Source organism: Ruegeria sp. YKSD163, assembly GCF_059612905.1.
The window spans coordinates 111,818-168,531 of the sequence record NZ_JBXWRM010000009.1 but is presented as its reverse complement, the minus strand read 5'-3'; the positions used below and the strand labels follow the sequence as shown (position 1 = coordinate 168,531).

Sequence of the window (56,714 nt, the reverse complement as noted above, 5' to 3'; positions counted from 1 at the left end):
CTGGCCTCGGGCTTTGTCATCGCGGGATGGTTGCGCGAGGGGCGGCGGTAGTCGTCTTCAATCCAGCCGCAGCTCTGCCCGGCTGGACCGGCCCCGCGCATCCAGCAGGATCAGCGTTGCAAACCCCTTGCCGGGCGAGGGAACATCGAATTCGCGGGCAAAGATGCCTGTGGCCAGCGGCCTGCCATTGGCCAACAGGGTAAAGGGCGCCTGACCCCCACGCAACTTGACCGTGACCGACCCGCCGTCGATGGCCAGCACCGCGCCATCAGGCGGAAACAGAAGTTCGGGCGCATCGGGCTCGACCTCGAACACCGCACCCCTCGGGCGATAGCGTTGCAGTGGCAGAGGCAATTCTGCCGTGGGCAGGATCAGCGTGTCGGGCGGTGGCGGCGGCAGCGGGTCAAAGGCGGGTTTCAGCCGCCCGAACGCCTCGAACAGGACCGGTGCTGCCAGATCGCCGCCAAAGGCGCCCGGCACCGGGGTACCGTCGGCCCGGCCCATCCAGACCCCGATCACATGGGCGCCGTCGAACCCCACCGCCCAGGCATCGCGATGGCCATAAGAAGTGCCGGTCTTATAGGCCAGTACACCACGCCGCGCCCCGGGTGGCGGCGCCAGCCCCGCAAGGATATCGCCCACCTGCCACGCGGCAGACCGGGAAAACAGCCGCCCCGCCGGTTGGGCTGCCTCAACCAGAGCATGGCGCAGCAGCGGCCCCTGCCCGCCCTGCGCCAACCCGGCATAAAGCTGGACCAGATCCTGCAACGTTAGGCCGACCCCGCCCAGCGCAATCGCCAGACCCGGCGTGCCGCCGGGCAGGCGCGGCGTCGCACCGCCCCGCCGCAGCGCCGCCATCAGCCGCGCCGGGCCCAGATCGTCGGTCAGCCGCACCACCGGGATGTTCAGCGACAGCTGCAACGCCTCGCGCACTCGCAACTCTCCGCGGAATTCGCCGTCGAAATTGCGCGGCGCATATCGGCCGAACATCACCGGACTGTCCAGGATCAGCGTTTCAGGATGCGCCAGCCCCTGATCGAAGGCCAGGCCATAGACAAAGGGTTTCAGGGTCGAGCCGGGCGAGCGCAGCGCCCGGGTCATGTCGACAAAACCCTGCCGCTCGGCGCTGTAACCTGCCGAGCCGACCGAGGCGAGAATCTCTCCGCTGCGGTGATCGGCCACCATCAGCGCCGCCGACAAACGCCCTCCGGCCTCCAGCGCCGCCTTGGCCAGCAAGGTTTCGAGCCGCGATTGCAAGCCCACCTCCAGCGTGACGTCGTGGCGCTGCGCCGTCGGATCGGCCGCGCGCAGACGGTCGGCCAGATGCGGCGCCAACAGCGGGAAGGGGTACTGTGCCTGTGGAATTGCTTCGCCCAGCGCAGCCTGCATCGCCTCGCCGCTCAGCACACCCTGCGCCAACATCCGATGCAACACCCGGTCGCGAGCCGCCCGCGCCGCGCGCGGGTGGCGGTCGGGGCGGCGCGCCTCGGGCGCCTGCGGCAGCGCCACCAACAGCGCCGATTGCGCCGGGGTCAGGCGATGCGGCTCCTTGCCGAACCAGGCCAGCGCGGCGGCGCGAACGCCTTCGAGATTGCCGCCATAGGGCGCATGCGTCAGGTAGAGCGCCAGAATCTGCTGCTTGTCCAGCCGCCGCTCCAACGCCAACGCCACCCGGATCTGGCGCAGCTTACCCGCCCAGCGCCCGGTGGGCCCATCCTCGATCAGTCGTGCCACCTGCATCGTCAGGGTCGACCCACCCGAGACGGGGCGGCGATACCACAGCGCTTGCCCGGCGGCGCGCAGCATCGCCAGCGGATCGACCCCGGCATGATCGGCAAAACGCTTGTCTTCGTAGCGGATCAGCATGCGGGTAAAGCCCGAATCCACCGTCCCCGGCGCCAACCGCCAGATGCCGTCCCCCACCTGATAGGCCCGCAGCAAGGCGCCGTTGCGGTCGCGTATCTCGACGCCAGTTTCAGCCAGGACCGGCGGCAGATCTGTTGCGTCGATCCAACGATCTACCCCGTCACGCAGCGCCGCGCCCGCCCACAGGATCAGCGCCAGCGCCGCCAGCCAGCGCGCAGGCCTAGGCATCATCGACCCAACCCTGCCAGAGCCCGGGGTAAAGGGTGGCAAAACCGCTGCCATGCAGGTCGAGATCCGCCGCAAACCCGGCCGAGGCATAATGCACCCGACCATCCGGCAACCGGGTATAGATCTGGTCCAGCCGCGCCACGCAATCCAGATCGGGCATCAGCCAGGCGGCGGCAACGCGCAATTCATCCCCCGCAAAGACCCCCAGCCGCCGTATCGGCATCAGGTTGGTGGCGGGGGTAAAGCTGAGGTCGAGATCGGTGCAATCTTCGGTTCCCGGTTGCAGCACATCGTCCATCCGCCAGCCCCGCGGCGTTGCCTCGATCCGCATCGACAGGGGGCGCCCGCCGCGCTCTCCGGCCACATCCGCCGACAGGCTGCGCCAGTCGGGCGCGCAGCGGATGTCATAGCTGAGCGTAGTGTCGCAATCCCCGTCGCGCCAATGGGCATGGCCCACCATGATCCAGCCCTGAGCCACCCGCGACAGGGTGCAGCGGTCGGACCCTTCGCCATCCAGCCGCCGCCAATGGGCGGTGGCAATGGCCTTGCGCCCGCTCATTGCCCGACACGGATGCGGCCCGTGTCGGTGCGGGCGCGATAGCGGGGGCGGTACATGTCCTCGACCGAGGCCGCCGGGTGATGGAACTCACCCGGGCTGACCGCGCGGGTGACATAGGCAAGCGTGACGGGCCGGGTGCCGGTCAGATCGATGGCCGCGAGGAAGCGGTCGCTGCGGAACTCGGTATGGGTGGCCTCGTCCAGCGACAGCCAGTCTAGCGCCCGCACATCGCCTGAGCGCAACAGCGAGGGGTTGTCGATCTCGAACCCTGCGGGCAGCGGATCGTTCACCATCAGCCGCCCGCCCGAGGCCTCGAACGGGGTCACGGTCAGCACCGTCACGAACCGTTCGCCAATGGCGAAAGCGTCACGGTAGATGGGCGCCCCGTCCATCGTGTAGCGAGCGCGAGTGATGGTATAGCCGGTGCCACCAGCGGGCGGCGGCACCTCGGGCACACCCAGCATGGTCAGGGTGATATCGGTGACGCCACCATCGACGGCGGTGATGTTGAGCACCTCGTCGCTGGTCCCTGCAAGCACCTGCACAAAGGGCCCATCCACCGCCGCGCCATTCACCCGCAGGCCCGATTGCTCAGGCTGCTTGACCAAGGCCTGTGCTGCAAGCAGGCTCCAGGCCGCCTCCTGGGTCGACATCTCACCCGCGGGCTGGCTGATGCGGCTGATCAGGGAATCCCGGTCGATCACCGCGCTGCCCGCCTCGGCGGCCAGCGTCAACAAGCCCGCCGCATCCCGCAGGCTGGTGCCGTAATCGGCCCGCCAGACGGGTGTCTCGGACCGCTGCCCCGCGACCATGCGCGCGGCACGGGCAAACATCGCGTCGGCCCGCGTCTGGTCGCCATACATGGCCAGCGCCGATCCCAGCTGTGCCGCGCCCAGCGGCGTGGTAAAGGCATCCGACTTGACGTCGGCGTAGTAGCGCAGGTCACCCATCGCCGCCGCGCCCTCGCGCGCCAGCACCATCAGGGCATAGGCGATATCCTCGCCCCCTTCGTCGAAATCGGGGGCATAGTTCAACCGATTGCGCAGGTTGTCCATCGCCATGGCAAAGGCGCGGTCCGGCACTGAATAGCCCTCGGCCCGGGCCCGGCTCAGAAAGTCCGAGGCATAGGCGTCGAGCCAGAAATCACCGCTCTCGGCACGCCACAGGCCAAAGGCGCCATTGGCGCTTTGCCGGGTCAGGATGCGCCGGATCGCGGCGTCGATCCGCTCAGCCACCTGCGGTCCGGTGCCCAGCCCCGCTGCCTGCGCCACCGCCCCAAGGTATAGCAGCGGCATCGCCTGCGAGGTCACCTGTTCCGTGCAGCCATAGGGATAGCGGTCCAGCATCCCCAACAGGCCCGGCGCATCGAAACGCGCCAGCGGACCGGCCGACAGGATGGCCCGCGCCGATCCGGGCCTGAGCCCGGTGAAGACATCGCGAGAGAACAGGAAACTGTCGCCCGCCCCCAGCGCAAAGCGCCGGGTCTGGGCCACCACCGGATCATTGGCACGCACCGGCAGTCTCAACACCTGGCGCAGCTCTTGCCCGCCCGGCGTCACCAATTCGACCGTCAAAACCGGATCGCCCAGCGCGGTGGCGGTGACCGGCACCTCGAACACGGCCTTGCCCCCCTCGGTCAGCGTGAACAGGTCGGGTGCGGCGCCCAATTGCAGGCCCGGGGCGCTGGCCAGTTTCAACGCCATCTCGCCCGGCGGGCCATCGGCATGCACCACCTCCAGCCGCACCCGGCTGCTGTCGCCGGGCGCAAGGAAGCGCGGCACCGTCGCCGTCACCACCACCGGATCACGCACGATCATGTCCCGCTCGGCCTGTCCCACAGCGCGGTCGGACCAGGCCACCGCCATCAGCCGCACGGTCCCGTTGAAGGCAGGCAAGGGTATATCGACCGAAACGCCGCCATCGGCATCCACCTGCACCGGGCCACTGAACACGGCCATCAGGTCCTGGGTCGGCGGCGGCGATTGCAACCGCAAGCCATTTTCGGCATCCCCGCCCGAGCGGACGGTGCCCATAGCGCCGTTCATGCCGTCTATCAGCCGGCCATAGACATCGCGCATCTCGACACCCAGTCGGCGCTGGCCGAAATAGTGGCCCTGCGGATCGGGGCTCTCGAAGCCGGTGAGGTTCAGAATGCCCAGATCGACCGCCGCCAGCGTCAGCCAGACCTCGTCACCCGCCTGCGCGCCCGCAACCGTCAGGCGCACGGGCTGGGTGGCGCGCGGTCGCGCCACCTCGGGTGCGTCGATCGCAACCGTCAGCGCCTTGCCCACCGGTTCCACCGTTGCATGGGCCAGACCCAGTGCACGCGCCGGGTTCTGCCCGGCGGCCACGTCCATCGGCCGGATCACGGTGGCGGTGACATAGGCGCCGGTGCCCCACTCCTCGGTCACGGTCAACGGGATCACGCTTTCGCCCGCCGCCACCTCGACCGCCTGCCGTGCAATCACCCGGTCCGAGAGCACCGTGACCAGCGCGGTGCCCGCCATGCGCGGCACGATCCGCAGCCGCGCGGTGTCGCCCGGGCGATAGCTGTCCTTGTCCAGCGAAAGCTCCAGCCGGTCGGGCGACGCCGCCGCATCGGCGGCCTGATACCAGCCGGCATAGAAATCGGTGGACGCGGCGACATAGGCGCCATCCAGCCGCTCGACCAGCAATTCGTATTCACCCCATTCCACCGGCTGCGACAGGGATAACGGATCGCTGCCCAGATCGGCCTCGCCCGTGGCGATGCGGGTGCGGCGGGTCACCGGCTCCCAGTTCCAGTTGCCGTAAAGCTGGTACCACTGATACCGCGTCTCGACCCGGTTCAGCGTCCATTTCACCCGCATCAGCTGGGGCGTCAGCTCCGGGGTCAGGCCAATCACCTGGAACCCGGCCTCGGTACCCTCGCTCACCACATCCTCGAACAGCGGCTTGATGCCGATAACGGGGGTGGCCGGCGAGACCGGCACCGAGATCCGGCGTTCGACCGGTCGGGCGGCACCATCGGCCAGCCGCGCCGTCACCACCGCCTCGAGCGGTTTACCCTCGGCGTCGATCTGCGGGATCTCGACCGCCAGCCGGGCATTGCCCGCCGCATCGGTGCGGGCATCGCCGAAATGGCTGGTGCGGGTCTGAAGCCCGGCGTCATGGCGGCCAAACCGGTATCCGGGCCAGCCCGCGATCTGGTCGACGGCGCGCAGTTGCACCTGCCCCTCGATGCTCAGATCGGCGCCCGGCGCCCCGAACAGGTAACGCGCCTCGATGCTCAGCGGCGGGCTGTCGCCGGGCAGGATTGGCGCATCGGGCAGCGCCAGGTCAAAATCGATCCGCTCAGGCAAAAAATCCTCGACCAGCAGGGTCTGGCTGGCCAGCGCGGGTCCATCGGGATCGGTCTTGATCTCGATCCGCCAGGTGCCGCGCGGGGCGCTGGCACCGGTGGTCAGGGCAAAGACATGCCCCCCCGCCACACCGCCATCCGAGACCTTGCGGCCATATTCCACCCCGTCGGGCCGGGTGAGGATCGCGGTGAGCGGCAGACCGTCGATGGCACGCGCGGTGCCATCGCGGCTGAGCGCTGTCGCATGAATGGTCTCGCCCGCGCGATAGGCGCCCCGGTCGGTGGTCAGGAACACATCGACGGGGCCCGCGGGCTTGCGTCCCTCGACGCCCCGGTCGGACAGGTCAAAGGCCGGGTCGATCAGCGACAGGAAACCCAGATCGGTGTCCCCCGCCGCCGCCAGGATCAACGCTGGCGCCGCCGCGCCCGTGCCCCGCGTCAGCCCCGGTTCGAACCGCGCAAGACCCTGCGCATCGGTCTGGACCCGGCCCAGCACCGCATTGGCGCGCGAGATCAGTGTCAATTCGACCGCTGCGCGCGGCGCCGCGTCGGAAAGACCGCGCACCGTCACATGCAACCCGTCATTGCCCGAGATCGAGGACAGCCCCAGATCGGACAGCACGAACCATTGGGTCGCACCGGGATTGTCATAGGGGTCGGCACCCGGCACCCGCGCCGTCAGCGTATAGATGCCGGCAGGCTGGCCCGAGATCGCCTCGGCCAGCGGCAGGCGGGTGGTCATGTCGCGGTTGAGCGTGCTGGCCACTTCGGCACTGCCGATCCAGACCTCTTGCGCGATATCCGCGGCGAAATACTCGTCCTCCCAATAGGACAGCGGGCGGGCGAAATACCCCTCCTGCACCGCGCGCAGCAGGTTGCGGTCGCTGACCCGCCGCAAAATCAGGTCGAGGGTGGTGGCGTTCACCGTCTCGACCGGAACGGCGGCATCCGCCGATTTCGGCAGCACATAGGACCGGCCCGGAAAGCGGACCGCCGGGCTGCGGTCGCGCACGTAATGGGTCAGCGTCACGTCCTTCCAGAGCGCCTCACCGGATCCGGCAGGCAGCCCCTCGCGCAGGGTGATGCGATAGCGTTTGCCATGTTCGACCCCATCGAGGCACAGCTGGTTTCCATCGGCCTGCACCACCAGGTCCCCTTCGGGCGAGTGCACGAAAGGCTCGTAATCGACCCCGCTGCGCGCCAGCGGGTCCGAGAACTGGGCACAGATGCGCGGCTGGGCACTGTCGCTTTCGACCGTAGTCTCGATCACGCGGAACCCGTATTTGCCAATTGCCGTATCCAGAGCCGCCAGCACGTCCTCGCGCGGCTGGATGGTGCTGGCCAACCGCAGCACCGGCACCATGTCACGGCCACGCCCGTCCCGTTCAAGCGCCTGCGCGAGCAGGTACAGCGCCGAAACTTCGGCCCCCGGACCCTGGGCCCGCAAATAGGCATTGAGCGCGGCGGAGGTGGCGCGGCGCGCATGGTCGCGTTTCACGCTGCTGTCATCGCTGCGCACGCTCAGCAGCAGGCGGGCGTATTCCGCCCACAGATCGGCACGATCCGACAGCGACACCGCCAGCCCGGCCCAACCCGCGGCCTGTGCCCCCGCACCCGCATTGCGCATCGCGGCGATGACCTGGTCCAGCTCCATCCCGCCCGCGGCATGGCGCAGCCCAAGATCACGCGCCTGCGCGACAGCGCGGGTCAGGTCGCGGTCCGGCAGAAAGTCCAGTCGCACCGCCTGTTGCCGCGCCCGGTCACGCACAGCCGCCGAGCTGGGCAGTTTCACCGCCGAAAGCGCCCCCTGATACGGCGTCTGTTCGCTGACACCTCTTTTGGGGAAACAGGCGTTCGAACGCGCGTTGAAGGTGAAGGCGTTGCAGGCATTGTTTGCCGAACAGGCACGAATGCAGGATTGCAGATCGGTGTCGAACAGGGCGTCCAGATCCTCGCCATAGAAATCCATGTCACGGGTAGCGAGATAACGAAAACCGGGCGCGGCCTCTTGCGCCGAGGCTCCGGTCAGCCCGAAAAAAGCAAACTGAAGAGAAAGAACTGCAAGAAATCCAAAACGCCGCATGCCGACCTCCTGTTTGGGTCAAGGGTCGCATGGGCGCCTGACCCATTGCAAGGATTCAGGCTTGACGGGCTTAAGCTCTTTTTCACCGATCTGCCGGATGCTGACGCCACTGAGCGTTGGGGACTGTTACGAATGAGCCTGGTAAACAAGCTTGCCGAAGAGCGGCGCGCGCGTTTGGCCGCGGAAAGACTGTTGGAACTGAAACAGGCCGAACTGTCGGCGGCAAACCGCAAGCTGGGGCGCCATGCATTGGCGCTGACCAAGCAGATTGGCGAGAAACAGGCCGAGGTGGCCACCGTCCGTGACGAGAACGAAAAGGTCAAATCTGACCTGACCGTCGCCAACGCCAAGATCGAGGTGGCCGAACGCCGGCTGTGGCACTCGATCCAGACCATTCAGGACGGCTTCGCTTTCTTCGATGCCGACAGCAAGCTGATCGGCGCCAATACTGCCTATCTCAACGTCTTTGACGGGCTGGACGAGGTGGCGCCCGGTATCTCGTACATGCGTATCCTGCAACTGATGACCGAGGAAGGCATCATCGACACCGGTGAACTGGCCGCCGATGAATGGCGGCAGATGATGCATGACCGCTGGATCGCCCCCACCCCCGAACCGGTGGTGATCCGCCTGTGGAACGACCAGTATGTCAAGATGATCGACCAGCGCGGCCACGGCGGCGACGTGGTCAGCCTGGCGCTCAACATCACCTCGACCGTGCGCTACGAGGCCGAACTGCGCGCAGCCCGTGAGCGGGCCGAGGCCGCGAACCGTGCCAAATCGGCCTTTCTCGCCAATATGAGCCATGAGATTCGGACGCCGATGAATGGTGTTGTCGGGATGGCCGAACTGCTCTGCGACACCGCACTGGACGAGGAACAGCAGCTTTATGCCAGTACCATCAAGAATTCGGGCGAGGCGCTGCTGGTGATCATCAACGACGTTCTCGATTACTCCAAGATCGAGGCCGACAAGATGGTGCTGCATCCCGAACCGTTCGACCTGGAACGCTGCATTCACGAGGTCGCGATGCTGATGCAGCCCATCGTGCGCGACAAGGGGCTGACGCTGCTGGTGGATTACGATCTGTTCCTGCCCACCTTGTTTGTCGGAGATCCTGGTCGGATGCGGCAGGTTCTGACCAATCTTTTGGGCAATGCGGTCAAGTTCACCGCCAAGGGTCATATCCTGATCCGCGTCACCGGCGTGCCCGATCCTGCCACCGGCCGCTGCGCCATCCACGTGGCGATCGAGGATACCGGGATCGGCATCCCCAGGGAAAAGCTGGCGCATATCTTTGGCGAGTTCAATCAGGTCGAGAACGAGCGCAACCGGCAATTCGACGGCACCGGGCTGGGCCTGGCGATCTCGCAGCGACTGATCCAGATGATGGGCGGCACCGTCTGGGTCGAAAGCGAAGAGGGGCGAGGATCCTGTTTCGGCTTCCGCGTCACCCTGCCAATGAGCGAGGAACCGCAGCCGGTACTACCTAACCTGCCGGTCCGCCTGCGGCATGTGCTGATCGTCGACGACCTGTCGGTGAACCGCGCAATCCTGGACAAGCAGCTGGCCCAGTTGGGCGTGCAAGTGACCTGCTGCGCCTCGGGGGTCGAAGCACTGGAACGGATGAGTGACTGCGTCGATCTGGTGCTCAGCGATCACAACATGCCCGAGATGGACGGCTTGGAACTGGCCGAAACGCTGCGTGGCGCGGGCTGGACCGAGGTGCCGATCTTCTTGCTGTCCTCTAATCCGGGAGTGGCCCATGCCGATCCGGCCAAACGCCATGTGCAGGGCATTCTGCAAAAACCGATCCCGCGGGCCGAACTGTTTGCGCGATTGTCGGACATGGGTACCGGTGTTGCGCCCGTGGCAGAGCACGCCCCCATTAGCGAAGCCCCACCCAGGACAGAGCTGGACAAACCCGCAGAACCCGCCGCGCGCCGCCAAATGCGGGTACTGGCCGCCGAGGACAACCGAACCAACCAATTGGTGTTCCGCAAAATGGTCAAGACGCTCGATATCGACCTGCGTTTCGCCAATAACGGGCTGGAGGCCGTAGAGCTCTGGCAGGAGTTCCAGCCGGATCTGATTTTCATGGACATTTCTATGCCCAAGATGGACGGGAAACAGGCGACCGGGGAAATCCGAAGACAAGAAACCGGAACCGGGCGCCATGTGCCCATTGTCGCGCTGACCGCGCATGCGATGGCTGGCGATGCCGAGGGGATACTGGCCGCCGGGCTGGATCAGTACCTGACCAAGCCACTGCGCAAGGCGCTCATCCACCAGCACATCGCGCAAGCCTGTCCGGCGGACGCGCTCCCGATTACACCGGAAGGCGGGGATTGACCTCGGACGCACTCAAGCCTTGGCCGAGATGATCAGATCGGGCCCAAAGATGGTGTCAGCATGGTGATGCAAGTAGATTTTGAGCCATGGCGTGAACCGCTCGGGGTAACGTCGCACTTCCGCCAAAAGGTCGTGATAGCCGATCCAGCGGATCTCCATCACCTCTTCGGGGTTCGGCACCACGTCGAGCGGTCCGCGCACATGGGCCAGGAAAACATCCACCACCTCGTTCTCGACCATGCCGTTGCCGACATCCGCATGGTATTCCAGCCGGTGGCGGTATTCCGGATAGAGACCGCTGATCCCCAGTTCCTCGCGCAGGCGCCGCACCGCGCAGGTCGAGGCGCTCTCGTCCCAGTCGGGATGGGTGCAGCAGGTATTCGCCCACAGTCCCGGCGTGTGGTACTTGCCCAGCGCCCGGCGCTGGATCAGGATATCCATGCCGCGCACGACAAAGACTGAAACCGCCTTGTGTTTCAGACCCTTCTCATGTGCTTCCAGCTTGTCCACCGGAACAAGCGTATCGTCGACCCAAGCCGGAATCAGGATGCCCATACCATCCTCATGTCGTGTTCTCCCGTGACCGCGGCGCCAAGGGGCGGCCGCCCTGCCGGTCTCATGCCGACTTGCCGGACAAACCTGTGCGCGTTTCTCCCGGCGATCAAGCGTGTAAAAGGCCGCAGTTTGCACTGCGGCCTTGCTGGCACTTACGTACCAGGTTTCGGGATTTATTCCGCGGCGACGCTTTGCAGATAGGCAAACACGTCCTCGCCACCGGATTTCAGCTTGAAGGTCATCTTCGACTTGGCCGCCGTTTCACCCAGATAGGTGTTCAGGAAACCTTTGGGGTCCTGGGTAAAGGCGACAAAGCTTTCCTCGTCCCAGACAAGACCCTTTTCACCGGCTGCAACCAGGCTATCACCGTATTTGTAGCCCTCATAGCTGGCTGCGGCCCGGCCCACGACGCCATACAGGTTCGGCCCGGTCTTGCCCCCCTTGACGATGGTTTCGCCCGCGGGGGTTTCGATCATGTGGCAGGACTTGCACTTGTTGAAACCCTTCTCACCCTTGGCGGCATCGCCCTCGGCAAGGGCGGGAACGGCAAGAACGCAGGCAAACGCGGCGGCGACAAATCGGTTCATGTTGGGAACTCCACAGATTTTTGGCTGACCCAAATGAGAAGACAGAGCGCGCCGGAGTCAACACCACCATCGTCGGATTCAGGCACTGTGTCGCACCTTCTCACGCGCTTGTCAGCAAGATCACGCCTGATGCCAGCAGGGCAGCAGGTCACCCGGCGCCGGACGTGCCAGATAGATGGCGCGGGCAATGGCGCGGGCAAGGCACAACGCGGCGGCATGGCCCAATAGGGTCAGATCACGCTCGGGCGCGGCCATCGGGCGGGCGCCGGTCGAGACCGAGAAAACCAGATCTCCATCGCCCGGTGAATGGGCTGGAACCGTGGCCCGGGCGATGCCGTCATGGGCGGCGACCGCCATGCGCTGGCACTGCGCCTTGGTCAAGTCGGCATCGGTTGCAACGATGGCAATGGTGGTATTGGCCCGGTCCTGCGCCTGGGCGGCCATGGTCCTCATCTTGCGGCTCTCGAGCTGCCGACCCAACCCGCAACTGGGGTCGGGACCCAGCCCGCCGAACTCGCCATCAATCTCGAACGGAGCGGCCCAGAAATGACGGTCACCGGGGGTGGTGACGCTGCCCATCGGATTGGCGGCAACCAGCGCGCCCACCGTGGTTCCGTCGGGCAGCACCAGCGAGGCCGAGCCAAGCCCCCCTTTGAGCATCGCGGTCAGCGCCCCGGTACCGGCCCCAGCGGTACCAAGCGCGAAATCCTCGCCCACCGCGCCAAACGCGGCGCGACCCAGCGCGCGATAAGGGTTGTCGACCCATTCCTTGTCCCCGCCATTGAGCAGGTCAAAGATGATCGCGCCCGGCACGATGGGAATGACTGCATCGGCAATGCGATAGCCGCGCCCGGCGGCGCGCAGCGCATCGGACACGCCCGAACAGGCATCCAGCCCATAGGCAGACCCGCCGGAGAGCACCAGAGCGTCGATCCGTGCCACCGATTTGTCGGGTGCCAGCAGATCGGTCTCACGCGTACCGGGCGCCCCGCCCATCACATGGACCGAGGCCATGAACGGCGCGTCGGCAGTCAGCACGGTGGCACCGGATTTCAACGCATCGTCCTGCGCATTGCCGACCATCAGGCCGGGCACATCGGTGATCAGGTTGCGGGGGCCGGGAACCATGGCTTGCCTTTCCTCAGAGGCGGCGCTCAGATGCAGCGGCCGCCATCCACCTCCATCGCGACGCCGGTGATCATCGAGGCCTCGTCCGAACACAGGAAACAGGCGGCATTGCCCATGTCCTGCGGGGTCGAGAACCGACCCAGCGGGATGGTGGACAGGAACTTGGCCCGCATTTCGGGCGTGTCCTCGCCCATGAAGGATTTCAACAGCGGGGTCTCGCCCGCCACGGGGTTGAGCGCGTTGACCCGCACGCCATCGGGCGCAAGCTCTACCGCCATGGTGCGGGTCGCGGTGATCATCCAACCCTTGGATGCATTGTACCAGTTCAGCCGGGGGCGCGGAGAAACGCCGGCGGTCGAGGCGACATTCAGGATCGCGCCCTTTCCGCGTTCCTTCATATGCGGCACCAGCGCCCGAGCGGTCAGATAAACCGACTTCATGTTGACGCGAAAGACACGATCGAAATCCGCCTCGCTGACATCCTCCAACGCGGTGGGCAGGTGAGTGACACCGGCATTGTTGACCAGAATATCCACATGCCCGAACCTGCGCAGCGCCGCCGCCGCCATCGCATCGACCGAGTTACCGTCCGAGACATCAACCTGATGGGCAAAGGCATCGCCATCCATCTGCGCGGCGGTCTCGCGCGCGGTGTCAAGGTTGATATCCGCCACCATGACGCGGGCGCCTTCGGACACGAATTTCGCCACGATCCCCGCGCCAAACCCTTGCGCGCCACCGGTGACGATAGCTGTTTTTCCGTCCAGTCTCATATGGTTCACTCCCTCTGGACCCGAGATTAGCAGCGGCGCGCAGAGACGCCAGTCTATTCGTCGCCAATCTTGCCGCGCAGGGCCTTGACCTCGCCGCGCGCCTTCTTGGCATCCAACCGGCGCCGGACCGAGCCGCGCGTGGGCTTGGTCGCGATGCGGCGTTTGGGGGCCACCAGCGCACGGGCGATCAGCTCGACCAGCCGGGCGCGGACGATCTCGCGGTTGCGGGCCTGGCTACGGGTTTCGTCGCATTGCAGGACGATAGCCCCCTCGCTGGTCCAACGCCGTCCTGCCAACCGTTTCAGCCGCGCTTTGACCGGTGCGGGCAAGGAGGGCGAGCGCGCCGCCTCGAACCGCAATTCGACGGCCGAGGACACCTTGTTCACATTCTGCCCGCCCGGCCCCGAGGCGCGCATGAAGCTCTCGCTCAACTCCCAGTCCTGGATCACGATATCGTCGGTCACATACAGCATGGCGGCACCTTAGCGGGCCTCGCGGGTATGAAAAAGGCCGCCCATCGGGCGGCCTTTCGAAAGTTCAGGAAGCTGTGCCAGTGGGCCAACAGGCTCGACCGGGGCGGGTACCCGCCAAGGACTGCCTTGACCGGCGCCTGCCCCTAGGTTCCGGCACCTCTTACCAATCCCTTTCTCGACACTGGACCACCTCCTTTGCTTTGCTGTTGAACTCATCTTAAGCCTGCCACAGGAAGTGATTTGCGCCAAATGAAATCTTCAGGCGGCGACGCGAGAGGGGGCAAGTCGTTGAACGATAACGCGGAACGGGATCAGCGCGATCAGGGCAAGTGAGAGTTTGACCAGCCAGTCGGCAAAGGCCAGCGTGACCCACAGCGGCATCGGCGCGCCCTGGTTCATGAAGGGCACCGCCTCCCACGCCCAGTTGACAGCGGCGTCGGCATCCGGGCCAAACAGGGTGATGCTGGCCGAAAAGGCGATGGTAAAGAACAGTGCGGTGTCCAGCGCCGAGCCGATCAGGGTCGACACCAGCGGCGCCCGCCACCAGCGCCCGCCCCGGAACCGGTTGAACACCGCCACATCGGTCAGTTGCGCGATCAGGAACGCGGTGCCCGAGGCGACCGCGATCCGCAGCGGCACGGCGGCATAGGTATAGCCGTCGCCTTGCAGCATGATCTGGCTGCCGATCAGCGAACAGATCACCCCGGTCACAAACCCGGCAAACACCACGCGCCGCGCGGCCTCGGTTCCATAGACGCGGTTCATCACATCGGTGACCAGAAAGGCCAACGGATAGGTGAAGGCGCCCCATGTCAACAATCCGTCGAGGATCAGGAACTGGACGAGGATGTTCGACGCCACCACGATGGCGGCCATGGCAAGAATGCCGGGAAGGAATGAGCGGGTCATGTTTCGGGGTCCGTTTTGACAAGGGTGCGGCGACTTGGTCCGCCTGTGTCGCGGACAAGCCGGGCGTTTAGCCCGCAACACCCCGTCCTGTCAATCCGGCAGCAGGTATTCGACCAACTCGGTCCGTTGCAGCACCAGAAAGTTGTCATCCGACACCATCGTGGCCCGCAATCGCCCTTGCCCGTCGCGCCAGACCGACAGGCCCTCAAGATTGTCATGGCTGGAAATGCGGCTTTGAAACAGGGTCTCTTCGCCAGAGACCCCATTAGCAGTCATGTTCCAACGGCGCAGGCGCGAGCGGAACCCGATGGCGCCGGTATCGCGCTCCAGCACATAAAACCGTCCGTCGGGTCCGAAATCGGCCGCGACGGGCAGGAAGTCGCCACGCTGCTCCAGGTGAAACGCCGTGCTCCAGGCCCGCCCGTCCCAGCGATAGACGGGGATCGAGCCATCACCGGCGCGGCTGCTTTCAGGCAGGGTATAGAGCCGCCCGCGCGCGTCCATCGCCAACCCCTCGAAGGCACCGTTGCGGGCCATGTAGCGAAACGCGTCCGGGCGCGGCAGAACCTCGGCCGGGCCATCGAGGCGCGTGTATCGCGCCACGCGCGCCACGCCCTCGAACGAGATGTAGATCACCCCATCCGACCCGACCACCAACCCCTCGCTGTCGCCGACCCGGCCCTTGAGCACCTTGTTCTTGCTCGATCTGACCTTGTGGACAGTACCGATCTCGACGCCTGTGATCTGGTCGCCGTCGCGCCGCAACCGCGCGGTCAGGATCGTGGCACGGTCGGACAGTACGGTCATGCCCATGCCGTCCGGCGTCATCTCGATGGCCGAAAAGCCGCCGAACCAAGGCTGCGAACCGCGCCAGGTGAAACTGCCCAGATGCTGTGCCTCGCCCCGGTCCACGGCCAGGCCGGGACCGGACAGCACCAGCGCCGCCGCTATTGCGAGCGCAAGACGGAGGCGCATTGCTTCGGCAGGTCGGCCAGCACGTATTCACGGCGTTTCTTGGGCGGTGGCGCATTGGGGTCGCGCGGCTTCGGGGGCGGCGGGTTCAGGATGTTGTTCACCCATTCCTGCGCCTCGGCACAGCCATCCCCCTGCGGCGGCGGGGTCTGGTCGACACAGCCGCGCGACCCGCGCGGACAACTTAGTCGAACGTGGAAATGATAGTGATGCCCCCACCAGGGCCGGATCTTGCGCAGATAAGAGCGGTCGCCCTTTTCGTTGTTGCACATCCAGACCTTGGCGCCGGGAAAGACAAAGATGCGCGCCACCCGTTTGTCGCGCGCCGCCTCGCGCATGATCGCATGATGCTGGCGGGTCCAGCTGTCGTTGACATAGGCCCCCTTGGCCCGGCGCAGCGAGATCGACGAGATGTTTTCGCGGTGCTGACCCGATAGACGCAGATTGTTGGCCTGCAACATCCAGATGTCGATATCCAGCCCCAGCTGGTGGCTGCGATGCCCGGTCAGCATCGGCCCACCGCGCGGCTGGCTGATATCGCCGATGTAAAGCCCGCTCCAGCCTTTCTGCCGGGCGGCAAAACCGCTCAGGTCACGGATGAAGTCGATGGTCTCGGGCTGGCCCCAGTTGCGGTTGCGGCTCAGCCGCATCGCCTGCCAGGTCGGGCCGGTCTCGGGCAATTGCTCCAGCCCGGCCGCGCAACCCTTGGCATAGCTGCCATAGGCGGCGGGTTTCTGCCGAGAGGCCTGCTTTTGAGCCCCGAAAAGCTCTTTGGCCAATGGCTCGGCCTGCGCCGGAGCGGCACCCAGCACCGGACTCAGCATCAATAGAAAAACGGCAATGATCTGAATAAACACTATTTCTGGTCCCCTTTTGGATTCACCCAAATCAACAGGATCAGTCCCAGAATAAACAAGCCGACGACCGGTGAAACCCCCAAGCGCGCGGACCCGGTTGCCGCCGTGGCCGCTCCGATCAATGCGGGCGCAAGAAACGCGGTCGCGCGCCCCGACAGACCGTAAAGACCAAAGCTTTCGGTTGGGGTCGCAGGATCGGTATGGCGCACCATCATCGACCGGCTGGCCGCCTGCACGATGCCACCGAACCCGCCGATCAGCACGCCGCAAAAGAAGAAGACGAAATCGGGCAGGCTCGAGCCTTCGGCCAGCGGGATGCCGAATATCTGGGTCCGGTCCATGCCAACGATGGTGGCGCAGACCAGGATCAGCACCAGGATCGAGCCGACGATGACCGGCTTGGGCCCCAGCCTGCGATCGGCCAGCCCTCCCAGCCAGCTGAACGCCGCCGCTGAGATCGCCGCGATGATGCCAAATACGCCGATCATCGTGATCTCCCAACCCAGCACCAACCGGGCATAGACCCCGCCAAAGCCATAGAGCCCGTTGAGCGCGTCGCGATAGAACATCGACGAGGCCAGATAGCTGGCCAGGCTGCCACGGTGGCGCAGGTTCTTGACCGATTGCACCACCAGCGCCACCGCCTCGCCGAAACTGCCGCGCCGCCCGCTGCCGGCGGGTTCGCGCACCCAGAGGAAATAGGGGATCATGAAGATCACGAACCAGAGCGCGGTGAACGGGCCGACGGCGCGGGTTCCCTCGCGGGTCGCGGGATCTAGCCCCAGCACCGGGTCAAGGCCGATCAGCGTCTTGCCATTGCCCTGCTCAACAAAGAGAAGCAACATGATGAACAGCGCCACCACGCCGCCGAGATAGCCAAAGGCGAAACCCGAGCCTGAGATCTGGCCCACTTCCTCTTTGGTGCCAAGCGAGGGGAGCTGCGCGTTGATGAAGATCAGCGCATATTCGGCGCCGATGAAACCGATGCCGAAACTGGCCATCATCCACCAAAGGTTGCCGCCAGTCGGATCCATGTACCACAGGCCCCAGGCGCCGACGACATACATGCCGCAGAAGAGCGTGATCCAGGTCATGCGGCGGCCCGAGATATCGGCCATCGCCCCCAGAAAGGGTGCGCCGAAGCCGATGATCAGCCCTGTGATGGTCAGACATTGCGACCAGACCACCTGTGCCTGCGCCTTGGCAGCCTCGTCCGCCAAACCTTGGCCCATGAAATAGTCCGCGGCCACCGCGGCGAAGAACGGGCTGAACACGAAGGTCACAAGAAGCGTGTGATAGGGTTGGCTGGCCCAGTCGAAGAAATACCAACCCCAGATCCGCTTGCGCGCCGAGATATCCGCCATGCCTGTCCCCGTTCAAATTGTTTGTGTATTTGCTTCGGTTATGAAGGCTGGCTCGGGGGCGAGGCAAGTCTTTCCTGTGCGGGCCCCGCTTGAGCCCTTGCGTCTTTGCCCTGCTGCTCTTAGGTCTGTTCGCGGTTCGTGCGCGAGGAGGCCCCATGCAGTCGCTGTTTCAAATCCTGATGCTGATCCTGGATGTGGTCTGGTTCTTCATCCTGGCGCATGTGATCATGAGCTGGCTGATCAACTTCCAGGTGTTGAACATGCGCCAGCAGCTGGTGGCGCAAATCTGGTACGGGCTGAACCGGGTGTTGGAGCCGATCTATGGCCCGATCCGCCGGATCCTGCCACCGATGGGCGGGCTGGACCTGACCCCGCTGGTGGTGCTGCTGGCAATCATGGCGCTGCGCATCGTGCTGTTCAACAACGCGGCGCTGTTCTATTGAGTGCGGTGAGGGGGCGCCGCCCCCTCTTGGCCTGACGGCCAATTCACCCCCGAGGTATTTTCGAACAGAAGAAGACCGGCGCCGGTGCTCTTGTTCCCGGCGCTTTTGCGCGTGTAAGGTGGTCCCAAAGAGCAAAGCGCAAAAATCAGGACAGGCCACCCCAAAGATGTTCGACGCCGCACCGCTGTTGCGAGATGTGTTTGGATTCGACGCCTTCCGCCCCGGGCAGGAGGAAATAGCGCAGGCCGTGGCCGAGGGCCAGAACGTGCTGGCGATCATGCCGACGGGGGGCGGCAAATCGCTGTGTTTCCAACTGCCGGCATTGATGCGCGACGGGGTGACGGTGGTGATCTCGCCGCTGATCGCCCTGATGCGCGACCAGGTGCGCGGCTTGCAAGAGGCGGGCGTCGAGGCGGGCGCTTTGACCTCGGGCAACACGTCTGAGGAGACCGAGGCTGTCTGGCAGGCGCTGGAGGCGGGGCGTCTGAAGCTGCTTTACATGGCCCCCGAACGGCTCGCCTCGGGCGCGGCGATCGGGATGCTGCGGCGGATCGGGGTGAGCCTGATCGCAGTGGACGAGGCCCATTGCGTCAGCCAGTGGGGCCATGATTTCCGCCCCGATTACCTGCGTATCGGCGAGCTGCGCAGGGCGCTGGGCGTGCCGCTGGCCGCCTTTACCGCCACGGCGGATGCCGAGACACAGGCCGAGATCATCGCGAAACTGTTCGACGGAGAAGCGCCGCGCAGCTTTCTGCGCGGGTTCGACCGGCCCAATATCCACCTCGCCTTTGCCGCCAAGGACAGCCCGCGCCGCCAGATCCTGGATTTCGCGGGCGCCCGGCGCGGACAGTCGGGTATCGTCTATTGCGGCACCCGGGCCAAGACCGAGGCGCTGGCGCAGGCCCTGCGCGAAGACGGCCACAGCGCTTGTCACTATCACGGCGGAATGGAGGCCGAGGACCGCCGCATCGTCGAAACCCGCTTTGCCCGCGAGGATGGGCTGATCGTGGTGGCGACGGTCGCCTTTGGCATGGGAATCGACAAGCCCGATATCCGCTGGGTCGCCCATGCCGATCTGCCGAAATCCATCGAGGCCTATTATCAAGAGATCGGCCGCGCCGGGCGCGATGGCGGGCCGGCCGAGACGCTGACCCTGTTTGGTCCCGACGACATCCGCCTGCGCCGCAGCCAGATCGACGAGGGGCTGGCCCCACCCGAACGTCGCGCCGCCGACCATGCCCGGCTGAACGCGCTTCTGGGTCTGGCCGAGGCGATGACCTGCCGTCGCCAGACCCTGCTGGGTTACTTTGGCGAGAGCGAGGTCACCTGCGGCAAATGCGATCTGTGCGACAGCCCGGCAGAGCGCTTTGATGGCACCACCGCCGTGCGCATGGCGCTGTCGGCGATGCTGCGGACCGAGGAATGGTTCGGCGCCACCCATCTGATCGATATCCTGCTGGGTAACCAGACCGACAAGATCCGCGACCGCCGCCATGACCAGTTGCCCACCTACGGGGTGGGCACCGAATGGAACCGCGCCCAGTGGCAGGCGATCTTTCGCCAGATGATGGGCCGCGACCTGGTGCGCCCCGATCCCGAACGCCATGGCGCGCTGCGGATGACCGAGGCGGCGCTGCCGATCCTGCGCGGCGAGGCCGAAATCGAACTGCGCAAGGATACGGTGCGCAAGGCGGCGCGGCGTCCGGCGGTCAAAGCCATGGTCAATGACGAGGACGCGCCGCTGCTGTCCGCGCTCAAGGCCAAGCGGCGCGCTCTGGCCGAGGCGGCACGGGTCCCGGCCTATGTGATCTTTCCTGACCGCACCCTGATCGAGATGGCCGAGAAGCGCCCCGCGTCGCTGGACCAGATGGCCCGCATCGGTGGTATCGGTGCCAAGAAGCTGGAGCGCTACGGCGCCCTGTTCCTGGAGGTGGTGAGCGGTGCGGCCGAAGCGCTGCACCCCGCCCGCCGCAAGCTGGCCGGACGAGGGACCGGCAACATCTACGATCGGCTGCTGGCGGTACAGGCCGATCTGGCACGCGGCCCCGACGGAATCGACAAGCCGCTCAGCTGTTCGGCATCGCAACTGGCCAAGGTGGCGCAGATGCGGCCCGACGACCGGCGCGGGCTGGAGGTGTTGTTGGGCGACCGGCGCTGGGAACGTTTTGGTGAGGCCTTTCTGGACGTGCTGGGCCAGGCGTCCTAGATACGTGCGAAACCAAGGACGAGAGGGCAGGACATGCTGGTGGTGATCTCTCCGGCCAAGCGGCTGGATTGGGCGGAACGTGACATTGCGGCGACCGAACCCGCCTTTCAGGACGATGCGGTGCGGCTGGCCAAGACCGCGCGCAACCTGACGCTGGGCGATCTCAAGAAACTGATGGGGCTGAGCGACGATCTGGCCCGACTCAACCGCGATAGGTTCCGCGAATTCGTCGATGCGCCCGGCGCGAATGTAACCCGCCCTGCGGCGCTGGCCTTTGCCGGGGACACCTATCAGGGGCTCGAGGCCACCTCGCTCGACCCCGAGGAAATGGACTGGGCGCAGCAGCATCTGCGCATCCTGTCGGGGCTTTACGGCCTGTTGCGTCCGCTGGATGCGATCCAGGCCTATCGGCTGGAAATGGGCAGCCGGTTGAAGACCCGGCGGGGAGCCTCTCTCTATGACTATTGGGGTGACCAGCTGTCCAGGACGCTGAACGCTCAGGCCGATGAAATCGGCACCGATGTCTTGGTCAACTGTGCCAGCCAGGAATATTTCGGCGCCGTCGACCCCAAGACGCTGAAACTGCGGGTGGTGACGCCGGTGTTCATGGAGGACAAGGGCGGCGCGCCCAAGATCGTGAGTTTCTATGCCAAGAAGGCGCGCGGGGCGATGGCCCGCTATATCGTGCAACGCCGTCTGACCGATCCACAGGCGCTGAGCGAGTTCGACAGCGGCGGATACCAATACAACGCTGACCTGTCCGAGCCCGACAAACCGGTGTTCCTGCGCCCCTATCAGGGCTGATTTCCTCTCGACCTCTTGCGCGGCGCCGGGCAGTCTGTCGCCACGAGAGAGGGAGACTGCCATGACCGTTCTGATCGCCGGTGCCGGTATCGCGGGGCTCAGCCTGGGGTTGACGCTGCACCAGATCGGGGTGCCGTTCCGCATCTACGAGGCAACGGCGGTGCTGCGCCCTATGGGGGTGGGGATCAACCTGCAACCCAATGCGGTGCGCGAATTGCTCGACATGGGGTTGGAGGCGGAACTGGACCAGATAGGGGTGCGCACCCGACAGCTGGGGTTCTACTCGAAACTGGGCAAGACCATCTGGGAAGAGCCGCGCGGCACCTGGGCCGGTTATGCCTGGCCACAATATTCGGTGCATCGCGGCGCCTTGCAGATGATGTTGTATGAGGCGTTGATCGCGCGGGCCGGAGCGGATTGCGTGGTGACCAGTGCGCGCGCTGCCGGGTTCGAAACCGGGTCAGAGGGTGCCACCCTGATCCTGAGCGATGGGCGCCGGGTCGAGGGGCGGTTGCTGGTCGCCGCCGACGGTATCCATTCGGCGCTCAGGGCGCAGATGTACCCGGACGAGGGCGAACCGATCTGGAACGGACGCGTGCTGTGGCGTGCCACCACCCGGGCGCCCGCCTATTTCGGTGGCGGCGCGATGGCGATGATCGGCCATGACGACCTGCGGCTGGTGTCTTATCCGATCTCGGACCCGGACAGCGACGGCATGGTCGAGATGAACTGGATCGCCGAGAAACGGTTTCCCCTAGATGCCGCATGGAAGAAAGAAGATTGGAACCGCGCCGCCGATATCGGTGATTTCCTGCCCGATTTCGCGGACTGGCGGTTCGACTGGATCGACGTTCCCGCGCTGATCCAAGGGGCCGAGGTGGTTTATGAGTATCCGATGGTCGACCGCGACCCCCTGCCCCGCTGGACCGACGGGTCGCTGACCCTGATGGGTGATGCGGCGCACCCCACCTATCCGGTCGGGTCGAACGGGGCCAGCCAGGCGGTTCTGGATGCGCGCATCATCGGTGCCCGGCTACTGGAGCATGGGATTACGCCCAAGGCGCTGGCGGCCTATGAGGCCGAGGTCCGCCCGGTGACCACCGCCGTTGGCCAGGCCAATCGCGCGGGTGGCGGGCCGGACGGGATTCTGCAACGGGTCGAGGATCTGTGCGGCGGCGATTTCGACGATATCGATACGGTGATCCCCCGTACCGAACTGGCCGCGCATGCGGCCAGGTACAAATCCATTGCCGGGTTCTCTATAGAAGAGCTGAATGCGCGCCCCCGGACCATCGCCGAAGGCGCGCGGATGCCAGCCTAGACCATCATCGCCGCCGCCACCGCCGCTTTCCAGCGGCGATAGGCGGCCTCGCGGTTGCCCTCGGGCATCTTCGGGGTGAACCGTGCATCCAGCGCCCAGGTCGCAGCAAAGCCTGCTTGATCGGGGTAAACCCCAGCCCGCATCCCGGCCAGCCAGGCCGCGCCCAGCGCCGTGGTCTCCTGCATCACCGGGCGGTCCACCGGCGCACCCAGACGGTCGGCCAGTCCCTGCATCGCCCAGTCGGAAGCGCTCATGCCGCCGTCGACGCGCAGGATCACATCCGCATCCGCACCCCAATCGCCCTGCATCGCCTCCCACAGATCGCGGGTCTGATAGGCCACGCTTTCCAGCGCCGCCTTGCAGAACTCGGCCGGGCCGGAATTGCGCGTCAGCCCGAACATGGCGCCGCGGCAATCGGGCTTCCAATACGGGGCACCAAGACCGGTAAAGGCGGGAACAAGAATGACGTTCTGCGCGGGATCGGCGCGGGCGGCCAGCTCACCGCTTTGCGCCGCAGTCTCGATGATCCCCAGCCCGTCGCGCAGCCACTGCACCGCCGCCCCGGCGATGAATATCGACCCCTCCAGCGCATAGGTCCGCTGGCCGTCCAACTGATAGGCGATGGTCGTCAGCAGACGGTTCTGCGAGGCGACCGGCTGTGTTCCGGTATTGAGAAGCGCGAAACAGCCGGTGCCATAGGTGGATTTCATCATGCCGGGCTGGAAACAGGCCTGACCAATCGTGGCCGCCTGCTGGTCGCCGGCAACGCCCAGGATCGGCACCTGCCCGCCAAACAGATCCGTGGTACCGAAATCGGCGGCGCAGTCGCGCACCTCGGGCAGCATCACCATCGGCACGTCGAGCAACTCGCAGATCTCCTTGCACCATTCCCCCTGATGGATGTCGAACATCAGCGTCCGCGCGGCGTTGGTGGCATCGGTCGCATGAACCCGCCCGCCGGTCAGCCGCCAGATAAGGAACGAGTCGATGGTGCCAAACAACAGCTCGCCCGCTGCGGCCCGATCGCGCGCGCCCGGCACGGTGTCGAGGATCCATTTCACCTTGGTGCCCGAAAAATACGGATCGAGCAGCAGGCCGGTCTGGGCGGTAAAGTCGTCCTCGCAACCCGCATTGCGCAGCCGCTCGCAGATGGCGGCGGTGCGCCGGTCCTGCCAGACGATGGCGCGATGGACCGGCGCACCGCTGGCCTTGTCCCAGACCACGGTGGTTTCGCGCTGGTTGGTGATGCCGATCCCGGCGATCTGCTCGGGCCCGATGCCCTGTGCGGAGATCACCTCGCGGCAGACCTCCAGCGTGGTTCGCCAGATCTCGTCGGCGTCATGCTCGACCCAGCCCGCCTCAGGGAAATGCTGGGTGAATTCACGTTGGGCGGTCGCCACCCGCCGCATCTCACCATCGAACAGGATCGCCCGACTCGAAGTGGTGCCCTGGTCAATCGCCAGAATAAAGGTCATTCTCTGCCCCCTGTCATCGTCTCTTGACCCGGGACTGTAGCCGCATTTCCGACGTGTCAGGAAGCCCCTACTAATCGTTTAGTTGGGGAACCGCGATATTGTCGATCAACCGCACCCCATCGAGCCAGGCCGCCACCAGCAGGCGCGCGGGTTCGGTGGGTCGGTCAAGCGCGCGCAGACTGTCCGCTGCGCGCAGATCGAAATACTCGATATCGACAAAACCGGCGGCACCCAGTGCCTCGCGCGCCGCGGGCGCCAGATCGCCAAATGAAGCGCCAGCTGCCAACCGCTCGGCCGCCTGCCGCATGACGGGATAAAGCCGACCGGCCCGCTCCAGCCCCTCTGCCGACAGCCGCATGTTGCGCGATGACATCGCCAGGCCCGAAGGCTCGCGCACCGTGGGGCAGCCAATCACGGTGATCGGGATATCCAGATCCCGCGCCATGCGCGTCACCAGCATCATCTGCTGGTAATCCTTTTCGCCGAAATAGGCCCGGTCGGCCCCGGTTTGCAGGAACAGCTTGGCCACCACGGTCGCCACGCCGTCGAAATGGCCCGGGCGGCACGCACCCTCCATCACATCGGTCAGGCCCGAAACCGAGACGGTGGTGGCAAACCCCTGAGGATATATCTGATCGGGGTCGGGCACATAGATCGCATCGACCCCGTAAGGCGCCAGCTTGGCGGCGTCGGCCTCTTCGGTGCGGGGGTATCTGGCCAGATCCTCGGGGCTGTTGAACTGTTTCGGGTTGACGAAAATGGTCACCACCACCCGGTCACAAGCCGCCTTGGCCGCCGCGACCAGCGACAGGTGCCCGTCATGCAGCGCGCCCATCGTGGGCACCACGCCGATGCTCTCGCCCGCGCGCTTCCAGCCGGCGGTGGCGGCACGCAGATCGGCCAGCTTGCGCAGGATCGGCGCGTTCATGTCTTGGGACCTTTGACCGGGGCCTGATCGCCAAACACATGTTCCGCCGCCGGAAAGCTGCGCGCGCGCACTTCGGCGGCGTATTCGGCAATCGCCGCTTCGGCCAGAGGACCCAGATCGGCATAGCGTTTGACGAATTTCGGTTTGAACGCAGTAAAAAAACCCAGCATGTCATCAACCACCAGGATTTGTCCGTCACACCCGGCCGAGGCCCCGATGCCGATGGTCGGAATCGCAACCTCGGCTGTGATCCGGTCGGCCAACGTTGCGGGCACCTTTTCCAGCACCACCGAGAACGCGCCCGCCTCGGTCACCGCATGGGCATCGGTCAGCACCGCCTGGGCCTGATCGTCGCGGCCCTGCACCTTGTACCCGCCCAGCGTATTGATCGACTGCGGCGTCAGACCGATATGGGCCATCACCGGAATGCCGCGTTTCACCAGAAACCGGATGGTTTCGGCCATCTCGACCCCGCCCTCCAGCTTGACCGCACCAGCGCCGGTCTCGGCCATCAGCCGGGCGGCATTGCGGAACGCCTGAGCCGGGCCCTCCTCGTAGCTGCCGAATGGCATGTCGATCACCAGCATCGAGCGTTCCAACCCGCGCGCCACCGCCTGCCCGTGCAGGATCATCATTTCCATTGTGACGCCCAGAGTGGAGCTAAGCCCATGCAGCACCATGCCGACGCTGTCGCCCACCAGCACGAAATCGCAATGCCCATCCATCAGCCGCGCCATCGGAGTCGAATAGGCGGTCAGGCTGACCAGCGGCACGCCCCCCTTTAGCGCCCGGATATCCTGGGCATTGGGGGCGGTCTTGCGGGCGGTCGCGCTCATTTTCAGTCCTCCGCAGAAAATGTTGCATTGCAGCATAGATATTTCGCGCTCGCAGCGAAAGCCCGATTGCGCCAACAATTCCTTGATTGCCCCGGGATTTGCGGAAACAGTGAGGCAAGCCGTGGCGGGGTCACGATCCCGTCAGACGAAACCAAACGGGGAGAGTTGGAATGAAACGGTTTGTAAAACAGGGGTTTGTCTCTGGTCTGGCGCTGAGTGCCGCTTTGATCGCAGGGGCCGCCTGGGCCAAGGATGACATCACCATCGCAATGCAGTTGGAGCCGCCGCATCTGGACCCAACCAGCGCCGCGGCGCAGGCCATCGACTCGGTGGTCTATGTGAATATTTTCGAGGGATTGACCCGCTTTATGGGCGATGGATCGATCGTCCCCGCCCTGGCCGAAAGCTGGGAGATCTCGGAGGATGGCACCGTCTATACCTTCAAGCTGCACGAGGGCGTGACCTTCCATGACGGCTCGTCCATGGATGCCGAGGACGTCAAGTTCAGCCTGGACCGCGCCCGCGCCGAAGAAAGCGCCAACGCGCAAAAGGCACTGTTCGCCGGCATCGACAGTGTCGATGTTGTCGATCCACTGACCGTAAAGGTGACGCTGACCGAACCCAACGGCAATTTCCTGTTCAACATGGCCTGGGGCGATGCGGTGATCGTGGCGCCCGAGAGCATCGAGAACATCAAGACCGCGCCGGTGGGCACCGGCCCCTATACGTTTGGCGAATGGGTGCAGGGCGACAAGATCGTGCTGAACCGCAACACCGATTACTGGGGTGACCAGCCGGCGCTCGCGCAAGCGACGTTCAAGTTCATCTCGGACCCCACAGCCGCCTTCGCCGCAATGATGGCCGAGGATGTGGACGTGTTCACCGGCTTCCCCGCGCCCGAGAACCTGCCGCAATTCGAAGCCGACCCCCGGTTCCAGGTGCTGGTCGGTTCGACCGAGGGCGAAACGATCCTGTCGACCAACAACAAGCAGGCGCCCTTTGACAACGTCAAGGTCCGTCAGGCGATGGCCCATGCAATCGACCGCCAGGCGATCATCGATGGGGCGATGTTTGGATATGGCACGCCGATCGGAACCCATTTCGCACCGCACAACCCGGCCTATGTCGATCTGACCGGCAACTCGGCCTTCGATCCGGTCAAGGCCAAGGCGCTGCTGGCCGAGGCCGGATTCCCGGATGGGTTCGAAACCACGCTGCACCTGCCGCCGCCCTCTTATGCGCGGCGCGGCGGCGAGATCATCGCGGCGCAGCTGGCGGCGGTTGGCATCAAGGCCGAGATCATCAATGTCGAATGGGCGCAATGGCTGGAAACCGTGTTCAAGGGCAAGAACTTTGGCCTGACCATCGTCAGCCATACCGAGCCGATGGATATCGGTATCTATGCCCGGCCTGATTATTACTTCCAGTACGACAACCCTGCCTTTCAGGAGTTGATGGGGACGCTGAATTCGACCACCGACCCGGACAAGCGGACCGAGTTGATGCAACAGGCGCAGCGTATCATCTCCGAGGATTACGTGAACGGCTACCTGTTCCAGCTTGCCGCGCTGAGCGTGGCCAAGGCCGGTGTGCAGGGTCTGTGGGCCAATGCGCCCACCGCCGCGACCGACCTGTCCGCGATCAACTGGTCCGAATGAGGCGCGAGACCATTTTCTGACCCAGAAAATGGCTCAGAAAATCTGCGATTTTCTGGCTCGCCGCTCCGGCGGCGGGTCTTTTTTCCGAATGGGTGGTATCGACCCGACATGCTCCGCTACAGCCTGAAACGCGCGCTCTCGCTTGCGATCAGCCTGGCCATTGCCAGCCTGGTCATCTTTGCGGTGATCGAGATCGCCCCGGGGGATCCGGCCTCGTTCATGCTGGGAGTCAACGCGCAGCCCGATACGCTGGCCGCGCTGCGCACAGAGTTGGGTCTGGATCAGTCAAAGGTCGAGCGTTACCTCAGCTGGGTCACCGGCATGCTGCGCGGCGATTTCGGCACCTCTTACACCTATCGCACCCCGGTTTCGCAGATGATCGCGGACCGGCTCTGGGTCTCGCTGCCGCTCGCGCTCTACGCGCTGGCATTGTCCACCGCCATTGCCCTGCCCGCCGGCATCTATGCTGCCGCTCGCCGGGGCAAGCCTGGTGATCTGGCGGTGATGGGCGCGACCCAACTGGGCGTTGCGGTGCCCAATTTCTGGTTCGCCATGATGCTGGTGCTGATCTTTGCCATCAACCTGCGCTGGTTCAATGCGGGCGGCTTTGCGGGCTGGGACAAGGGGTTGGCCGCGGGCCTGCATTCGCTGACCCTGCCCGCCATCGCGCTGGCCCTGCCGCAGGCGGCGATCCTGGCTCGGGTGATGCGCTCGGCCCTGCTCGACATCCTGGGCGAGGATTTCATGCGCACTGCGCGGGCCAAGGGTCTGACCCGCCGGCAGGCACTGTGGCGGCACGGGCTGCGCAATGCCCTGATCCCGGTGCTGACCATCATAGGCCTGCAATTCTCGTTCCTGCTGGCCGGGTCGATCATCATCGAGCAGGTGTTCTATCTGCCCGGCCTTGGGCGGCTGGTGTTTCAGGCAATCTCGGCACGCGATCTGATCGTGGTGGAATCGGTCGTCATGCTTTTGGTCTTTGCAGTGATCGTGGTCAATTTTCTGGTCGACCTGGCCTATGCTCTCGTTGACCCGCGCCTGAGGTCCCGGACATGAGCCGCAACCTGATCCTGGGCGCGGGCCTGTCCTCGCTGGTGGTGCTGGCCGCACTCCTCTCGTTCGTCTGGACGCCCTATGACCACACCGCGCTGAACATCCCGGCCAAACTGCAAACCCCGAATGCGCGGCACTGGTTCGGGACCGACCATTTCGGGCGCGACATGTTTTCCATGATCATGGTCGGCGCGCGTACCTCGATTGCGGTGGCTCTACTGGCGGTGGGTATCGGCATGAGCCTGGGCGTGCCGCTGGGCCTGACCGCCGCGGCGCGCAAGGGGTCGTGGCTGGACGAGTTGATCATGCGCGGCAACGATCTGGTCTTTGCCTTCCCCTCTCTGGTGATCGCCATCCTGATCACCGCCGTATTCGGGGCCGGCGCGGTCAACGCCATCATCGCCATCGGCATCTTCAACATCCCGGTCTTTGCCCGCATCACCCGTGGCGCGGCGCTCAGCCTGTGGGAGCGCGAGTTCATCCTGGCTGCGCGCGTCGCGGGCAAGGGCGCGGCACGTATCTCGGCCGAACACATCCTGCCCAACGTGGCCAACCTGCTGATCGTGCAGGGCACCATCCAGTTCTCGCTGGGCATTCTGGCCGAAGCGGGGCTGAGCTATGTCGGACTTGGCGCGCAACCACCCACGCCCAGCTGGGGACGGATGTTGGCCGATGCACAGACCATGGTCAGCTTTGCACCGCATCTGGCGCTGATCCCTGGGTTTGCCATCATCCTGACAGTGCTGGGTCTGAACCTGATGGGTGACGGGCTGCGCGACTGGCTTGACCCCCGGCTCAGGGTGGCGCGCACATGAGCCTGTTGCAGATCATCGACCTGTCGCTCTCGATCCATGCCTATGAGATCCTCAAGCGCGTGAACCTGACCATCGAGCCGGGTGAGATCGTGGCCGTCACCGGCGAGAGCGGCTCGGGCAAGTCGATGACGGCGCTGGCAGTGATGCAGCTGTTGCCCGGAGGCGCGCGCGTCAATGGCTCGATCCGGCTGGACGGGCAAGAGATCTTGGCCCTGCCCGAAGCGCAGATGTGCGCCCTGCGCGGCGCGGCGGTCGGCATGGTGTTTCAGGAACCGATGACGGCGCTGAACCCGGTCAAAACCATCGGGGATCAGGTGATGGAGACGATCCTGATCCACAAAGCGATGACGCCCGACAGGGCCGAGGAGCGCGCGCGCGAGGTTCTGACCCGCGTCGGCCTGCCGTCCGACCGGTTCCCGCTATCGCGCTATCCGCATGAACTCAGCGGTGGACAGCGCCAACGCGTGGTCATCGCCATGGCAATCGCGCTACGCCCGAAACTACTGATCGCGGACGAGCCGACCACCGCGCTCGACGTCACCACGCAGGCGCAGATCCTCGACCTGCTCAAGGGGTTGGTGCAGGAATACGGCATGGGCATGTTGATGATCACCCATGATCTGGCCGTTGTTGCTGACATGGCCGACCATATCACCGTCATGCGCCATGGCGAGGTGGTCGAGGCCGCGCCGACACAGCGTCTGCTGACCGGTATGAGCCATCCCTATACCAAGATGCTGTTCGCCGCCTCGGATCACCGCGTGACCCTGCCCGCGCCACCACCACCGGCGCCGCTGCTGGAGGTGTCGGAGGTGGTGCGCGACTATGCCCTGCCGCGCACCCGGCTGTTTGCGCGCCCGGGCCATCACCGCGCCGTGGATCATGTCAGCTTTGCCCTGAACCGGGGCGAGCGGCTGGGGCTGGTCGGCGAATCCGGCTGTGGCAAGTCCACCCTGACCCGCGCCATCCTGGGGCTGGAACCGGTACAGAGCGGTGAAATCCGTCTGGCGGGGCAACCGGTCTTTGACGGCAAACGCGCCAATCCCGAAATCCGCCGCCGCATGCAGGTGGTATTTCAGGATCCTTACGGCAGCTTCAACCCGCGCCACCGTGTCGACCGGCTGGTGACCGAACCGTTTCACCTGCTCGATGCGCCGCCAACCGGGTCGGACCGCAGCGACCGCATTGCCGAGATGCTGACCGCCGTCGGCCTGTCGCCCGACGATGCGGGAAAGTATATCCACGAGTTTTCCGGCGGTCAGCGCCAGCGCATCGCCATCGCCCGTGCACTGATCATCCGGCCTCAGCTGATCCTGTTCGACGAGGCGGTCTCGGCGCTTGATGTCTCGGTCCGGGCGCAGATCCTTGACCTGCTGGCGCAGCTCTGCTCCGAATATGACCTGACCTATCTGTTCATCAGCCATGACCTGAGCGTGGTGCGCACGATCACCGACCGGGTGCTGGTGATGCAATCGGGCCGCATCGTGGAGCAAGGAGATACAGAACAGGTCTTTTCCGACCCCGCGCACTCTTATACCCGCGCTTTGATCGCCGCCGCGCCAGAGCTTCCCGAAACGGGGGCGCGACGGGCATGACCCTTCTTCTGTCAGTTATTCCCCAGCCAGGGAACATAGCCTCGCAACCACTCTGCCCGGTAAGCCCGATCTGCACCCGAAGGCCAGCCGATTTCGAAGAACTATTGCTTTGCCATCGACAAGGAGACCGCAATGACCCTTCCCCTCTGGTTCGATCCCACGCTCTGCCTTATCGGTGGCCAATGGCAATCGGCTGCCAGCGGCGACACACTGCCACTGATCAACCCCTCTGACGGCACCGAGATCTGCCGCATCGCCCGCGGCACCGCGCCTGATATCGACGCTGCCGTAGCCGCGGCAGAGACTGCGCTCGCTGGTGACTGGGGCCGGATGACCGCGACCGAGCGGGGCCGCATCCTGTCCCGGCTGGGCCAATTGGTGCTGGAGCGGGTCGAGGATCTGGCAGTGATCGAGGCAGCGGACGTGGGCAAGCCGCTGACCCAGGCCCGCGCCGATGCGGTGGCGCTGGCGCGGTATTGCGAATTCTACGGCGGTGCCGCCGACAAGGTGATGGGTGAGACCATTCCCTATCTCGACGGCTATACCGTCTATACCCTGCGTGAGCCGCACGGGGTCACCGGCCATATCGTGCCCTGGAACTATCCGATGCAGATCATCGGCCGCTCGGTCGGGGCGGCGCTGGCCATGGGAAATGCCTGCGTTCTGAAACCGGCCGAAGAGGCGTGCCTGACCGCATTGGCCTTTGCCGATCTGGCGAAACAGGCGGGGTTGCCCGCAGGTGCGCTGAACGTGGTGCCGGGGCTGGGGGCCGAGGCGGGCGCGGCGCTGTCGGCGCATCCGAGCGTGCACCATATCTCGTTCACCGGATCGGTCGCTACCGGCGTGCTGGTGCAACAGGCGGCGGGGCGCAATGTGGTGCCGGTGACGCTGGAACTGGGGGGCAAGTCGCCGCAGCTGGTCTTCGACGATGCCGATCTGGATGCCGCGCTGCCGTTCCTGGTGAATGCGGGGTGCCAGAATGCCGGCCAGACCTGCTCTGCCTCGTCCCGCATCCTGGCACAGCGCGGTGTGTATGAAGAGGTCAAGGCGCGGATGTCTGCGGCCTATGCCGAACTGACCGTCGGCCCCGCGATGGAGGATCTGCGGGTGGGGCCGTTGATCTCGGCCCGGCAAAAGGAGATCGTGACCGGGTTTCTGAGCCGAGGCGCCGACCTGACCATCGCGGCACAAGGCCGGATCGTGGACCACGCCCCCGAAAGCGGGGCCTATGTGCGACCGACACTGTTCGCTGATGTGTCCCCCGATCATGCGCTGGCACGTGACGAGATATTCGGCCCTGTGCAGGTCCTGATCCCCTTTGACACCGAGGATGAGGCTGCCGCAATCGCCAATGGAACCGATTACGGGCTTGTCGCCAGCATCTGGACCCGGGACGGCGCGCGCCAGATGCGGCTGGCCAAGCGGTTGCGGGCAGGTCAGGTCTTCATCAACAATTATGGCGCCGGGGGCGGGGTCGAATTGCCCTTTGGCGGGGTCGGCAAGTCCGGGCATGGGCGCGAGAAAGGCTTCGAAGCGCTCTACGGCTTTTCGCAACTCAAGACAGTCGCCGCGCGGCACGGCTGAGGATGAGCGCGCGCAGCGGAGATAACGTGGTTCTTGCCATCCTTTTGTCGCTGCTGGCGCTGGTCCTGTTCGACATGATGGGGCTTATCATCAAATACCTGTCGCCGAGCTATGGTGCGGCCGAACTGTCAGCCTATCGCAACTTCTTCGGCGTCTTTCCCAGCGTGATCGCGCTGTGGTCCTCGCCTGCCTGGCACAGTGCAGGGCGGCCGTGGCGCATCCGGCAGTGGCGGCTGGGGCTGATGCGCGGGGTCTATGTGACCTTTGCCCAGTTCCTGTTCTACTATTCGCTGGGCAAGCTCGCCTTTGCGACCGCCTCGACCATCACCTATGCCAATGCGGTGTTCATGACCGCTCTTGCGGTGCCGCTGCTGGGCGAACGGGTGGGGCTGATGCGCTGGGCCGCGGTTCTGCTGGGATTTGCCGGGGTGCTCTTGGTAATGAAACCCGGTAGCGAGAGTTTCACGCTGGATGCGCTGGCACCGCTGGGGGCCGCGTTTCTTTACGCCCTGACTGGCGTTTCGGCGCGTCAGATGGACAGCGCGGTGCCAAGCGCGCTGATCAACCTCTATTCGGTTGTGGCCGCTCTGTTCGGAGCGCTGGCGCTGGCGCTGCTGAGCGGCGGGTTCACCCCACTTGTTCAATGGTCCGACCTGGGTTGGATCGCTGCAATGGGAGGGTTCGGAGGAACAGCGGTGCTGTGTCTGGTGGCCTCGTACCGGATGACCGAGCAGAGCAATCTGGCCCCCTTCAGCTATTTCGGCATTCCCATCGCCTTTGTCGCGGGCTGGCTGGTGTTCGACGAGACCCCTTGGGGCGACCTGTTCCCCGGCGCTTTCTTCATCGCGGGTGGTGGGCTGATGATCGTCTGGCGCGAAAGGATCAGATCGCGGGCGGGGCGCCGAATTTCAAACTGAAATTCGGGTCGTTTTCCGGGCCGGAAAACGATCCGAAATCCGTGCCGGATTTCGGTCTACACTTCGACCGCATAGCTGGTTTGCTGCCCGACTCCGAACACCCGCTTGTAACGTGCGATCTCGTCAGCGGGGCCCATTACCTTTTCCGGATTGTCGCTCAGTTTCACCGTCGGTCGCCCATTGGCCGAGACCGCCTTGCAAACAAGCGAAAACGGCGCCAACCCATCGTCCGGTACCAGTCCCCGGAAATCATTGGTCAGCAAAGTTCCCCAGCCGAAGGAAATCTTGGCCCGCCCGGCAAACCGGGCGTGCAGCTCGGCGATCTTGTCCACGTCCAGCCCGTCCGAGAAGATGATACGCTTCTCGGTCGGGTTTTCACCGCGGTCCTTCCACCAGGCGATGGCAGTTTCGGCCCCCTCGGCAGGATCGCCGCTGTCGATCCGAATACCGGTCCAGCCGGCCAACCAGTCTGGCGCCCGGTCGAGGAACCCCTTGGTGCCATAGGTGTCGGGCAGGATGATGCGCAGGTTGCCGTCGTGCTCCTCGTGCCAGTCACTCAGCACGTCATAAGGCGCACGCGCCAGTTCGGTGTCCGTCTCAGCCAGGGCGCAATAGACCATCGGCAGTTCATGTGCGTTAGTGCCGATCGCCTCGACCTCGCGCCGCATTGCGATCAGGCAATTTGATGTGCCGGTGAATTTCGGCCCCAACCCTTCGATCATGGCTTGTACACACCAATCCTGCCACAGAAAGGAGTGCCGCCGACGGGTGCCAAAATCAGCGATTGTGAGCCCATCGATCGCGCGCAGGCGCTCGATCTTTTCCCAGACCCGGGTCATCGCGCGGGCATAAAGCACCTGCAACTCGAACCGGCGCATGTCATGCAACACCGCGCGCGAGCGCAGTTCCATCAGCACTGCCAGCGCCGGTATCTCCCACAGCATCACCTCGGGCCAGTTGCCCTCGAAGGTCAGCTCATATTGATCGCCGCGGCGTTCCAGATGATAGGGCGGCAACTGCAGCCCCTCGAACCATTCCATGAAATCCGGCCGGAACATCTGCCGCTTGCCGTAAAAGGTATTGCCGCGCAGCCAGGTGCTCTCACCACGGCTCAGGCGCAGCGAGCGTATGTGATCAAGTTGCTCGCGCAATTCGCCCTCGTCGATCAGATGGGCCAGCGGGATCCGCGTCGTACGGTTTATCAGGGAGAAGGTGACCTGTGTGTCGGGCTTGTTCCGGAACACCGACTGGCACATCAGCAGCTTGTAGAAATCGGTGTCGATCAGGGAGCGGACAATCGGATCGATCTTCCACTTGTGATTATAGACGCGTGTTGCGATGTCCACGGATGTCCCTCGTTCAGAATGGATCACCCATGGATACGCCAGCCTTACGGTCATGGCAATTCGCCCGGTCGCGGCTGCGCTTGATCAACCTGAAGCCTTCATTCTTGTCGCGTCCCGCGGTGGCAGATGGTTCAGCAGACAGCGAAACAGATCGCCGCGACCCACAGGTTTGCTGAGGAAATCGTCCATCCCCGCTGCAAGACAAGCAGCGCGATCACTGTCAAATGTATTTGCGGTCAACGCGACGATCAGAGGTTGCGCCCCCTTTGATGCCCGGATCTGGCTTGTCGCCTCGATCCCGCTCATCACCGGCATCGACATATCCATGAAGACGATATCCGGTTCTTGCCGCGTTGCCATCGCAACCGCCTGCTGACCGTCATGGGCGAAATCCAGACGGATCGGAAGATCGGCCAGGAACTTGCCCATCAAAAGGCGATTGACCCGGTTGTCATCGGCAACCAGCACCGATAATCCGCGCAACCGATCTAGCTCATCAGGCGAAAGAGTCTGGGTGTTCGCATTTGCACCTGCATCGCCGGCTGGCCCAAGTGGCAGGCGAAGCGTGAAACACGATCCCTGACCCAGCGTGGACTCGACCGTGATCCGGCCTCCCATCAGGACAACCAGTTCACGCGAAATGGTCAATCCCAGGCCGGTTCCACCATAGAGCCGCGTGGTATCGGTATCAGCCTGCGAGAACCGTTCGAACACCCGCTCGATCTTGTCTGCAGCGATGCCGATTCCACTATCCTCGACCTCGATGACAAATAGGTGCCCAGGCTCCTGCGCCTCGGCCCGCACGCGCAGGGTCACACCGCCGCGCTCGGTAAACTTGATCGCATTGCCTAGCAGGTTGATCAGAACCTGACGCAACCGGCCATCGTCGCCATGCACCAACGGCGGCACGTCCGTATCTGTTTCAAGAGTCAGCTTGAGCCCTTTTGCCCGGGCCTGCGGTTGTAACAGCCGCAGCGTCTCTTCAAGGCAGGCCCTGGGATCGAAATTCACGGGATGCAACTCCATCTTGCGGGCATCCAGGCGCGAAAGTTCAAGTACGTCGTTAATGATCGCCAGCAGCGCCGTCGAGGAACTTCGGATCGTGCTTACATATTGTCGTTGCTCCTCCGACAACTCGGTATCCGACAACAGCTCTGCCATACCAACGACACCATTCATCGGCGTCCTGATCTCGTGACTCATCGTGGCGAGGAATTCCGCTTTGGCACGGGCGCCTTCTTCCGCCGCAACACGCGCCGCAGCCAGTTCCTCGGCCTGTGCTTTTGCGGCTGTCACATCTCGCTCGATGGCAACGGTGACCTCGACCCGACCGTTCCTGTCCAGAACCGGGACCAGGTTGGTTTCCATCCAGATCTCGCGCCCATCCTTGGATACGTTCAGGATCTCGGTTCGAAAAGGGCGACCCGCTTCGACGGCTTCGGCAATTGCATTCGACACTTCAATATCGGTCTTCTCGCCGTTGAGCAGATCACCGGGGTAGAAGCCCTTGGCTTCGTCCACGGAATAGCCGGTGATGCGCGTGAACGTCTCGTTCGTCCAGACGATCCGACCATCGGCATCGGCCAGAATGACGCTGTCATTGGCGTTTTTGGCGACGAGCGACAAAAGTTGCGCCTCTTTTTGGTGCCGGACGAGGTCACGACCCTGTTCGATCAGGTCCAGAGTAGTGCGCCGATGCTGACGAAAGCCCCAGTTCACGAAATTCAGGAACAGCCCGACCATAAAGGCCAGCATCACCGCGCCGGATGCATTCAGAAACAGGGCGTCGCCCACCCTGCCCGGCTTTATCGCTTCAATCAGGAAGAGGTATTGCGTGATCCCGGCATAGACCGCCAGCCGCGCAACGGCGGCGGGGCGATGAAACGGCAGCACAAGCCCGGCATTGATGGCCGCCCCAGCCAGGAACGAGCCGATGAACAGTGGTGATGCCCCGCTGCGCGCGCCTGTCCATGCCAGCCAGACGCAATAGCTGATCGTCAGAGCCTGAACGAAGGCAGTGAGGGTGCTACCGATCAAAAGACGGCGATATCCGTACCCGTTGCACAATCGTTCCGGCAAACGATTGAGGTATAGACAATCTATCACCTCGCCCAACAGGGCAACGATCACCGCCAGGCTGGCGGTACGCAGCCCCTCGGTCATCGCAAGGACGAAACCACCTGCAAAAGTCATGATCTGGCGACTGGCGAAATTCTTGACCCGCCCGCGCGCGTAGCGGATCAGCAGGCCACGCCGGCTGTACCTTCGTTCATAGTCAGATAGGTGGTCGACATCGGGCGACCCGGCAACATGCATCGGCGACCCCAAAGATAGATCATGACCTTTCGCCCCTAATCTATACCTTTCAGTCCGTTAACAAATCGCAACCAGATCTCAGGTCAGAGCGATCCCGGCCCCCTTCATCGCGGCAATCGCCGCTGCCAGCGAACCGTCCAAATCAATGGCGCGACAGGCCTGCATCCGAACCTCGACGGCAAAGCCCAGCCGCGCCGCATCCAGCGCCGAATACTGCACGCAGAAATCGGTGGCGAGTCCGGCCAGCGTCAGCCGGGTGATGCCCCGGCTGCGCAGATAGCCCTCCAGGCCGGTGGGCGTGCTGCGGTCGTTTTCGAAAAAGCCCGAATAGCTGTCGATCGCGGCGCGGAGCCCCTTGCGCAGGATCAGATCGGCATCGGTCCGCAGCGCCGGGTGAAACGCGGCGCCCGGGCTGCCCTGCACGCAATGGTCAGGCCACAACACCTGCGGCCCATAGGCCATGTCGATCATCTCGAACGGTGCCTTGCGCGGATGGGACGAAGCGAAAGAGGAATGCCCAGCCGGGTGCCAATCCTGCGTCAGGATCACCGCATCGAAATCCACCATCATGGCGTTGATCGGCGCGACCACCGCGTCGCCCTCTGGCACCGCCAGCGCGCCACCGGGGCAGAAATCGTTCTGGACGTCGATCACGATCAGGCCATGCATTTGCGCCTCCCTTTTGGGGACAAGCCTAGCGCGTGGCGTGATGCCGGAAAAGCACCCATCGCGCCGGGCGATGTGTGAAACCCCCCGTTGCCTTGTCTGCTGCCCTGCGATATCCGGGCGCCTTTCGCAAACCGGGAGGGGAGTCATGGCGCGTCTTGGCGTGGATTTCGGAACGTCCAACACCGCCGCGGGGCTGGTGCAGGCGGGTCATCCCCGGATATTGCCGCTGGAGCCGGGCGCACAGACCCTACCGACAGCCGTCTTCATCGACTTTGCCGCGCGCCGCTACGTCTATGGCAGCGACGCCGCCCGCGCCATGATGGACGGGCAGGAGGGCCGATTTCTGCGCGGGCTGAAAAGCATTCTGGGCACACCGCTGGCCCGCGAACCGCGCATGTTCCTTAACGAGCGGCTGACCCTGATCGAGGTCATAGCTCGCTTTCTGGCCGAGATCCGGACGCGTGCCGAACTGCTGAGCGGAGAGCGCTTTGATCGCGCCTTGTCGGGCCGTCCGGTGCATTTCCACTCTGCCTCTGCCGACCGCGATGCACAGGCCTGTACCGACCTGCACGACGCCTATCTGCTGGCCGGGTTCAACGAGGTCAGCTTTCTGCCCGAACCAGAGGCGGCAGCGCTGGCGGTGGCGGGTCAGGGGCGGATGCTGATCGTCGATATTGGTGGTGGCACTTCGGATTTCACCCTGTGCGACCGTCAGGGAACGGCGACACAAGTGTTGGCCAGCCGGGGCCTGCGCATCGGCGGGACCGATTTCGACCGGATACTCAGCCTTGACCACGCCATGCCCTTGATGGGGTACGAGACCCGGATCGGGGCAGAGTTGGGCGAGGCCAGCCACAGCGCCCCCAGGGCCCTGTTCCACGATCTGGCCAGCTGGGAAAAGATCGCCTTTGTCTATGACCCTGCCACCCTGCGCGAGGTGCGCCGTTGGGTCCGTCTGGCCGAACAGCCCCGTTTGTTCGAACGGCTGGCCGAGGTGTTGGAGTCGCATCTGGGCCATGACGTGGCCTATGCGGTCGAGGCCGGTAAGATTGCCGCCAACGAGGCCGAGGTGGGCCGCATCGCGCTGGATATCGTCGAACGTGGGCTGTGGGCCGATCTGGGAAACGCCGCGATGCAGGTGGCGCTCACCGGCTTCGCCGATGAAATCGCCACTTGCGCGATGCAGACGGTACACGACGCGGGTGTCGCACCGGACAGCGTCGATCAGGTCGTTTTTGTCGGCGGCTCCAGCCTGATGGGGGTGATCCGCGCGGCGCTGGGGCGCGTCCTGCCTGGCGCCCGGCAACAGGATTCCGAGGTGTTCACCGCCGTGGTTCACGGCCTCGCGCTGGCCAGCGAACACCAGTAAAACAACATCGAAAACGCATGTTTCGCCCATTGCCGCGCCTCTTGAAATCACGCGCGGCGCGGCGTATGGCGCGGGCATGTACACGATCGCCGCACTCTACCACTTCACCCGGTTCGCCGACCCGGCCGACCTGAAACCCGCCCTGCTGGACCTGTGTCTGGCGCAGGGGGTCAAGGGCACACTGCTGCTGGCCAAAGAGGGCATCAACGGCACCATCGCCGGACCGCGCGCCGGGATCGACGCGGTGCTGGCCCACATCCGCGCCTTACCCGGCTGCGCCGATCTGGAATGGAAAGAGGCGACCAGCGACCACCCGCCCTTTGGCAAGATGAAGGTGCGGCTGAAACAAGAGATCGTCACCATGGGCCAGCCGGATGTCGATCCGCGCGCCCGCGTCGGCCATTATGTCGAACCTGAGGATTGGAACGACCTGATCCGCTCGGACGATGTGGTGCTGATCGACACCCGCAACGACTATGAGGTTGCCATCGGCACCTTCGAAGGCGCCATCGACCCGATGACCGACAGTTTCCGGGATTTCCCCGCCTGGTGGGAGGCCAACAAGGAGCGGTTCCACAACAAGCGCGTGGCGATGTTCTGCACCGGTGGTATCCGCTGCGAGAAATCGACCAACTATCTGCTGGGTCAGGGGGTCGAGGATGTCTATCACCTCAAGGGCGGCATCCTGCGCTATCTCGAAGAGATACCCGCCGACAACAGCACCTGGCAGGGCGAATGTTTCGTCTTCGACAACCGGGTCTCGGTCGGGCACGGGCTGGTCGAGGGGCCGCACGAGCTGTGCCATGGCTGCCGCCGCCCGATCCTGCCCGAGGATCGCAATCGCCCGGAATACGAGCATGGGGTCAGTTGCCACCTGTGCATCGACGAGACCTCAGAGGCCGACAAGATGCGGTTCCGCGAACGGCAGAAACAGATCGCCCTGGCCCGAGCCCGGGGCGAGGAGCATCTGGCCTCGCACTGAGCCTCTGAATGCTTGCTTGAACTCGTCCAGCAAGAGATGATCGAAGCCGGAAATCGAGGAACAGCACATGACCAAACCGCACTCCCTTACGCGCGAGTGGCGCGGCACCATGATCGCCGCGGCCGGAATGGTCATCGTCAGCAGCTTGGCCTTCCGTATCCTGTCACAGGTGGACGAAGGTGTCGCGGGCGGGACCTTGGGTACCATTTCCACGATCATTCTGGCGGCATGGCTGCTGATGCAGCTTTGGACCTATGTCGTGCGGATCGGTCAACCCAAGCATCAGGTCGTGCTGATGGGCATATCCTTCATCCAATCCGTGCCTTTTCTCTATGCTGCTGTCTATGCGTCCTTCGGGTATTCGGACAATTGCATCATCGGAGCGCAGCGTCCCTCGGAACTGCTGTACTTCTCGTATGTCACGTTTACCACGGTGGGCTACGGCGATCTGCAACCTGTCGGAATGTGCCGCGGCCTGGCCGTGGCCGAGGCGGTGACCGGTTACATTCTGCTCGGCCTGTTTGTGTCGGCGGCAGTGGCCGTCGCCTCGCACCAGCGGCATTCCAAAGAATAGCGCAGCCTCATCCTCCGTTGACCGACACCAGATGATTGTCCCAGGCAATCTCGGAACGGCTGGTGACCTTTCCGCCGACGCGGGTGAAGACACCGCTGCCCGACGAGGCGACCAGAGCGCCGCCGGTCACGCCCAGCCCGCAGACATCGGTGATCGCGACCCCTCCGGTGATCCGGCCCGCCGCCACATCGCTCAATTGCACCAGCCCGCCCCGGGGGGAGGAGACCGCGACGCGCCTACCCCCGTCGTAGAATATGACGCTTCCACCATAGCCGTTCATGGCGCGCATCTCTGCCTCGGACCCTGTCACCGCAATCGGCGGGGCGCCGCGCCGGTGCAGCCCGAGGACCGGGCGCAAATCGCTCGCCTCGCCCTGCCACTGCATTGCAATAGCCACCAGCCCATCGGCGCGCAAGTCAAGATGACGGATCGAGTTCATGCGGTGCTCGGGTGGCATCTGCACCACCTCAAGCACCTCGCCCGTCAGCGAAAGGTAACTCAGGTTGGGCTGCATCACCGGCAGGTTCAGCTTGACCCGGCCAGTGTCGGGGTGGGTCTCGACCCCGCCATTGGCCACCACCAGCGTCTGCCCGTCCGGCATCAGGCGGATGTCATGCGGGCCGACCCCGCCTGAACCAAACTCACCGATCCGCCGATAGCCCGCACTTACGTCCCACAGACCGATCCTGCCCTGCCCGGCCTCGTAATCATTTTCGGTGGTGAACAGGATCAGGCCCTCGGCATCAAATGCGCCATGCCCGAAGAAATGCCGCCCTTCAGGTGCGCTCAGCCGGGCGATTTCCGCCCCGCTCACACAGTTCAGCACCAGCGCGAACCGGCCCGGTCGGCGCGCAAAGGCCACCGCCTCGGCCCGTTCGGGATGGGCGGCGGCGGCATGGCCTCGGTCTGGGATCGGCAGGTGGAAAACCGGCCTGCCGCGCCTATCCAGACCATAGAGGTTGTAGGCACCATCCGCGGCGCGCCCGGCGCTCAGGAAAGCGGGCGCGCCCGCATCGGCCCAACCGGCGCGCGGGGTCAGCCCCGCCGCCGCCAATCCAGCCAGAAATCCGCGTCGCGTGGTCATCGCTCAATCCCCGTCCAATGCGTTGAACCCGGCCGAAACCCCCAGTTCCGGCCCCAGCTCCTGCGCCACAACCTGCCGGATCTCGTTGACCCGTTGTTGCAGCGCCTCGACCCGGAGCCGCCCGACCGGGGTGGCGACACCGGTCAATGACGGATCGTCCAATGCCGCCGCGCTGGCCAATGCACGGTCAAAGGTTGCGCCAAGCCGCTCTTGCAGCCCGGCATCCCCTTCGGCCAGCAGCAGGGCCAGCTGGCGCTGCGAGTGCAATGCCTCGATCACCAGCGACAGGGAAAGACCCGCGCGCCAGGCCTCGGCCCGGTTCGGGCGCGGCCTGTCAAAACTGCCCAAGGGCCGGCCCAGACGCAGGTCGGCGGTCATCTGCAAGCCGGTGCCCAGCGCCTTGAACAGCTCCTGCATCGCCTCGTCGCGACTGCGATAGGGGCTGTCCGGCCCCGGTGCGCGCATCAGCGCCGCATAGCGGTCACCCCAGTCCGCCGCCATTGCCTGTGCCAGCCCCGCAGTGTCGCGCGCGATGGCGCGGATCAGGGCACAGCGATAGGCCTCGCTGCCGGGCAGACCCTCGTCATAGAGCAGGAACTCAAGCGCATAGAGCCCGCGCGCAGCGACCGAGACCTGGGCAAACGCCTGTGCATCCTGCACCACCGGATCCTCTGCCGCGATCAGCCCGGCAAGCGCCTTCGGCGTCATGCCCCGGCTGTCGGGCCAGAAGGCTAGCGCAAAGGCGCGGTTTTCCGCCTCGGTCGGGCCAAAACGTAAGTGACTGACCCCGGCCCAGGCGCGAAGCGCCCCGTTGAGCGCCGCGCGCAAATCAGGGTCGCTCTCGTCGCACCCGACCTCGGCGGCAGCGGCCAGCGACGTTGTCTCCTCTACCAGCCGCGCGAACCCCGGTAACACATGAGTGTCGAGCACCCGACCGACCGGGTCGGCGGATGCCGTTGCGGCGACAAGGCATAGGATCAGGGCAACAAGGTGCTTCATGTCAGAGACTCTCCAGAAACCGGATCAGGGCGGCGCGGTCCTCGGGCATCAGGGCGATCACCCGGTCGCGCTGCGCCGCAGCCTCGCCCCCGTGCCAGAGCACCGCTTCAAGCAATGTGCGCGCCCGCCCGTCATGCAGGAAACGCGCCTCTCCGCTGACCTGCTCGGTCAGGCCAATCCCCCAAAGCGGAGCGGTGCGCCATTCGCGCCCGCTTGCCACTCCTTGCGGCAGCCGGTCGGCCAGCCCCTCGCCCATGTCATGCAGCAACAGGTCGGTATAGGGCCAGATCAGCTGAAAGCTCTGCTCGGGCTGATCGCTCAGCCGGGCGGTCACATGCTTGGGGACATGGCAGGACGGACAGCCGATGCCATAGAACACCCGCTTGCCCCGCAACACGTCGGGGTCATCCAGATCCCGCCGCGCCGGTACGGCAAGGTTGCGGCTGTAGAACGCGGTCAGCGCCAGCGCCGGGCCGTCGATCTCGGCGCCGCGCGGATCGCCATCGCCATGCGGGGCGTTCCGACATTCCATTTGCGATCCGGTGCAATCGCCCCATGGCGCGGGGCGCAGCGGAGAAGAGATGCCGATATCCGAGGCGAAGGCAGCGGCGGTCTGATTCAGGACCGAGGCCGCGCCTGCCTTCCACCCGAACCGGCCCAGCCCCTCTTGCCCGGTCGCGGGATCATGCACCCGGTTGGGCCGCCCCGATATGCCGTCGCCATCGCGGTCGTCCGGATCGGCATGAACCATGATCTCGGCCTCGGGGATCGCTTCGAGCAGGCCCAGCCCGATCATCTGCGGCGCCAGTCGGGGGCTGAGCGCGCTTTTGCTGTGCAGCGCGCCTTGCGCCGCGTCCAGCCGGTATCGGGGCTTGCGCAGAACCGCCACCTCGCCCCCGTTCAGGGAGACCTCGGTCTCGGTATAGCTCACCGCGATCCGCGCTTCGGGCCGCAGGCCGGGCACGGCGCTGTCCTGAATCTGTAATCCGAACAGCGGATCGGGCAGCACCGCGTCACCAAGGACCCTGCCGACCCGCAGCACCAGCCCCGGTCCGCCCATGGGCTGGCCGCGCCCGTCGCGGATATGGCAAGCCTGACAACTGCGCGCATTGTAGAGCGGCCCCAGCCCGTCGGATGCGTTGGTCGAGGAGGGTGACGCCACCCAGAGCTTGTCGAACAGGGCCTGACCCAGGTGGAAATCCAGTTCCCGCTCAAAGCCCATATTGGCGGAAGGGCGCGAGAAGGCATCGCGCCCCAAATCGCCCGAAACCGTGGCGGCGCCACCGGGCAACTGCTCAAAGGGTTCCGCCGCTGTGAACCCCGTTGCCGGGGCCGTTACGGTAGCGATCCTCTCGCGTTCATCTGTGCTGCGCGGCTGGGCCTCTGCGCCGAGGCCCAAGGCAGATAGCGCCAGCAACGGGACAAGGGGCCCCCGACAACAGGCAGAGACCACCCGTCGCACCCGGAGGATATGAGGCCCCCCGCCGCTCATTCGCCCAATGCGATCTCGCAATTGACACCAAACACGTGATCCACAGCCCCTACCTCTTCCACGCGCGCCAGCGCCGCGCCCACAAGGTAGCGCTCGCCGAACTCGTATTCAGCCCCGATTGAAAACAGTTCGGTCACCCCGGTGCTGTCGATATCGCGCCGGGCATAGGTGCCCGACAGGGTCACGTCGCCCAGCGCATAGGCGGCGTTGAGCATGGCATAGGTGGCGTCATCAGCGGTACCACCATAGCCGCTGAAGCTGGCGACCTCGGCAAAGAGATCGAGCGGCATGTGATGAAAGGAATGGAACAGGCTGGCCACCACCCCGTTTTCCGATTTCACATCCCCCGCGCCCCGGCTGAGATGCCGCAGGCCCAGACGCAGTTCGGTTTCGCCAAAGGACTTGATCCACGTCACCGCGCCATTGTCGAGCTGCCCGGTATTGCCCGCGCCACCCGCTGCACTGGTGTTGCGACCCCGGCGGAACCCGGCAGACCGGCTCAGCGCGGTGTCATCGGCATAGAACAGGCCCGCATGCAGCGTTCCCGCGGTACCAAGATCGACCGCGACCAGCGCGCCCAACTGCTCGGTCAATTCGTAATCCTCGGCCAGATCGGCGGCAAAGAACCCCGCCGTCTGATCCCAGGCGATACCAAAGCTGGGCGAGACCTTGCCCAGCTGGAAACTGGCCGAACCGGTTTCGATCTGCACCCCCAGTTCCTTGATATAGAGGCCCCAGTCGGTGAAGTTCCGGTCGCCGGGGGTGGGGTCATTCAGGCTCTCGCCGGTCAGGGCGGCAAAGACACTGACAGTGTCGTTGAACCGGTAGGCCCCCGACAGCTCCAGCGTACCGGTGGCGGCGCCGAATTCATTGCCTGGCGTGTCTGATTTGAAGGTGCGGGCGTATTCCAGCTCCAGCGAACCTTCCCAGGTAAAGCCAGGCGCTTCTTGCGCCTGCACTGCGCCCGCAAAGAGAGCGGCGGCGCCAGTCAGCGCCGCGAGGTGTCTGTAAGTCATGATGCTACTTTCTTGGATGAGCAGCTTGGCGGGCATGTGTCGCTTGCTGTGCTGAGGATGGGGTTAGTGAAACACAGCGCTGGGGTTATCGAGCGACTCCGAGCCTTCGAAAGCGATATCGTCGAGGCCCAGCACCCGGAACAGGCGCTGGAACGAACGGGCCTGCTCGACCAGCCCGTCGACGCCCGCCATGATCAGCGCCTCGCCTTCGGCATTGCCGCGCGCCAGCATTTGATCATAGGCAAACCCGCCCTCAGCGGCGGTGCGGATGGCGCCCAGCGCGTCCATCGTGATGTTGAGCCTGTCCTTGACCTCGGCATCCAGCGCCGGGTCGGCATCGGCCACCAGATCGGACAGTGAGGCGCCCGAGATCACTGCGCCGTCAACACGGGTATAGCTGCCCAAATAGACGTTCCGGATACCCAGCCCGTCGAAGTAATGGCTGTTGTGGGTGTTGTCCGAGAAACAGTCATGCTCTTCCTCGGGATCGTTCAGCAACAGGCCCAGCCGCATGCGCTCGCCCGCCTGCTCTCCATAGCTGAGGCTGCCCATGCCGGTCAGTATCGCCACCAGGCCAACGGTCTCGTCCGCCGTGACCGAGGTACGGGCGTCGCCGCCCGGCGCCCATTGCGCGGCCATCCATTCCAGGTCCGAGACCAGGAGGTCGGTCGCCGCCTGCAGATAGGCGCCACGCCGGTCGCAATTGCCACCAGTGCAATCGGCACCGGGCGCGTAGTCGGTCCAGGGCCGGTTGCCCGCGCCCGGACCCGTGCCGTTCAGATCCTGCCCCCAGAGCAGGAACTCGATGGCGTGATAACCGGTCGCTACATTCGCCTCGACCCCATCCGCTTCGTGCAGGGTACCCGATAGCAGCTCGGGCGTGATCTGGCTGGCGTCGATGGTCGTACCGGACAGGTCGAACACAGGCGTCGCGATCACGTTCAGCGCGGCATAGCCGTTTTCATCGGTCGCCCCGGGGTAGGAGGCATCGACATAGTCGATCAGCCCCTCGTCCAGCGGCCAGGCATTCACCTTGCCCTCCCAATCATCGACGATAGCATTGCCGAAGCGATAAACCTCGGTCTGCTGATAGGGATCGCGGGCGGCAAGCCAGGCCTGTTTGGCGGCGGCCAGCGTTTGGGCCGAGGGATCGGCGATCAGCGCATCGACCGCGACCTGAAGCGCGCGGGCGGTGATCAGGCTGTCTTGATACTTGGCCTCGGCAATGTCGGCATAGGTGGTCAGAACGGCGGCACGGTCGGCAGCCCAGGCGGGCACGGAACACGAAAAAGCCAGCGCCGCAGCGGCGAAGACACGGGTTTTCATGGCGAATATCCTTGGATGTTGTCAGGCGCGGCTTGACGGGCCGTGCCGGCCGGTCTGGCTTTCCCCATATCTGACTAAAATTGTCAGTTAAGTCAACACCACGATGACGCCGATCACTTGTTGCGGTCGATCCAGGCCGACATGGCCGCCTTGTCGTGGAAACATTCCGAGGGCACGGCCCGCCGCTTGGCCCGTGCGATCCGCTCAGCATAGGCGACCTGCTTGCCCGAGGGATACCGGTCGAAGGGAGACGATTCGGGCGCGCGATGGGCCGAGATCCAAGCCGACAACATGCGCCGGTCGCGCTGCGCCTCGATCGGGATGTCCAGCGAGGCACAGGCAGCGATCGAGCGCGCAAAGCGCAACTGTTTCTCGGTCACCGGCAGCAGATGATAATCGTTGCTCGGCCCCATTTGGGGCATGGCGTCGTAATGCTGAGTCATGGCGTCCACCCTCCATGTTCCATGGATCCAATATAGAACATTTAGAGAACATTTTCAACTCTGCCCGTTTATCGCCCCTCTTTTCGCCTGAATCTTTTTTTATTGACTGGCCAATCAACATGCTCGTAGAAGATCCGAAACGACTCCCCAACATCTCCGGCACCGGCACAAAGGACGCATCATGAAGTTCCAGCCAGAAGCGAGCCATTTCATCAATGGCGCCTATGTCGAGGACACGGCAGGCGCCGTGATCGACGTGATCTATCCCGCCACCGGCGAAGTGATCGCCCGGTTGCACTCGGCCACACCCGCGATCATCGATCAGGCGCTCGAGGCCGCGCGGCAGGCGCAGGCGAAATGGGCCGCGATGACCGGGACCGAACGTGGCCGCATCCTGCGCCGCGCCGCCGACATCATGCGCGCCCGCAACCACGACCTGTCGGTGATCGAGACCCATGACACCGGCAAACCCATTCAGGAAACCACCGTTGCCGATGCCACCTCGGGCGCCGATGCGCTGGAGTACTTCGGCGGGCTGGCCGGGTCGCTGACCGGAGAGCATATCCCGCTGGGTGGCGGTGATTTCGCCTATACCGTCCGCGAGGCGCTGGGCGTCTGCGCCGGCATCGGCGCCTGGAACTATCCCACCCAGATCGCCTGCTGGAAAGGCGCGCCCGCGTTGGCCTGCGGCAACACCATGGTGTTCAAGCCATCCGAGACCACCCCCCTCTCGGCCCTCAAGGTCGCCGAAATCCTGGTCGAGGCCGGGGCGCCCAAGGGTATCTATAACGTTGTGCAGGGCTATGGCGATGTCGGCGCGTCCCTGGTCACCGATCCGCGCGTCGCCAAGGTATCGCTCACCGGTTCGGTCCCCACCGGGCGCCGGGTCTATGCCGCCGCCGCCGAAAGCATCAAGCACGTCACGATGGAACTGGGCGGCAAGTCGCCGCTGGTCGTGTTCGACGACGCCGATATCGAAAACGCGGTCTCGGGCGCCATTCTGGGCAACTTCTATTCCTCGGGTCAGGTCTGCTCGAACGGGACCCGCGTCTTTGTACAGAAAGGCATCAAGGAGGCGTTCCTGTCCCGCCTGGCCGAGCGTCTGGCAACGGCGGTGATCGGCGACCCGATGGACCCGGCCACCAATTTCGGGCCGATGGTCAGCGAGGCGCAGATGAACATCGTCCTGGGTTATGTCGACAAGGGCAAGGCCGAGGGCGCACGGCTGGTTTATGGCGGCACCCGGCTGGATCGCGACGGTTTCTACCTGCTGCCCACCATGTTTGCCGATGTAACCGATGACATGACCATCGCGCGGGAAGAGATTTTCGGCCCGGTCATGTCGGTTCTCGACTTCGACACCGAGGAAGAGGTGCTGGCGCGCGCCAATGCCACCGAGTTCGGCCTCGCCGCGGGCGTCTTTACCCGCGACATCACCCGCGCCCACCGGATGGTGGCCGGGTTCGAGGCGGGCACCTGCTATATCAACACCTATAATCTGGCCCCGGTCGAGGCGCCCTTTGGCGGTTCGAAACAGTCGGGCGTTGGGCGCGAAAACTCGAAACTGGCGATCAACCATTTCTCGGAAATGAAGACGGTGTTTGTCTCGATGAACGATCTCGAAGCGCCATATTGAACGCGGCCAGCGCGCACCCTTTCCCTGCCCTCAGCGCAAGCCGCGAGGGCAGGAGCCTCCGGCGGGAGTATTTATGACCAGAAAGAAGCCCAAGCGCTGGGGCTTCTTTCTGGTCATAAATACTCATTTCCCACGCGCGGCATGTGGTCCGTCGCAAGAAATGTCCGACCAACAAGACCTTGGAAGCGACCTGACCCGCACCCACAGTTGAGTTCGGCGCCCAAAGCGCCTATTTCGGGGTCGGTACGGCGCAAAGGACTTTTCCGTGGTAAATCACCTCTACAAGAACGACCTGCCCGACGGGCTGGATCTGGGCCCCGTGGTGGCCATCGACTGCGAGACCATGGGGCTGAACCCCCATCGCGACCGTCTCTGTGTGATCCAGATGTCGGGCGGCGACGGAAACACCCATATCGTGCAGGTTGAAAAGGGCCAGACCGCCGCGCCCAACCTGTGCGCGATGCTCGAAAACTCCGGTGTGCTGAAGCTCTTTCATTTCGGCCGTTTCGACATTGCTGCGCTCTATCACGCCTTTGGCGCCCTGACCGCACCGGTCTATTGCACCAAGATCGCCAGCCGCCTGGTGCGCACCTATACCGACCGCCACGGGCTCAAGAACCTGTGCCAGGAGTTGCTGGGCGTCGATATCTCGAAACAGCAGCAGATGAGCGATTGGGGCGCCGAAACGCTCACAGATGCACAATTGGATTATGCCGCATCCGATGTCCTCTATCTGCACCGTCTGCGCGAGGCGCTGGATGGCCGGCTGGCGCGCGAAGGCCGCGCCGACTTGGCGCAATCCTGCTTTGATTTCCTGCCAACGCGGGCGCGGCTTGATCTTGTGGGTTGGCCCGAAACCGATATCTTTGCCCACTCATGACCGACCGCAGTTCTTTCATCGATACCGCGCGCCAGGTGGTGCTGGACGAGGCCCGGGCGCTTGACGCGCTGTCTGAGAGCCTGGGAGACGATTTTGCCGAGGCCGTGGACCTGATCCTGCGCACCAAGGGGCGCGTGATCGTTTCGGGCATCGGCAAATCGGGCCATATCGGCCACAAGATTGCCGCCACCCTGGCCAGCACCGGCACGCCCGCCTATTTCGTGCACCCGGCCGAAGCCAGCCATGGCGATCTGGGAATGCTCTCCGAGGACGACGTGGTGCTGGCCATCTCGAACTCGGGCGAGGCGCCGGAACTGGCCAACCTGCTGGCCTTTACCCGCCGCTTCGGCATTCCGCTGATCGGTTTGTCCAGCAAACCCGAAAGCTCGCTGATGCAGCAGGCGGATGTGCATCTGCTGATCCCGGCGCTGGGCGAGGCCTGCGGCTTTGGCATGGTGCCGTCGATCTCGACCACATTGACGCTGGCCATGGGCGATGCACTGGCCATCGCGCTGATGAAATATCGCGATTTCCGGCCCGAGAACTTTCGCGTCTTCCATCCCGGCGGCAAGCTGGGCGCGCGGCTCAGCCGGGTATCGGATCTGATGCACGGGGGCGAGGCAGTGCCGCTGATCGCTGCCAACACCCCGATGAGCGAGGCGCTGCTGGAGATCAGCCGCAAGGGCTTTGGCGTGGTCGGGGTCACCGATGATGCCGGCCATCTGGCAGGTATCGTCACCGATGGCGACCTGCGCCGCCACATGTCCGGCCTGCTGGACAAGACCGCCGCCCAGGTGATGACCGCCAACCCGACCACCATCGCCCCCGATGCGCTGGCCGAGGAAGCGGTAGCGATCATGAACGCGCGTAAGATCACCTCGCTCTTCGTGGTCGATCCGGCCGAGCCGGGCGTCGCGCGCGGCCTGCTGCATATCCACGACTGTCTGCGCGTCGGACTGGGCTAGGCGATGGCGGTCGACAGCTATTCCCGGGTTGTCCAATACCTCAAGGTGCTGTTGCCCCTAACTGCACTAGGTCTGCTGTCAGCCGTGTTCCTGCTGTCGTCGCGCGGGACGGATAGCGTTAGCCCGATTCCCTTTGCCGAGGATGAGATTGCCGACCGAACCCGCGGCCAGCAGGTCACAGGCCCGTTCTTTTCAGCAGTCACCCCAAAGGGCGAACAGATCCAGGTGCAGGCAACGCTGGCCCGACCGGGTGGCGATAACGCACCCGCCGAGGCTACCGACCTTGTCGCCGAGCTGCTCTTGCTGGGGGGAAGGCGGATCCGGCTGACCTCGAATCTGGGCACCGTGCAAATGGACAAGGACCTGGCGATCTTTACCGGCAACGTGGTGATAACCACCTCGGATGGGCTGACGGTGACCACCGAGCAACTCAACGCAGGGTTGAGCGGAATATCCGGTGAAACCCCTGGCAGCGTGCGCGGAACCGGACCTATCGGAGAGTTTACAGCAGGTTCTATGCAAATGGGGGCTGAAAACGAGGATGGCCCTGTCCATATTCGTTTCAAGAATGGCGTGAAACTGCTATATGACCCGAAAGCTGCGGAAAGATAACGTGTGATCGAAATTCGTGCATTGATCCTGGGCCTCGTCCTGGCCCTGGGTGCCGTTGCGGCGCAGGCCGAGGGCACAAAGGTTGCTTTTGGGGCCGTCAAGGCCGACCCGACGCTGCCGGTCGAAGTGACCGCCGACACCCTTGATGTAAGCCAGGAGGACGGCTCGGCCGAGTTTCAGGGCAATGTGATGGTCTCGCAGGGCGAGATGCGGCTGTCGGCCAAACGGGTGCTGGTGATCTACAATCAGCAGGCCTCGGGGATCGAACGGCTGGAGGCCACGGGCGACGTTGTGCTGGTCAGCGGCCCCGACGCCGCTCAGGCCCAGCGCGCCGATTACACCATCGGTACCGGTGTCATCGTGATGACGGGTGATGTCCTGCTGACCCAGGGCAAGAATGCGCTGAGTTCAGGAAAGATGACCGTCAACCTGACTTCGGGCACCGCCCAGATGGTTGGTCGCGTGAAAACCATCCTCAACTCGGACGGCGACTGATGAGCAAACCCCAGCTGACCGTGACCGAGGGCTCCTCGGGCCTCAGAATCGAGAAGTTACGGAAGTCTTACCGCAAGAAAACGGTGATCCGTGACGTCACGATGACGCTTGGCCGATCTGAGGTGGTGGCACTGCTGGGACCGAACGGATCTGGAAAGACGACCACCTTCTACTCGGTGGCGGGGCTGGTCTTTCCCGAGGCGGGAAAAGTCATCATCGACGGACAGAATGTGACCACCCTTCCGATGTATCGCCGCGCTCGGATGGGGATCGGCTATCTGCCACAGGAAATGTCGATCTTTCGCGGGCTCAGCGTCGAAGACAACATCCTTTCGGTGCTCGATATCACCCAGAAACACGCCCACAAGCGGCGCGAGCGGCTGGAAGAGCTGTTGTCGGACTTCTCGATCGAACACCTCCGCCGCGCCCCTGCACTGGCGCTGTCTGGCGGCGAACGCCGCCGGGTCGAGATTGCCCGCTGTCTGGCCGCCGATCCGAAATACCTGCTGTTGGACGAACCCTTTGCCGGGGTCGATCCGATCAGTGTGGGCGATATCCGGCATCTGGTCTCTGACCTCAAGAATCGAGGCATCGGCGTTCTGATTACCGACCACAACGTGCGCGAAACCCTCGAAATCGTCGACCGCGCCTATATCCTGCATGACGGGCAGGTGCTGATGTCGGGCAGCCCCGAGGAAGTGGTGGAGAACGAGAATGTCCGCCGCGTCTATCTTGGCGAGAATTTCCGCATCTCCTGATCCTTACAAAGACTCAACGACTGGTGGAAATCATGTCGCGCCCGCGCGGTTGCCATTGACAGCGGGCGCGTCTCTTGCCTCAATTGGGCTATGGCAAAGCACCGGATCGAAGCTGTTTCTGGTCACCCCTTCAGAGAAGGGAACAAACAGCCGCAACCCGGCGCCGCGTCAATTCCCGTCACCCGAAAATAACAGGCAAGCCGCATTTCGCGGCGTCAATAAGGGTGAAATTTGTGAAGGAGATCACATGCGTTATCAAATCAGCGGAAAACAGATCGACATCGGTGCGGCCTTGCAAAACCACGTTCAGACCGAACTGGGTGAGGTGGTGTCGAAATATGCGCAGCGTCCCACCGACGCCCATGTCGTGTTTTCCCGTTCGGCGCATGAATATGTATGCGAAGCCACCGTTCATCTGTCGACCGGCCTGACTGCCCAGGCCAAGGCCCACGCAACCGAGATCTATGCAGCGTTCGACAGCTGTTGCGAGAAGATGGACAAGCAACTGCGCCGCTACAAGCGACGACTGAAGGACCACCACAAGGACCGGGTCGAGCCGGTTGAACTCTTCGGAGCCTCGTCCTATATCCTCGCCTCGGAAGAACCGGACGCGCAAAGCGAGCCCGACTCGCTGCAGCCGATGATCGTCGCCGAAATGGAGACCAAGATTCCATCGCTGTCAGTTGGCGAGGCCGTGATGCAGATGGAACTGGCTGGCGCCCCGGTGCTGGTGTTTCGGAATGAAAGCAAGGACGGGTTGAACGTCGTGTACCGCCGCGAAGACGGCAACATCGGCTGGATCGATCCGTAATAGGCAAGACACGAACTGCGCGCGCCCGGCACCGCCGGTGGCGCGCGCGAGGAGCAAGACCTTATGGAGCTTTCGAGCATCCTCAAGCCCAACGCGGTCCGCGTCATCGGCGCCGCGTCGAGCAAGAAGAGATTATTTCAGGAAATCACGGACTTGGCTGAAGTGAGCCTAAAGCTGGACGCTCAGGAAATGCTTGAGGCTCTGCTTGAGCGCGAGAGTCTGGGGCCAACCGGTGTAGGTCACGGCGTCGCGCTGCCACATGCCCGGCTCAAAGGCCTGGAACAGGTGGCGGGCGTCTTCGTCCTGCTGGAGAAACCGCTCGATTTCGGTGCCGTCGACCGCCAGCCGGTCGACCTGGCATTTGCGCTTTTTGCACCCGAGGACGCCGGTGTCGAGCACCTCAAGGCTTTGGCGCTGGTCTCGCGCACCCTGCGCGAGCAGTCGGTCTGCACCAAGCTTCGGGCCAACCCGGATCCGACCAAACTCTATGCCATCCTGACCGAATCACATCCACTTCAGGCGGCGTGATTGACGTGTTCGGCACGAAAGAAGGGCCCCCTCGGGGCCCTTTTTGCTTGCGACGTCACGTCAGGAGTTCAGGCCCCCATTTCCAGGGCCCACCAGATCTTGCCGTTGTTTTCCTGGAACCACGCAAATCCCATCATGGTTGCTTTGGGGTCCAGGATGACGGAGCGCGGGCCGGGTTGTTCCATCCAGGCCGCCAGCGTCTCGACCTCGGTTTCATACGTCTCCGAGATCGCCTCGCCCAAGAAGACGCCAGGATAGCCGGCACGGCGGGCACGGTCGATCGGTGACGACCCGTCAGACCCGAAATGCCACGGCCGATTCTGCACCGACATGTCGCGCGCATGGGTGGCTGCGGCCGCGTTCAGTTCAGGATTGAGCTGCACCGGCAGCAGACCCGATGCCTGCCGCAGGGCATTGACCGAATCGAGCATCCTGAACTGCAACTTCGAGGCATCGCCGCGAATCCGGTAGACCTTGGGCAACGGTTTGCCGTCCGAGCCAAGCTGCGTCGGACCCCCGGTATCGGTACAGGCGGCCAGCGCCAGAAAACAAGCAAGAAGAATGGAAATCAGTCGCGTCATGGTCACACCGCATCCTATTGTCGGCCTCTCAGATAACCTTTGACCGGTTGCGATGCAAATCCTGCCTCTATCTCAGGCGACATATGGGTACGGTTTGATTTGCGACTGCGTCCCTAAGGCCATATTATGCACACTATCCTGTGAATTTCTGCGTAAAGGTCCTTTTGATGGTCAAGAAACCCACCTCACTTTCGACCCGGCGTAGCTTCATTGTCGGTGCCGCCTCGGTGCTCGGCACGCCCACGCTGGCACAATTCACCTCCGAAGACCCGCTGCGCCCTGCGCCCGAACCCGAGCCGCCGGTCCGTCGGAATATCTCCAGCTTCCGCGCGCTTGACTGGCAACCCTATTTCTCGAACACCCGTAACGGTGCCATTCTGGTCGATACCGTATCGCGTGCGCTTCATTACTGGTCCGAGGACCAAAGCGTCTATCGGCTGTTCCCATCTTCGGTTCCGCTTACCGATGAGCTGACCCGCCGTGGCCGCACCAGCGTGATTCGCAAGGTTGTCGGTCCCAGTTGGGCCCCGACCCCATCGATGAAGAAACGCAACCCGGAATGGCCCGATTACATCCCGCCGGGGCCTGACAACCCGCTGGGCACCCATGCGCTCTACCTCAGCTGGAAATACTATCGCATTCATGGAACCCATGACACGCGCAAGATCGGCCGCAGATCATCCAATGGCTGCATCGGTCTTTACAACGAGCATATCGCCCAGCTGTTCGATCTGACCAAAGTTGGCACGCAGGTGTTGCTAATTTGACGACATTTCGGCAGGCAAAGCAGCTTGTCGCGCAACAACCGTTTGCATTCCAACCGCATAGCTGATTAGAAAAAACTCACGAGGTAAGTCTTGGGTGCGCGGTTCAAAAATTGATGAATCGCGCAAATTCTGGAGGTTAACATGAAGAAACTCGTTCTCGCCGCTGCTCTGTCCGCTGCCGCATCGACCGCTTTCGCTGGCAACCTGGCCGAGCCGGTTGTCGAAGCACCGGTCATCGTCGAAGAGACCCAGAGCTCGTCGAGCGGCATCCTGCTGCCCCTGATCCTGCTGGTTCTGGTCGGCGCCGCTGTTGCAGCCAACAACTAATAGATTGGCCTAGCGCCAGTTGTAAGAAAGGCGGTGGTCTCCACCGCCTTTTTTATTGCCCTCTCAACATGTTGCCCCGCAGGGCACGACCTGGCGGTCAGTCCAGCCAACCGCCCAGATTGCTTTCGACCACCTTGGCCAGCGCCGCGATATGGGCATCCTCGTCGTTGAGACAAGGGATATAGGTAAAGCTCTCGCCGCCCGCGTGCACAAAGCTCTCGCGAATCTCTTCGTTGATCTCTTCCAAGGTCTCGATGCAATCGGAGGAAAAGGCCGGTGCAACCACGGCGATATTGAGCTTACCCTGCCGCGCCAGTTCTGCCACGTGATCGACCGTATAGGGTTTCAGCCATTCTTCGGGGCCGAATCGCGACTGAAAGGTCGATATAACCTCGCTCTTGTCCCAGCCCAGACGCTCGCGCAGCAGCCGCGTGGTTTTCACACACTGGCAATGATACGGGTCGCCCTGCATCAGATAGCGTTCGGGCATGCCGTGATACGAGCAGACCAGAACGTCGGGCCGACGGTCCATCGCCGCATAGGCGCGCTCGATCGATTGTGCCAGCGCGTCGATATAGACCGGTTCGTCGAAATAGGCCGGCACGGTACGCGCGGCGGGTTGCCAGGCCTCGTCCATCAGTGCGCGAAAGAACTGGTCGTTGGCCGTCGCGGTCGTGGCCCCGGCATATTGCGGATAGAGCGGAAAGAACAGGATACGGTCGCAGCCCTCGGCCACCATCTGGCGCACCTTGGACTTGGTCGAGGGATTGCCGTAGCGCATGCAGAAATCCACCAGCACCCGGTCGCCATACCGTTCGGCCAGCGCCGCGCGCAGCTTGGCGGTCTGATCCTTGGTGATCGTCATCAGCGGGCTTTCGCCCTTGTCATGATTCCAGATGGATTTATAGGCCGCGCCCGAACTGAACGGCCGCTTGGTCAGGATGATCCCCTGCAGGATCGGTTGCCATTTCCAGGCCGGATAGTCGATCACACGCTTGTCGGACAGAAACTCGTTCAGATAGCGGCGCATCGGCCAATAGGAATAGTCGTCGGGCGT

At 64.2% G+C, this 56,714-nt stretch carries 51 protein-coding genes (2 of these 51 running past the window's edge); 25 read left to right on the top strand and 26 right to left on the bottom strand.

From position 1 onward, the window contains the following. Positions 1-51, top strand: partial view of a hypothetical protein gene (locus tag AC2FNA_RS13765; protein ID WP_496827424.1) — the final stretch only. It extends 1,995 nt beyond the left edge of the window; only the last 51 of its 2,046 coding nucleotides appear in the window; the start codon falls outside the window, past its left edge; its stop codon occupies positions 49-51. A 6-nt stretch (positions 52-57) separates the two neighbouring features. Here the strand turns inward: AC2FNA_RS13765 and pbpC are convergent, their stop codons facing one another. From pbpC to AC2FNA_RS13750, 3 genes are read right to left on the bottom strand one after another with little or no spacing between them, the layout of a single operon-like run. Further along, positions 58-2,097 (bottom strand): penicillin-binding protein 1C, encoded by a 2,040-nt coding sequence (gene pbpC, locus AC2FNA_RS13760; protein ID WP_496827422.1) that lies wholly within the window; start codon positions 2,095-2,097, stop codon positions 58-60. Then, on the bottom strand, positions 2,087-2,653 hold the full coding sequence (locus tag AC2FNA_RS13755; protein WP_496827420.1) for a putative glycolipid-binding domain-containing protein: 567 nt from the start codon (positions 2,651-2,653) through the stop codon (positions 2,087-2,089). Before AC2FNA_RS13755 ends, pbpC begins: the two co-directional genes overlap by 11 nt. Then, positions 2,650-8,076, bottom strand: a complete 5,427-nt coding sequence (locus tag AC2FNA_RS13750) for an alpha-2-macroglobulin family protein (RefSeq protein ID WP_496827418.1) — start codon at positions 8,074-8,076, stop codon at positions 2,650-2,652. The genes AC2FNA_RS13755 and AC2FNA_RS13750 overlap by 4 nt, the downstream gene beginning before the upstream one ends. A gap of 132 nt (positions 8,077-8,208) precedes the next feature. Here AC2FNA_RS13750 and AC2FNA_RS13745 point away from each other — a divergent pair, with 132 nt between their 5' ends. Continuing rightward, on the top strand, positions 8,209-10,428 hold the full coding sequence (locus AC2FNA_RS13745; RefSeq protein WP_496827416.1) for a response regulator: 2,220 nt from the start codon (positions 8,209-8,211) through the stop codon (positions 10,426-10,428). 12 nt (positions 10,429-10,440) lie between these two features. Here the strand turns inward: AC2FNA_RS13745 and idi are convergent, their stop codons facing one another. The 9 genes from idi to AC2FNA_RS13700 all read right to left on the bottom strand — a co-directional run bounded on the left by idi (position 10,441) and on the right by AC2FNA_RS13700 (position 18,046). Beyond that, positions 10,441-10,983: an isopentenyl-diphosphate Delta-isomerase gene (gene idi, locus AC2FNA_RS13740; RefSeq protein WP_496827414.1), complete on the bottom strand. Its 543-nt coding sequence runs from the start codon at positions 10,981-10,983 to the stop codon at positions 10,441-10,443. A 173-nt stretch (positions 10,984-11,156) separates the two neighbouring features. Continuing rightward, positions 11,157-11,570, bottom strand: a complete 414-nt coding sequence (locus AC2FNA_RS13735; protein WP_496827412.1) for a c-type cytochrome — start codon at positions 11,568-11,570, stop codon at positions 11,157-11,159. A gap of 120 nt (positions 11,571-11,690) precedes the next feature. Further along, positions 11,691-12,698: a P1 family peptidase gene (locus tag AC2FNA_RS13730; RefSeq protein WP_496827410.1), complete on the bottom strand. Its 1,008-nt coding sequence runs from the start codon at positions 12,696-12,698 to the stop codon at positions 11,691-11,693. A gap of 26 nt (positions 12,699-12,724) precedes the next feature. After that, positions 12,725-13,471 (bottom strand): SDR family oxidoreductase, encoded by a 747-nt coding sequence (locus AC2FNA_RS13725; RefSeq protein WP_234220726.1) that lies wholly within the window; start codon positions 13,469-13,471, stop codon positions 12,725-12,727. Between the two features lie 53 nt (positions 13,472-13,524). Continuing rightward, entirely contained in the window at positions 13,525-13,944 is a 420-nt protein-coding gene (arfB, locus tag AC2FNA_RS13720; protein ID WP_496827408.1) for an alternative ribosome rescue aminoacyl-tRNA hydrolase ArfB, read from the bottom strand. Between the two features lie 258 nt (positions 13,945-14,202). Continuing rightward, positions 14,203-14,853, bottom strand: a complete 651-nt coding sequence (locus AC2FNA_RS13715) for a queuosine precursor transporter (RefSeq protein WP_496827406.1) — start codon at positions 14,851-14,853, stop codon at positions 14,203-14,205. Between the two features lie 90 nt (positions 14,854-14,943). Continuing rightward, positions 14,944-15,828, bottom strand: a complete 885-nt coding sequence (locus tag AC2FNA_RS13710) for an esterase-like activity of phytase family protein (RefSeq protein ID WP_496827404.1) — start codon at positions 15,826-15,828, stop codon at positions 14,944-14,946. After that, a complete protein-coding gene (gene mepA, locus AC2FNA_RS13705) occupies positions 15,801-16,649 on the bottom strand; it encodes a penicillin-insensitive murein endopeptidase (protein ID WP_496827402.1) in 849 nt (282 codons plus the stop codon). The genes AC2FNA_RS13710 and mepA overlap by 28 nt, the downstream gene beginning before the upstream one ends. A 32-nt stretch (positions 16,650-16,681) precedes the next feature. Continuing rightward, complete coding sequence (locus tag AC2FNA_RS13700; protein ID WP_496827400.1) at positions 16,682-18,046, bottom strand: MFS transporter; 1,365 nt, start codon at positions 18,044-18,046, stop codon at positions 16,682-16,684. 155 nt (positions 18,047-18,201) lie between these two features. On the opposite strand from AC2FNA_RS13700, the gene AC2FNA_RS13695 reads away from it, so the two are divergent. The 4 genes from AC2FNA_RS13695 (at position 18,202) to AC2FNA_RS13680 (ending at position 22,820) form a co-directional block, all read left to right on the top strand. Continuing rightward, positions 18,202-18,489 carry a YggT family protein gene (locus AC2FNA_RS13695; RefSeq protein ID WP_496827398.1) on the top strand — a complete coding sequence of 96 codons (288 nt, stop codon included), beginning with the start codon at positions 18,202-18,204 and terminating at the stop codon, positions 18,487-18,489. Between the two features lie 166 nt (positions 18,490-18,655). Next, entirely contained in the window at positions 18,656-20,695 is a 2,040-nt protein-coding gene (gene recQ / locus AC2FNA_RS13690) for a DNA helicase RecQ (protein WP_496827396.1), read from the top strand. 33 nt (positions 20,696-20,728) lie between these two features. Further along, the gene (gene yaaA, locus AC2FNA_RS13685; protein ID WP_496827394.1) at positions 20,729-21,499 is read left to right on the top strand and encodes a peroxide stress protein YaaA; all 771 of its coding nucleotides are present in this window, start codon (positions 20,729-20,731) and stop codon (positions 21,497-21,499) included. Between the two features lie 61 nt (positions 21,500-21,560). Then, the gene (locus tag AC2FNA_RS13680; protein ID WP_496827392.1) at positions 21,561-22,820 is read left to right on the top strand and encodes a flavin-dependent oxidoreductase; all 1,260 of its coding nucleotides are present in this window, start codon (positions 21,561-21,563) and stop codon (positions 22,818-22,820) included. On the opposite strand, the gene glpK is transcribed toward AC2FNA_RS13680, so the two are convergent. The 3 genes from glpK to panB all read right to left on the bottom strand — a co-directional run bounded on the left by glpK (position 22,817) and on the right by panB (position 26,059). Then, positions 22,817-24,295, bottom strand: a complete 1,479-nt coding sequence (gene glpK, locus AC2FNA_RS13675; protein WP_496827390.1) for a glycerol kinase GlpK — start codon at positions 24,293-24,295, stop codon at positions 22,817-22,819. The genes AC2FNA_RS13680 and glpK overlap by 4 nt on opposite strands. Before the next feature lie 70 nt (positions 24,296-24,365). After that, entirely contained in the window at positions 24,366-25,223 is an 858-nt protein-coding gene (gene panC, locus AC2FNA_RS13670; RefSeq protein WP_496827388.1) for a pantoate--beta-alanine ligase, read from the bottom strand. After that, the gene (panB, locus tag AC2FNA_RS13665) at positions 25,220-26,059 is read right to left on the bottom strand and encodes a 3-methyl-2-oxobutanoate hydroxymethyltransferase (protein WP_496827386.1); all 840 of its coding nucleotides are present in this window, start codon (positions 26,057-26,059) and stop codon (positions 25,220-25,222) included. Before panB ends, panC begins: the two co-directional genes overlap by 4 nt. Before the next feature lie 170 nt (positions 26,060-26,229). On the opposite strand from panB, the gene AC2FNA_RS13660 reads away from it, so the two are divergent. The 6 genes from AC2FNA_RS13660 to AC2FNA_RS13635 all read left to right on the top strand — a co-directional run bounded on the left by AC2FNA_RS13660 (position 26,230) and on the right by AC2FNA_RS13635 (position 33,681). After that, positions 26,230-27,717 (top strand): ABC transporter substrate-binding protein, encoded by a 1,488-nt coding sequence (locus tag AC2FNA_RS13660; protein ID WP_496827384.1) that lies wholly within the window; start codon positions 26,230-26,232, stop codon positions 27,715-27,717. Positions 27,718-27,825: 108 nt separating this feature from the next. Next, positions 27,826-28,773, top strand: a complete 948-nt coding sequence (locus tag AC2FNA_RS13655) for an ABC transporter permease (protein ID WP_496827382.1) — start codon at positions 27,826-27,828, stop codon at positions 28,771-28,773. Next, a complete protein-coding gene (locus tag AC2FNA_RS13650) occupies positions 28,770-29,585 on the top strand; it encodes an ABC transporter permease (RefSeq protein WP_496827380.1) in 816 nt (271 codons plus the stop codon). Before AC2FNA_RS13655 ends, AC2FNA_RS13650 begins: the two co-directional genes overlap by 4 nt. Further along, complete coding sequence (locus tag AC2FNA_RS13645; RefSeq protein WP_496827378.1) at positions 29,582-31,180, top strand: ABC transporter ATP-binding protein; 1,599 nt, start codon at positions 29,582-29,584, stop codon at positions 31,178-31,180. The genes AC2FNA_RS13650 and AC2FNA_RS13645 overlap by 4 nt, the downstream gene beginning before the upstream one ends. A gap of 132 nt (positions 31,181-31,312) precedes the next feature. Further along, the gene (locus AC2FNA_RS13640; protein WP_496827376.1) at positions 31,313-32,764 is read left to right on the top strand and encodes an aldehyde dehydrogenase family protein; all 1,452 of its coding nucleotides are present in this window, start codon (positions 31,313-31,315) and stop codon (positions 32,762-32,764) included. Positions 32,765-32,766: 2 nt separating this feature from the next. Continuing rightward, positions 32,767-33,681, top strand: coding sequence for a DMT family transporter (locus AC2FNA_RS13635; RefSeq protein ID WP_496827374.1), 915 nt, complete (start codon positions 32,767-32,769; stop codon positions 33,679-33,681). Between the two features lie 56 nt (positions 33,682-33,737). Here AC2FNA_RS13635 and pncB read toward each other — a convergent pair whose 3' ends face one another. The 3 genes from pncB to pncA form a co-directional block, all read right to left on the bottom strand. Next, positions 33,738-35,027: a nicotinate phosphoribosyltransferase gene (gene pncB / locus AC2FNA_RS13630; RefSeq protein ID WP_496827372.1), complete on the bottom strand. Its 1,290-nt coding sequence runs from the start codon at positions 35,025-35,027 to the stop codon at positions 33,738-33,740. Between the two features lie 84 nt (positions 35,028-35,111). Next, on the bottom strand, positions 35,112-37,343 hold the full coding sequence (locus tag AC2FNA_RS13625) for an ATP-binding protein (RefSeq protein ID WP_496827370.1): 2,232 nt from the start codon (positions 37,341-37,343) through the stop codon (positions 35,112-35,114). Positions 37,344-37,421: 78 nt separating this feature from the next. Then, positions 37,422-38,012: a bifunctional nicotinamidase/pyrazinamidase gene (pncA, locus tag AC2FNA_RS13620; protein ID WP_496827368.1), complete on the bottom strand. Its 591-nt coding sequence runs from the start codon at positions 38,010-38,012 to the stop codon at positions 37,422-37,424. A 145-nt stretch (positions 38,013-38,157) separates the two neighbouring features. Between pncA and AC2FNA_RS13615 the strand changes: the two genes are divergently transcribed. From AC2FNA_RS13615 to AC2FNA_RS13605, 3 genes are all read left to right on the top strand, one after another. Further along, positions 38,158-39,381 carry an Hsp70 family protein gene (locus AC2FNA_RS13615; RefSeq protein WP_496827366.1) on the top strand — a complete coding sequence of 408 codons (1,224 nt, stop codon included), beginning with the start codon at positions 38,158-38,160 and terminating at the stop codon, positions 39,379-39,381. A gap of 76 nt (positions 39,382-39,457) precedes the next feature. After that, positions 39,458-40,363, top strand: a complete 906-nt coding sequence (trhO, locus tag AC2FNA_RS13610; protein ID WP_496827364.1) for an oxygen-dependent tRNA uridine(34) hydroxylase TrhO — start codon at positions 39,458-39,460, stop codon at positions 40,361-40,363. Positions 40,364-40,430: 67 nt separating this feature from the next. After that, a complete protein-coding gene (locus tag AC2FNA_RS13605) occupies positions 40,431-40,937 on the top strand; it encodes a potassium channel family protein (protein WP_496827362.1) in 507 nt (168 codons plus the stop codon). 7 nt (positions 40,938-40,944) lie between these two features. Here the strand turns inward: AC2FNA_RS13605 and AC2FNA_RS13600 are convergent, their stop codons facing one another. The 6 genes from AC2FNA_RS13600 to AC2FNA_RS13575 form a co-directional block, all read right to left on the bottom strand. Beyond that, a complete protein-coding gene (locus AC2FNA_RS13600) occupies positions 40,945-42,021 on the bottom strand; it encodes a DUF1513 domain-containing protein (protein WP_496827360.1) in 1,077 nt (358 codons plus the stop codon). Between the two features lie 3 nt (positions 42,022-42,024). After that, positions 42,025-43,020 carry an imelysin family protein gene (locus AC2FNA_RS13595; RefSeq protein WP_496827358.1) on the bottom strand — a complete coding sequence of 332 codons (996 nt, stop codon included), beginning with the start codon at positions 43,018-43,020 and terminating at the stop codon, positions 42,025-42,027. Position 43,021: 1 nt separating this feature from the next. After that, positions 43,022-44,512 (bottom strand): di-heme oxidoreductase family protein, encoded by a 1,491-nt coding sequence (locus AC2FNA_RS13590; RefSeq protein WP_496827356.1) that lies wholly within the window; start codon positions 44,510-44,512, stop codon positions 43,022-43,024. Beyond that, positions 44,509-45,528, bottom strand: coding sequence for a hypothetical protein (locus AC2FNA_RS13585; RefSeq protein ID WP_496827354.1), 1,020 nt, complete (start codon positions 45,526-45,528; stop codon positions 44,509-44,511). The genes AC2FNA_RS13590 and AC2FNA_RS13585 overlap by 4 nt, the downstream gene beginning before the upstream one ends. Before the next feature lie 63 nt (positions 45,529-45,591). Beyond that, on the bottom strand, positions 45,592-46,854 hold the full coding sequence (locus AC2FNA_RS13580; protein ID WP_496827352.1) for an imelysin family protein: 1,263 nt from the start codon (positions 46,852-46,854) through the stop codon (positions 45,592-45,594). Between the two features lie 113 nt (positions 46,855-46,967). Further along, positions 46,968-47,297, bottom strand: coding sequence for a hypothetical protein (locus tag AC2FNA_RS13575; RefSeq protein WP_496827351.1), 330 nt, complete (start codon positions 47,295-47,297; stop codon positions 46,968-46,970). A 181-nt stretch (positions 47,298-47,478) separates the two neighbouring features. Here AC2FNA_RS13575 and betB point away from each other — a divergent pair, with 181 nt between their 5' ends. The 8 genes from betB (at position 47,479) to ptsN (ending at position 53,982) form a co-directional block, all read left to right on the top strand. Further along, positions 47,479-48,933 carry a betaine-aldehyde dehydrogenase gene (gene betB, locus AC2FNA_RS13570; RefSeq protein WP_496827349.1) on the top strand — a complete coding sequence of 485 codons (1,455 nt, stop codon included), beginning with the start codon at positions 47,479-47,481 and terminating at the stop codon, positions 48,931-48,933. Positions 48,934-49,198: 265 nt separating this feature from the next. Further along, positions 49,199-49,813 carry a ribonuclease D gene (locus AC2FNA_RS13565; RefSeq protein WP_496827347.1) on the top strand — a complete coding sequence of 205 codons (615 nt, stop codon included), beginning with the start codon at positions 49,199-49,201 and terminating at the stop codon, positions 49,811-49,813. Beyond that, on the top strand, positions 49,810-50,778 hold the full coding sequence (locus AC2FNA_RS13560; RefSeq protein WP_496827345.1) for a KpsF/GutQ family sugar-phosphate isomerase: 969 nt from the start codon (positions 49,810-49,812) through the stop codon (positions 50,776-50,778). The genes AC2FNA_RS13565 and AC2FNA_RS13560 overlap by 4 nt, the downstream gene beginning before the upstream one ends. Positions 50,779-50,781: 3 nt before the next feature. Beyond that, on the top strand, positions 50,782-51,390 hold the full coding sequence (locus AC2FNA_RS13555; protein WP_496827343.1) for a hypothetical protein: 609 nt from the start codon (positions 50,782-50,784) through the stop codon (positions 51,388-51,390). Between the two features lie 3 nt (positions 51,391-51,393). Beyond that, a complete protein-coding gene (locus AC2FNA_RS13550) occupies positions 51,394-51,885 on the top strand; it encodes an LptA/OstA family protein (RefSeq protein WP_496827341.1) in 492 nt (163 codons plus the stop codon). Further along, positions 51,885-52,643: an LPS export ABC transporter ATP-binding protein gene (gene lptB / locus AC2FNA_RS13545; RefSeq protein WP_496827339.1), complete on the top strand. Its 759-nt coding sequence runs from the start codon at positions 51,885-51,887 to the stop codon at positions 52,641-52,643. The genes AC2FNA_RS13550 and lptB overlap by 1 nt, the downstream gene beginning before the upstream one ends. A gap of 247 nt (positions 52,644-52,890) precedes the next feature. After that, on the top strand, positions 52,891-53,454 hold the full coding sequence (gene hpf / locus AC2FNA_RS13540) for a ribosome hibernation-promoting factor, HPF/YfiA family (RefSeq protein ID WP_496827487.1): 564 nt from the start codon (positions 52,891-52,893) through the stop codon (positions 53,452-53,454). Between the two features lie 63 nt (positions 53,455-53,517). Then, positions 53,518-53,982: a PTS IIA-like nitrogen regulatory protein PtsN gene (gene ptsN / locus AC2FNA_RS13535; protein ID WP_234145286.1), complete on the top strand. Its 465-nt coding sequence runs from the start codon at positions 53,518-53,520 to the stop codon at positions 53,980-53,982. A gap of 68 nt (positions 53,983-54,050) precedes the next feature. On the opposite strand, the gene dalA is transcribed toward ptsN, so the two are convergent. After that, positions 54,051-54,563, bottom strand: a complete 513-nt coding sequence (gene dalA / locus AC2FNA_RS13530) for a divisome-associated lipoprotein DalA (RefSeq protein WP_496827337.1) — start codon at positions 54,561-54,563, stop codon at positions 54,051-54,053. 167 nt (positions 54,564-54,730) lie between these two features. Here dalA and AC2FNA_RS13525 point away from each other — a divergent pair, with 167 nt between their 5' ends. Beyond that, a complete protein-coding gene (locus tag AC2FNA_RS13525; protein ID WP_496827335.1) occupies positions 54,731-55,330 on the top strand; it encodes a L,D-transpeptidase in 600 nt (199 codons plus the stop codon). A 141-nt stretch (positions 55,331-55,471) separates the two neighbouring features. Next, on the top strand, positions 55,472-55,657 hold the full coding sequence (locus tag AC2FNA_RS13520) for a hypothetical protein (protein ID WP_234139223.1): 186 nt from the start codon (positions 55,472-55,474) through the stop codon (positions 55,655-55,657). A gap of 97 nt (positions 55,658-55,754) precedes the next feature. Here the strand turns inward: AC2FNA_RS13520 and hemH are convergent, their stop codons facing one another. Beyond that, positions 55,755-56,714, bottom strand: the 3' portion of a protein-coding gene (gene hemH / locus AC2FNA_RS13515; protein WP_496827333.1) for a ferrochelatase. It continues 90 nt past the right edge of the window; only the last 960 of its 1,050 coding nucleotides appear in the window; its start codon lies off the right edge, out of view; the stop codon is at positions 55,755-55,757.

What these genes read in the sequence shown, in the direction of transcription:
- AC2FNA_RS13715 (WP_496827406.1), bottom strand. Translation starts at nt 14,853, where the DNA reads ATGACCCGCTCATTCCTTCCCGGCATTCTTGCCATGGCCGCCATCGTG.
- hpf (WP_496827487.1), top strand. Translation starts at nt 52,891, where the DNA reads ATGCGTTATCAAATCAGCGGAAAACAGATCGACATCGGTGCGGCCTTG.
- AC2FNA_RS13650 (WP_496827380.1), top strand. Translation starts at nt 28,770, where the DNA reads ATGAGCCGCAACCTGATCCTGGGCGCGGGCCTGTCCTCGCTGGTGGTG.
- recQ (WP_496827396.1), top strand. Translation starts at nt 18,656, where the DNA reads ATGTTCGACGCCGCACCGCTGTTGCGAGATGTGTTTGGATTCGACGCC.
- betB (WP_496827349.1), top strand. Translation starts at nt 47,479, where the DNA reads ATGAAGTTCCAGCCAGAAGCGAGCCATTTCATCAATGGCGCCTATGTC.
- panC (WP_496827388.1), bottom strand. Translation starts at nt 25,223, where the DNA reads ATGAACGCGCCGATCCTGCGCAAGCTGGCCGATCTGCGTGCCGCCACC.
- AC2FNA_RS13700 (WP_496827400.1), bottom strand. Translation starts at nt 18,046, where the DNA reads ATGGCGGATATCTCGGCGCGCAAGCGGATCTGGGGTTGGTATTTCTTC.
- ptsN (WP_234145286.1), top strand. Translation starts at nt 53,518, where the DNA reads ATGGAGCTTTCGAGCATCCTCAAGCCCAACGCGGTCCGCGTCATCGGC.
- AC2FNA_RS13560 (WP_496827345.1), top strand. Translation starts at nt 49,810, where the DNA reads ATGACCGACCGCAGTTCTTTCATCGATACCGCGCGCCAGGTGGTGCTG.
- AC2FNA_RS13615 (WP_496827366.1), top strand. Translation starts at nt 38,158, where the DNA reads ATGGCGCGTCTTGGCGTGGATTTCGGAACGTCCAACACCGCCGCGGGG.
- AC2FNA_RS13625 (WP_496827370.1), bottom strand. Translation starts at nt 37,343, where the DNA reads ATGCATGTTGCCGGGTCGCCCGATGTCGACCACCTATCTGACTATGAA.
- AC2FNA_RS13580 (WP_496827352.1), bottom strand. Translation starts at nt 46,854, where the DNA reads ATGAAAACCCGTGTCTTCGCCGCTGCGGCGCTGGCTTTTTCGTGTTCC.
- mepA (WP_496827402.1), bottom strand. Translation starts at nt 16,649, where the DNA reads ATGCTGAGTCCGGTGCTGGGTGCCGCTCCGGCGCAGGCCGAGCCATTG.
- dalA (WP_496827337.1), bottom strand. Translation starts at nt 54,563, where the DNA reads ATGACGCGACTGATTTCCATTCTTCTTGCTTGTTTTCTGGCGCTGGCC.
- pncA (WP_496827368.1), bottom strand. Translation starts at nt 38,012, where the DNA reads ATGCATGGCCTGATCGTGATCGACGTCCAGAACGATTTCTGCCCCGGT.
- AC2FNA_RS13750 (WP_496827418.1), bottom strand. Translation starts at nt 8,076, where the DNA reads ATGCGGCGTTTTGGATTTCTTGCAGTTCTTTCTCTTCAGTTTGCTTTT.
- pbpC (WP_496827422.1), bottom strand. Translation starts at nt 2,097, where the DNA reads ATGATGCCTAGGCCTGCGCGCTGGCTGGCGGCGCTGGCGCTGATCCTG.
- idi (WP_496827414.1), bottom strand. Translation starts at nt 10,983, where the DNA reads ATGGGCATCCTGATTCCGGCTTGGGTCGACGATACGCTTGTTCCGGTG.
- panB (WP_496827386.1), bottom strand. Translation starts at nt 26,059, where the DNA reads ATGAGCGCGACCGCCCGCAAGACCGCCCCCAATGCCCAGGATATCCGG.
- AC2FNA_RS13640 (WP_496827376.1), top strand. Translation starts at nt 31,313, where the DNA reads ATGACCCTTCCCCTCTGGTTCGATCCCACGCTCTGCCTTATCGGTGGC.
- AC2FNA_RS13525 (WP_496827335.1), top strand. Translation starts at nt 54,731, where the DNA reads ATGGTCAAGAAACCCACCTCACTTTCGACCCGGCGTAGCTTCATTGTC.
- AC2FNA_RS13745 (WP_496827416.1), top strand. Translation starts at nt 8,209, where the DNA reads ATGAGCCTGGTAAACAAGCTTGCCGAAGAGCGGCGCGCGCGTTTGGCC.
- AC2FNA_RS13590 (WP_496827356.1), bottom strand. Translation starts at nt 44,512, where the DNA reads ATGAGCGGCGGGGGGCCTCATATCCTCCGGGTGCGACGGGTGGTCTCT.
- AC2FNA_RS13605 (WP_496827362.1), top strand. Translation starts at nt 40,431, where the DNA reads ATGACCAAACCGCACTCCCTTACGCGCGAGTGGCGCGGCACCATGATC.
- AC2FNA_RS13645 (WP_496827378.1), top strand. Translation starts at nt 29,582, where the DNA reads ATGAGCCTGTTGCAGATCATCGACCTGTCGCTCTCGATCCATGCCTAT.
- glpK (WP_496827390.1), bottom strand. Translation starts at nt 24,295, where the DNA reads ATGACCTTTATTCTGGCGATTGACCAGGGCACCACTTCGAGTCGGGCG.
- trhO (WP_496827364.1), top strand. Translation starts at nt 39,458, where the DNA reads ATGTACACGATCGCCGCACTCTACCACTTCACCCGGTTCGCCGACCCG.
- AC2FNA_RS13735 (WP_496827412.1), bottom strand. Translation starts at nt 11,570, where the DNA reads ATGAACCGATTTGTCGCCGCCGCGTTTGCCTGCGTTCTTGCCGTTCCC.
- AC2FNA_RS13595 (WP_496827358.1), bottom strand. Translation starts at nt 43,020, where the DNA reads ATGAAGCACCTTGTTGCCCTGATCCTATGCCTTGTCGCCGCAACGGCA.
- AC2FNA_RS13755 (WP_496827420.1), bottom strand. Translation starts at nt 2,653, where the DNA reads ATGAGCGGGCGCAAGGCCATTGCCACCGCCCATTGGCGGCGGCTGGAT.
- AC2FNA_RS13730 (WP_496827410.1), bottom strand. Translation starts at nt 12,698, where the DNA reads ATGGTTCCCGGCCCCCGCAACCTGATCACCGATGTGCCCGGCCTGATG.
- AC2FNA_RS13660 (WP_496827384.1), top strand. Translation starts at nt 26,230, where the DNA reads ATGAAACGGTTTGTAAAACAGGGGTTTGTCTCTGGTCTGGCGCTGAGT.
- yaaA (WP_496827394.1), top strand. Translation starts at nt 20,729, where the DNA reads ATGCTGGTGGTGATCTCTCCGGCCAAGCGGCTGGATTGGGCGGAACGT.
- AC2FNA_RS13680 (WP_496827392.1), top strand. Translation starts at nt 21,561, where the DNA reads ATGACCGTTCTGATCGCCGGTGCCGGTATCGCGGGGCTCAGCCTGGGG.
- AC2FNA_RS13575 (WP_496827351.1), bottom strand. Translation starts at nt 47,297, where the DNA reads ATGACTCAGCATTACGACGCCATGCCCCAAATGGGGCCGAGCAACGAT.
- AC2FNA_RS13710 (WP_496827404.1), bottom strand. Translation starts at nt 15,828, where the DNA reads ATGCGCCTCCGTCTTGCGCTCGCAATAGCGGCGGCGCTGGTGCTGTCC.
- AC2FNA_RS13600 (WP_496827360.1), bottom strand. Translation starts at nt 42,021, where the DNA reads ATGACCACGCGACGCGGATTTCTGGCTGGATTGGCGGCGGCGGGGCTG.
- AC2FNA_RS13585 (WP_496827354.1), bottom strand. Translation starts at nt 45,528, where the DNA reads ATGACTTACAGACACCTCGCGGCGCTGACTGGCGCCGCCGCTCTCTTT.
- AC2FNA_RS13725 (WP_234220726.1), bottom strand. Translation starts at nt 13,471, where the DNA reads ATGAGACTGGACGGAAAAACAGCTATCGTCACCGGTGGCGCGCAAGGG.
- AC2FNA_RS13635 (WP_496827374.1), top strand. Translation starts at nt 32,767, where the DNA reads ATGAGCGCGCGCAGCGGAGATAACGTGGTTCTTGCCATCCTTTTGTCG.
- lptB (WP_496827339.1), top strand. Translation starts at nt 51,885, where the DNA reads ATGAGCAAACCCCAGCTGACCGTGACCGAGGGCTCCTCGGGCCTCAGA.
- AC2FNA_RS13655 (WP_496827382.1), top strand. Translation starts at nt 27,826, where the DNA reads ATGCTCCGCTACAGCCTGAAACGCGCGCTCTCGCTTGCGATCAGCCTG.
- AC2FNA_RS13695 (WP_496827398.1), top strand. Translation starts at nt 18,202, where the DNA reads ATGCAGTCGCTGTTTCAAATCCTGATGCTGATCCTGGATGTGGTCTGG.
- AC2FNA_RS13520 (WP_234139223.1), top strand. Translation starts at nt 55,472, where the DNA reads ATGAAGAAACTCGTTCTCGCCGCTGCTCTGTCCGCTGCCGCATCGACC.
- arfB (WP_496827408.1), bottom strand. Translation starts at nt 13,944, where the DNA reads ATGCTGTATGTGACCGACGATATCGTGATCCAGGACTGGGAGTTGAGC.
- AC2FNA_RS13555 (WP_496827343.1), top strand. Translation starts at nt 50,782, where the DNA reads ATGGCGGTCGACAGCTATTCCCGGGTTGTCCAATACCTCAAGGTGCTG.